Origin of the sequence: Oceanospirillum sediminis (assembly GCF_014164585.1) — a bacterium.
In the GTDB taxonomy this organism is placed as follows: domain Bacteria; phylum Pseudomonadota; class Gammaproteobacteria; order Pseudomonadales; family Halomonadaceae; genus Oceanospirillum; species Oceanospirillum sediminis.
In genome coordinates this window covers 1-57,671 of sequence record NZ_JACJFM010000029.1, presented here as the reverse complement: position 1 = coordinate 57,671, position 57,671 = coordinate 1, and the positions used below count along the sequence as shown (strand labels likewise).

Here is a 57,671-nt window from a genome sequence, read left to right as displayed (position 1 = left end):
TCACTAGTCAGCCAGAACAAAGTATTCGTATCCACTGTGACTGCAGTGCAGAGTTGCGTAAGAAGCTGGACCTATGCGAAATAGATATGGCTATTCTGACCCGTTCTCCGGAAAAAGAAGAAGGATATCTGTTGCGCAATGATACTGGTGTCTGGGCCTGGGGAGGGGATGATACCCTGTTAACCCGTGAGCGATTGCCCCTGATTCTGTATGAACCGGACTGCCAGTTCCACAGTACAGCCATTGATGGTCTGGAACGACAAGGGAGGGCCTATCAGCTGATAGCTTCTTCAGCCAGTGCCACAGCGATTAAGAGCCTTGTGCTTAAACATAAAGGCATTACTGCTATGGCCAGATCCAGTGCTGAAAATGAATTGATGACGATCACTCATACTGATCTGCCACCCTTACCGGCTGTAGATGTGGTTCTTGCACTATCAACGGCACCTCATCAGGCTTTTGGTTCAGCAAGAATGGCAGGTATCTGCAGCCAATATCATAAAAACTGGTTATTGAGCTGTTCAGAATCTGAGCTGGCTTGTTCTGCCTGAGTTTTTAAAGCGTAGCGCTTTATATTTTTCCTGGCAGATATTGATGTCATAAGATCATAGCCTTAGACTCCGTATTTTACTTCACTCAGGCAACAGATGGATTTTTTCAGACGTCACTCCGGCTCAGCAACAACACGTGTCAGCATACAAAAAGAAGGTAACCGCCAGATCAGGCAAATCAGTGAAGCGGTTACTACCGTGCCCTGGGGAATATCTCTGTTCTCTCTGGCATGGACAGCAGGTCCTGTTACTCTTTTTGCCGCGCAAATCAGTTATCTGCTGGGATACAATAAAGCACCTACTCAGGAAAACCTGGTCTTTTTTTTCGTTTATACCGTGATTACTGGTGTTGCAGGTATTGTTGCCCAGTTAACCTACAAGCTGACACAGGTTCCTAAAATAGAGCAGCAGAAAAAGCAGATCTCACTGGTACTGGAACAACTCCCTGAATTACGCTGGCAAACACTGGATCTTGCAACTCACCCTCTGTCAGCGGAACAAAGAGCGCGCTATGTTGCCCGTATTCTGTTGCAGAAAGTAGATCTTGACCCGGAATCCCTGAAACAGGCGGTTTTTGATCTCACGGGCAACAAAGCTTTTGCCCGTCTTCTCAGTCAGATTGAAATCTACCGACAAGTGGGGATGGATCGAAGGATTGATGATCTGACAGACAATCAACGTTTTCTGATTCGCCATGTCATGATTGAGCTGGAACATATTGAGCCTGATGCGATTCCGATCCTCAGGACCCGATTACAAGGCGATAGCCCGGATTTGAAAAGTGGTATGCCGCGCCAGGAAAACTTTATTGAGCGTATTTTTGCGGCGATTGAAGAAGAAAACGATCTGCTGATGACCCATGAAGATGTTGAGGAGATGATCGTTCTGGCTTTTGAGCTGCTTTGTGGCCGGAAGATACCTATGCTGGTGTTTGATTATAAAGGTCGCTGGGAGCTGGCTAATGCGCTGGATAATATGGAAACAGTACGCAGTGAATACCGTATTGCTCAGGCTCGGGGGCTCAGTCGTATCCGTGCACTGGCCAGCTACATTAATAAGCAGAAAACTGAACGTAAAGAGCCTGATGCAAAAAGCATTGAACTGTTACAACTTAATCAGTCAGCAGATCTGCTGGTTGAACTGGCAGAAGAGTTTATTGATGAAAAAGCGGCTGATCTGAGAGAGTACTGTATCAGAACCCGTAAGCAGCGGAAGAAACCAGATAGCCTTTGGGTGCACCAACAGGCCGATATTCTTTCAGATGCGATCTCTCTATGGAAAGAGATTCGTAGAGCGTATGAACAGATTGGTAGAAAACATGCCCAGTTACTGAAAACATCTGATCGCTGGGAGAAGTTTATTTCACGCTTTTCCGTGCAAGAGGAAAAATTGCAGATTAATTCAGGGCAACGGGGTCTTAGAGTTAAAGAAAAAGAGATTTCTCTTGATGATAAGGATAAAGCGGATGTCTGCGAAAAATTATATCGTTTTCTGGTAGACAATAAGTTGACTACAGAAGACCAGAGTAAAGCACGACAAAAATCATTACGAGGCCGTGTTGCCAGCTCAGAATTACCTGATGACCATATTACACCTGAAATGGCTAAACAGCTGGCGATTGAAATTGCCCTGGCGCTGGAACCTCATATTCACCTGAGCCGTCCTGAGATTCAAAGGGCTATTTACAGCACCTATGCTACTTATATGAATGATATTGAGCCAGGCATGAGTGCAGCGACTAAAGCTGCGATGGGGGCCGCGATGGCTGTTGAAAAACGACATGATTTTTCTGGTGCTGCAGAGCGTCTGGCTCTGGCTCTGGTAAAACATTACCGGGTGGAACTCAGCGAAGAGGCCATCGCTTTTTTGCGGGATAACTACCATGCCAGGGAATCAAGACTGAACCTGATCAATCAGTATTCCAGTAACCGGGAGCGCAATGTCAGCTATCTGAACCTGCGTCCTCCTGTGGTCGTCGCGCCAAAGAGGGAATGGTATCTGGCATTGATTGAAGCAAGAAGGACTGTACTCTGATTTGAGGTGAATAGTGTTGGGTGTGGGAGGCTGGTTATCACTTATGCTGTATACATTTTAGGTTTAAGTAAGGCCAGCAGTTCACAGCTACTCTCAGATAAATCCTGCCAGCTGTCACCATCGAATCCAAGCTGGACATAAGCACACGTCGGGATATTATCCAGCTTGCAGTCTGTCAGCCAGTTGACCAGATCCGTTAATGCCGGGTTGTGGGCAATAACTGTCACCTCTTCCAGTGTATCGTTTAATTGCTGGCACCAGATCAATAATTCCTCCGGGTCAAAGGTGTACAGGCGATTATCCAGCTGCCAGTGAAGCTTATTTTTTTCAGATTCTTATCAATCAGCTCTATGGTTTGTTGAGTACGGACAGCAGGACTGCAAAAAATAGTATCCAGTTCACTGGCTGCCATCAGAATAGGCCTTGCCATGACTCCGCAGGCTTTGATGCCTCTTTTATTCAGAGGTCGTTGCTTATCTTTTAATTCCGGATCTGCCCAGCTGGATTTAGCATGGCGTATGAGGTGTAGTTTTTTCATAAAGTTACCGACATCCCGGTCAATTATCAGCCATAAGGTTAGCATAGTTTTGTTACGGTATGTATGGATGTACCTGAATTCATGCAATGATTCGACATTCCCTAACATGAAAGCCCGTGACGAGTATCAGGCCTATCGGCGATAATGAACAGATCTTTCGCCGATAACACAGTAACAGGAGCGAAACATGGCGCTTAAATATCGGGGGATAGCACTGATTCTGGCTTCATCCCTGATCATATCCGGTTGTGAAACGACCAACCCTTATACCGGTGAACAACAGACATCAAATGCAACTAAAGGCGGCCTGATCGGGGCTGGAGTCGGTGTGCTGGTCGGACTGGCAACAGGGGATAACAGTAAAGAAAGACGAAATCGGGCTATAGCTCTGGGTATGGCTGGCGGCCTGGCCGGAACCGGTATTGGATATAACGCCGATCAGACAGAAGCTAAGCTGAGAAACAAACTGGAAAGCCAGGGCGTCAGAGTTATCCGGGAAGGCGATAATATTCGCCTGGTGATGCCAAACAGTATCACCTTTGATAAAAATGAGGCCACACTTAAGCCTCAGGCTCAGGACACTATTGAAGCCGTTGCTCTGGTTCTGCAGGAGTTTTCAGCCGTTACCGCTCGTGTTAATGGCCACACAGATAATACCGGATCACGTAAGCTGAATGAGCGCTTGTCTCTGCAGCGAGCAGAAAAAGTTGGTATCGCTCTGGGGAGGCAGGGTATAGCAATGCAGCGTATCAGTATGACAGGTTATGCATTTGATCTGCCTCTGGCATCAAATAGCACAGCAGAGGGCAGGGCGCAGAACCGAAGGGTTGAGATTTACCTGGTTAATCCGCCGCCGCAGTGATTTTTGCGAACTTCTGTAATAAAGAACCTGGCACGGTTGAGTGCCAGATTCTTTATGTAAATCGCTTAATATCCTGTCATTTGCTCGGGGGTTGCGTGAGATTTTAGCCAGTTACGGACAATTTCTACTCCGGGTTTAGGACGGAATAACCCTGGAGGCTCTAACATATAAAATTGAGATTGAGTGGTCAGACTTTTATCGACCGGTCGAACCAGCAATCCACTGGCCAGATACCCGTCCACCAGGTTGGCCCAGGCCAGAGCAATTCCCTGACCGTTCAGAGCGGCCTGAATGACTAGTAAATAGCTGTTCATCTTCAGACGCCGTGTACTTTCACCAGGAAATGGCAGACTACAGCCATCAAACCAATCCCGCCAGTTCAGCCAGTATTCTTTGACCTCCAGTGATAACAAGGTGCCTGTATGTAGCTGTTCCGGGTTGCTGATCTGTGGATTTTTTTCTAAATATCCTGGACTGCATACGGGAAATACATTTTCGCTGAACAGAGGTGTCGCTGTGAGTGTGTCAGGTTCCTGATGGCAATAAAACAGAGCCAGGTCGAATTCGTTATGGCGCAGGTGCCGTAATGAATCAAGGGCAATGATACGCAGATCAATATCCGGATACTCTTCCTGAAATTGATTAAACCGAGGCAATAGCCAATAAGATGCCATCGCATTAGTTGTTACCACTGTTACTTGCTTTTCGCCCTGCCATTGCAGTACATCCCCGGTCGCACTGGCTAGTTGTAACAGTGACTGTTGTACATGTTCGTAATATTCTGTCCCGGTATCGGTTAATAATAGTGCTCGTTTATCACGGATAAACAGAGCTCTTCCAAGATAATCTTCCAGGTGGCGAACCTGGCGACTGATGGCTCCCTGAGTCACATTCAGTTCATCGGCTGCACGGGTAAAACTGAGATAACGGGCGGCGGCCTCAAAAGCCACCAGGCTGTTGAGTGGTGGTAAAGGTTTGATACGCATTGCTAAACCTCAATGCAGTGGCCCGGATGGCCTGTACGGTCAAAACAGGAAAAGCCGTAACCAGAGACTAAAGCCCGGATTACGGCTTCTTAATTATTATTTTTCAGAACTAAAGCAAAGATAAACAATGCTCAGCGAAACAAAAAAATTTGATACTACCAGCTAAGAACATCGGGCAATACAGCGTTGTTTGCTATGAAAATGCTGGTTTTGCGTTCAGCTTAAACCAGTTCTGCTGACTCCGCTTGCTCAGACTTCTGTGGGGATCTGTCTTTTTGCGACACAGGGTTAGCTGATGTTGAGTTCTGATACTCTGCAATTTGTGTCAGTGCCTGAGCTATATTGACCTGTGCAATGGCTTCGGTCTGCATTGCTTTATGGATCGAGATAGCCATTAAAACCACGAGTAAGGCAGCAGGAAGAGCGGCGCAGATGGTTGCGGTTTGTACCGTTTTCAGGCCACCGGCCCACAGTAAGCCCGCAGCAATCGCACCGATTACCAGTCCCCAGGCAATACGACTGGCCTGCGGCGGTTCCAGACTGCCACGGGACGTCAGGGTACACAGTACCAGAGTGCCTGAGTCTGCAGAGGTCACAAAATAAGTAACCAGAAGGATCGTAGCCAGAGCACTCAGTATATAACTTACTGATGCACCAGAACGGGCCTCAATCTCATCAAACAGTGTAAAAATCGCCTGAGTGGAATCGGCTTTTGTTGCTTGAAGAATGGCACCACCTTTAAACTCTGCAGCTTCTCCTGTCAGCTGTTGCTCCGTGACCTGAGCCTGATGAGCTGTACGGTCTTCGTGTTCGTATTTCAGCGCAGAGCCGCCAAAGGCTGCCATCCACAGGAAGGTAATCAGAGTAGGTGCGATTAATGCACCGACAATCAATTCACGAATAGTACGACCGCGGGATATTCGGGCAATAAACATACCGACAAATGGCGCCCAGGTTAGCCACCACGCCCAATAGAATGCGGTCCACCAGTTTTGCCATTGGGAATCTTCCTGGGCATCACTCCACAGGCTTAAGCCGATAATATTCTGGCTGTAATCTGCGGTGCCTTCCAGCCAGGTGTGCAGAATATAGCGAGTCGGACCAAAGAGCATTACGCCGACCAGAAGCAGGGCTGACAGCCAGACATTACCAATAGATAACAGACGCACCCCGCGACCGACGCCGGACATGACCGACATAATGGCAATCAGAGAAATTGCAAAGATCAGAATGATCTGAGTACCCAGGCTGACTTCGACATTGAACAGCTTCTCGATACCGGTACTCATCTGTTCGACACCGAGGCCAAATGAGGTCGCGATACCAAAAGCGGTAATCGATACCACCATAATATCAATAATCTGCCCCAGCCAGCCCTGCATGCGTCGTTTACCGAATAGCGGTTCCAGTGTGGCTCGAATGGTCAATGGGCGGCCTTTCCGGTAAGACATGTAAGCCAGCCCCAATGCTACTGTTATGTACAGGGCCCAGGGATGCAATCCCCAGTGGAAGTAGCTAATACGCATGGAGGTTTCAGCTGATTCAATACTCATACCTTCAGAGGAAAACGGATTGCCTGCATAATGCCACATAGGCTCAGCTACGGACCAGAACAACAGACCTATGCCCATACCGGCACTGAACAGCATGGATAACCAGGAACCCAGACTGAACTCTGGCGCTTCGTCATCTTTGCCCAGTTTGATATTGCCAAAGCGGCTCATCATCAGATAACCCATAAAAAGCAGTACACCGGTGGCCATGGCCAGGTAAAACCATTTAAACCGGTGCAGAATATCTCCCGAAATATCCGTGAACAGCGCTCCGGCTTTATCTGCCAGTACACCACAGACCACAACAAATCCAATCACGAGGATTTTTGAAATCAGGGTTAAAGTGGGGTCTATTCCTTCGAACAGACCGTTATTCTTATTCATCTATCAGTATCCTTTTTATTATATCGATAGGCACTTGTAGCTGATTTTTTATTTACCTGTTACCTGATATACGCTATCAGACAGGCGCAGGTATTAATCTGTGCTGACAAGCTTTGAGGTCGTGTTTGTTATGTGGCAGGAGCTGTAAATCGTAATGCCGTATAAAAATCACAGCGCTTATGCTTAAAGCCGGAAACCACGTTTAATTGTTATTGATCTGAATACAAGGCTTCACGCATTCGTATGCTTCCGTTACCTGGTTCAGGTCAGGGAAGAGACAAATATGTGAGCATGTCCGTTTCAGATACTCTTCAGCCTTACGGCAAGGGAAATAATCTGAAAAACAATGATCTGCATCAAACGACTTTTCGGCCGTATATTAATGAGTATTTATCATGGGTGGGGGCAACTGGCTTTTGTCAATGGATGCACAGAGGTCAGGCGCTATCACTCTGTGCATTTTCTTTCGGTAAATGGGAGCGTCTGTATCAATAATATTGGCAGCACATGAACGATTAACGCTGATCATCTATCATAGACTGCATCGCATCGACCCAGCTTTGCAGGCCGCCGCTGGCTTCGATACGGCTGATGCCTCGTTGAGTAAATGTCCCTTCAGTCGCGATAGCGCGACCTATATCTCCATAGCTCAGTTCTGGTTGAGCTTCGGCAAAATCTACCGCACTACTAATAGAATAAGCGACCATCTTGCGAGCAGTATCTGCATCCATACCCTGAGCACAACTCCAGTCGATCAGTTGTTGAATCAGGAAATAACTCCAGCCATGTAGACAGGCATGGCTTAGTGATATATCGAACAGATCTTCAGATGGCAGAGGTACTACGTTACCGATCTGGTTAAATAGTTGCTCTGCCACGGGGTTAGCAGGATAAAGTGGAACTGGGCCGGAACATACTTCAGCACTGGTTGACGGTATTACCCGCACCAGTTGGCTGCTCTGCAATGGAGGGAATTGGCGTAGTTGATCCAGTGATACGCCTGCTATAGCAGAGATGACCAGCTGATCTGGCTTAAAGCTGAGGTCTTGTAACAAATCTTCCAGACCATCAGGTCTGACTGCTAACAGGACTATATCGCTTTGATCGATGACTGACTGATTATCTATTGCTATATGGCAATTGCAGCTTTCAGACAGCTCGGCTGCTGTTCTTGCACCTCGGGGAGATAGAATGATTCTACGTAGATCGCCGCTATTTCGTAGCCCCTTAATGGTATAGCTGGCCAGATGACCAACGCCAAGTACTCCGAAAGTCTGGTAATTCATATTTTCTCCTCGCTGATACTGATATTTTGATTAAGTCGGCATAATAACAGGCCTTAGCGCAGCCAGTCTTCTTGCCAGGGGTAAGTGGATAACGGCATACAACCCTCTTTGGTAATCAGCACCTGCTGCTCCAGCTTGATACCCTCTTTACCACCCTGCTCACCGATGTAGCTTTCAACACACACCACCATATTCTCTTCAAAGTGGCCGTTATAACCGGCGCTTTTCCAGTCACTGCCCTGGTGGGCTACAGCAGGGAATTCATCAGCCAGGCCAATACCATGCACCACACAGCAGTAACGGTTGTGATAGAAAGCGTCAGGGATCGGCCAGGCACGTTCGCTAAACTCCTGGAAGCTTAAACCGGCTTTTAACAGCCCCATATTGGACTGCACCTGATCATAAGCCAGTTGGTAAAGACGACGCTGTTCATCGGTGGGTGGTACATGGCCCACAGTCCAGGCACGGGAGATATCTGCACAGTAACCGTAAGGGCCGATCAGGTCGGTATCAAAGGAGACGATTTCCCCCTCCTGCATCACGCGGTCACTGGCTTCCTGCATCCAGGGGTTGGTGCGAGGGCCAGACGATAACAGTCGAGTTTCGATCCACTCTCCGCCATTGCGGATATTCTCAAAGTGCAGCCAGGCCCAGAGTTCATTTTCTGTCATGCCTGGTCGCAGCTCATCGTGCATACGTTGAATGCCCTGCTCACAGACACGAATGGTCCAGCGCATCAGCTCCAGCTCTTCGGCAGATTTAATCAGGCGTGCTTCTTCCATCAGACTATGTCCTTCTACCAGAGTAATGCCCTTGACCATTAGCATTTCCAGACCTTCCAGGTCTGCTTTATCCACGGCTAAGCGAGCGCCTTTTCCGGCATATTGCTTGACAACTGAGGTGATTTCATTGGCCCATTGCTGCGCTTTTTCGCTGATACGAGAACCCGCGCCAAAGTAACTCCAGTTCACGGCGGTGCGTATCTCATCCACCAGATCATTGCCTTCCAGCAAATGCTCACAGTTATGGAATTCCCACAGGATCACCGGGCCTTCGGCAAATACCAGGGCGTAACGGGCAAAGTTGTGCAGCGTCCACACCTGCATATTGGAGCTATCGGTGGCGTAACGAATATTCACCGGGTCATAAAGCAGTACGGCAGCACAATCCTGCTTGATCAGCTGCTCTTTTACCCGTTGTAAACGGTAACGACGGGCCTTGTGATGGGTGTCGATTGAAACTGGATTAACCAGAGGCCTATCCGCTGCGGCTCGGTTGAGATAACCGGTGGTGTGTTCAGGCAAAACTGTCGCTTGTTTTGATAGATTGGGTGCTCGCTCGGTCGCGGTTGACTCTGTATTAGCAGTGATATTAATCGAGGTGTCGATGCTCATAGCCGATCTCTTATTGTTGTTTGCTTTTAGGTTATTGGTTTCAGGTTGATTGGCGCAAAATAAAAGTTTCCCTACCCCGGTGTAAAACGAGCAATCCTCATGAGCTTATGAGCATTTGTCGGGCAAATTTTCTCATGCCATATCCATGACTTTTCCTCATGACCTCGCGGCTGAAAAATCGTTTTTTCCGTTTTCTTCTCCTCAGTAATATCGGCAGCAAATAGCGACCTGCGCTGGTGCTCTTCGCTGGCACAAACGCCAATCAAGCACATGCAAAACGCTAAGCAACAAGTCACTTAAAAAAGAGTGTCATTACAACAAGAGTGACTCATCACGTGATGAGCAAAATGGAGAGTTTCCAATGAGCGAGAAAACCAAACAACAGCTGATCCCTGCCGAAGTCCTGGATGCCGTACGTCAGCCGATTGCTGAAGCGAACGGTATGCCAAACGCAGTTTATGATGATCCTGCGCTGTTTGAGTTTGAGCGTGACAACGTGCTGGGTAAAACCTGGGCCGGTCTGGCGTTTACAAATGAGCTGCCAAAAAATGGCTTCGCTAAGCCAGTTGATTTTATGGGCCTGCCACTGGCCATGATGCGTAACCGCGACGGTGAAATTAAGGTGTTCCATAACATCTGTAGTCACCGTGGCATGATTATGCTACGCGAGGAAACCGAAGTAGAAGGCATGGTGCGCTGCCCATACCACTCCTGGACTTACGACCTGAACGGCAACCTGAAAGGTACGCCACATATTGGTGGTGTGGGCAAGCACACCGCTGAAGGTTTTGTCTGTGAAAAACATGGTCTGAAAGAAGTACGCACCGCAACCTGGATGGGCATTCTGTTTATCAACCTGTCTGGCGATGCGCAGCCATTTGACGAGTTTATCGCCCCTCTGGTGAATCGCTGGGAAGAGTTTACCGGTAAAGGTGGTTTCGAGAAGGTTTCTCCGGCGCCAACAGGCAGCAATATGGAGCTGACCGTAGAAGCCAACTGGAAACTGGCGGTAGAAAACTACTGTGAAGCCTATCATCTGCCTTGGGTACACCCGAGTCTGAACACCTATTCTCCGCTGGATCAGCACTACAATCTGGTAATCAACGATTACATGTCCGGTCAGGGTAGCTACACCTACAACCTGTCTGATGTTGCTGGTACCAGCCTACCTCAGTTTACCGATTGGCCACAGGACAAGATCCGTCAGGCCGAGTACATCTCTCTGTACCCGAACGTACTGTTAGGTGTTCAGGCTGATCACGCTTTTGCCATCATCCTGCAGCCTCAGTCCAACAGCCGCACGCTGGAAAAACTGCAGCTGTCTTACGTAGGTGATACCTCTTCCGGTGATGAGTTTGCCGCTTGTCGTTCCGCCGTACTGGAAAGCTGGAAAGTGGTGTTTGGTGAAGACGTATTTGCGGTAGAAGGCATGCAGGACGGTCGTAAATCGCCAGCCTTTACCGGTGGTGTGTTCTCACCTGTGCTGGATGGCCCAACGCACCACTTCCACACATGGACTGCTGAGCAATACGCCAGGGCACAGGAGAGCTAATCGATTAGCTGATTTAGCACTTTAGAAAATCAGAGAATCCATACGGTTGCAGGTTAACGCTTGCAGCCGTTTTGGTTTCTTTTTTGAACCATGTTTTAACGGCTTTATTAAGCAAAAAATCGGGACACTGCAGCTGTTTCTCCCGATAGCACCACCTTTAACAGGCTCCCTGGAGCAGGTCAGTCATAAGAACGCGAGAATAACAACGCGGGCATAAAAACGAGAACGCAACCATGACTCAAAAAAATCACTGGCTAAACTTTATCAACGGCCAATGGCTGGATTCCCCTCAATCCATTGAGGTGGATGATCCAGCAACGGGACAAGTTTTTGCAACCATCGCCTGTGCCGATGCCGAGGCGGTGGATCAAGCGGTTAAAGCCGCCCGAGCCTGCGTGGACTCGGGTGTGCTGAGCGATTGTCGCCCGGTAGAACGTGCGGCCCTGCTACAAGGTATCGCTCAGGAAATTCGTAACCTGACAGATGAAGCCGCACCTCTGCTGATGCAGGAGAACGGCAAGTCACTGGCCGACGCCAAAGAAGAGTTTGTCATGGCGGCGAAGTACTTCGAATATTACGCCGGTATGGCGGATAAGATCGAAGGTAAGTCGATTCCTCTGGGTAAGGATTATGTCGATTTCACCGTTTATGAACCGGTCGGCATCTCCGCTCAGATTGTACCCTGGAACTTCCCGGTGGATATCTGCGCCCGCTCTCTGGCCCCGGCACTGGCTGCGGGTAATGCCGTCGTTGTTAAATCCCCTGAGATCTCGCCTTTGGCGATGACCTGGCTGGTTACCGCCTGTCAACGGGCCGGTCTGCCGGAAGGTGCTTTTAACCTGCTCTGTGGTTACGGTCATGAAGCGGGTGCTGCCCTGGTGGCTCACGACGATATCGATCAGATTGTCTTCACCGGTTCTGTGCCGACCGGTAAAGCGATTCTGCACAGTGCTGCAGAACGCGCCATCCCAAGCGTGATGGAACTGGGCGGTAAATCCGCTGCGGTCGTGTTCCCGGATGCAGATATGGATCAGCTGCTGAGCAGTGTGAAATGGGGCATCTTCTTTAATGCCGGTCAGGTGTGCTCGGCCATGTCCCGACTGCTGGTACACAGAGATATCTACGCTGAAGTGGTTGAGCGTGTGACCGAACTGGCTAAAAGCCAACAGCTGGGCGCTGCCGTTGAGGGTGCCGATCTGACTCCAGTGGCTTCAGGCAAACAGCAACAGCAAGTTCTGGCGATGTGTGATCAAGCGGTGGCTGAAGGTGCCCGTCTGTTGACCGGTGGTCAGGCTCCAGAGCGTGATGGTTATTTTGTTGAAGCGACGGTATTTGCCGATGTCATGCCAGAGATGAGCATCTTCCGTGATGAGGTGTTTGGCCCTGTGATCGCCATTACCCCTTTTGATACAGAAGAGGAAGCCTGGGCGCTGGCCAATGGCACCGATTTTGGTCTGGTAGCCGGTGTCTTTACCCATGATCTGACCCGTACCATGCGTGCGACTCGTGCTCTAAAAGCCGGTCAGGTGTTTGTTAACGAGTGGTATGCCGGTGGTATCGAAACACCCTTCGGTGGTATCAAGCTGTCCGGTTTTGGTCGCGAAAAGGGTCAGGAAGCCCTGTACAGCTACGTGAATACCAAAAACATCGCCATCCGCGTTAGCAAGTAATTGGGGGATTGATTATGGCAACTCCAATGAAAAAATGGCTCTGCGTCATTTGCGGTCTGATCTACGACGAAGCCAAAGGCTGGCCTTCCGACGGTATTGCACCAGGCACCCGCTGGGAAGATGTGCCCGATGACTGGATGTGCCCGGATTGTCTTGTTGGCAAGTCCGACTTCGAGATGATCGCCATCAGCGAAACACCGGTAGAAGAAGCCGCACCGGTTGAGATCGCAAAAGAAGATCCAATTGTGATTATCGGCACCGGTTACGCCGGTTACCGTCTGGCGGAAGCGATTCGTCAGCGTAAGCCTGAGCAACCTATTGTGATGTTCAGCAGCGATGACGGCGCTGATTACTCCAAACCAGGTCTGTCTAATGCGCTGGCGCGCGATAAAGGTGCGGATGAGCTGATCACAGAAACTGCGTTGGAGATCGAACAGCGTCTGAATATCCGTATCTATGCCCGCTGTAAGGTACAAAATATCGATACCGAAGCGCGTCTGCTGCAGACCGATTTTGGTAGTCAACATTATGCCAAGCTGGTGTTTGCCACCGGTGCTGCACCGATTCAGCTGTCTTTCGACGGCGATGGTGCAGATGATGTACTGAGCGTCAATGATCTGGAGGATTACCGTCGTTTCCGTCAGCGTCTGCAACCGGTTAAGGGCCAGCAGTCTGTTAAAGATCTGCAATCTGCCAAAGGTCTAAAATCAGGCCAGCACGTTACTCTGATCGGTAATGGTCTGATCGGCTGTGAATTTGCCAATGATCTGGCAGCAGCGGGTTATCCGGTCACCGTTGTCGGCCTGACCGGCTGGCCAATGGATCGACTTCTGCCACAGCAGATCGGCGAACAGCTGCAGTCGCAACTATCCTCACTGGGCGTACAGTGGCAGCTGAATAATACCGTTCAGCGTATTGATCGTCTGAGTGCTACCAAAGATGAGACTAATAATGTCAACGCGGGCTATCGCCTGACGCTGGCCGATGGCACAGAGCTGGAAACGTCTCTGGTGCTGTCTGCGGTCGGTCTTAAACCTCGTACCGAACTGGCTGAACAAGCGGGTATTAAGTGCAACCGTGGCATCGTGATCAACGGTGGTCTGCGTACCAGTGCCAACAATGTCTATGCCCTGGGCGACTGTGCCGAGATCAACGGTCAGCTGATGCCTTATATCGCGCCGATCAACTTTGGTATTCCGGCACTGGCCGATTGCATGCTGGGCCGACCAACCATGGCGCAATATCCACTAATGCCTGTGATGGTGAAAACCCCCGCTCTGCCACTAACGCTACTGAGTGCTGCACCTGAGACAGAAGGCCAATGGCATGTGGAACAGAGCGAAAATGGCATGCGAGGTTTGTTTGTCGATCACGACGATCTGATTAGTGGTTTTGCTTTAGCCGGAGATTTAACCTCCGAACGTCAACACTGGGTAGATGAAATCAAACAGGGCCAGCGTTACTCCCTGTTGAAGGAGTTGGTATGAACCGCAATAGCGGAAACAGCAAGGTGAAATTGCCTGCTGATGATCAGAGTAATGGCTGGTACGAAATTTTAACCGATCAGGCTCCTTCTAACCCGCTTAAGGGCAGCGACAGTACCGATTGGCTGGTGATTGGCGGTGGCTTTGTCGGCATGGCGGCGACCCGTCGTCTGGCCGAGCTGAATCCTAATCAGAAAGTGATGCTGGCGGATGCCCAACGTATTGGTCACGGTACATCCGGGCGTAATTCCGGCTTTATTATCGATCTGCCCCACAAGGGCGATCTGGAAGGCCCGGATATCGAGCGTAAACGCAAGTTTATCGGCCTGAATCGTGCCGCGATTGAGTATATGGAAAAACAGGTGACGACCCACGGCATTGAATGCCAGTGGTCACACGCCGGAAAAATACAGGGAGCGGTCAGCGAGCGCGGCATTAAGTTTCTGGAGCATTTCCAGTACCTGCTGCAGGAGCTGGGTGAGCCGGGCACCATGCTCAGCGGTGCGGAGCTGAAAAAGAAAGTGGGCACGGATTACTATCAGCAGGCACTGTTTACGCCGGGCTGCATCCTGATGCAGCCCGCCGCTCTGATGCGTGGCCTTTTGGATACACTGCCTGACAATGCCATCTGTCATGAAGACACACCGATTCTGGGTCTGGAGCAACGCGGTAAACGCTGGGTCGCCAAAACCCGTCACGGCGAAATTCATGCGGATAAGGTGCTACTGGGCACCAATATCTTTACTGAACAGTTTGGTCTGCTGACCTCGCGTATGCTGCCCATTATGACTTTTGCCAGCATGACCCGACCGCTGACCGAGGATGAGTTCAAGGCCTTTGGCGGCAGTGATGACTGGGGGCTGACACCTGCGGATTATGCCGGTACAACCCTAAGATTCACTCAGGATCGCCGCATGATCGTGCGTAATCAGTACCGTTTTGTACCGAACTACAGCAGTACCGGTCGTGAACGTCAGCATATTCGTGAGAAACACCGCGATGCGTTCCTCGCCCGTTATCCAAAACTGAGCCATGTGCCATTTGAATACACCTGGGGTGGTGTCTGTACCTTATCCAGTAACTACACCTCTTTCTTTGGTGAGCTGAAACCGGGCTTATTTGCCTCCTGCTGCCACAACGGTGTGGGTGCAGCACGGGGGACGATCTCCGGCAAACTGCTGGCGGAACTGGCCAGCGACGGTGATAGCCAACTGCAACGGGATATGCTGGAAGTATCAGGCATGCCAGCCTGGATACCACCAGAACCTTTCCTGGGTGTGGGTGTGCGTACCCGCTTAAAGATGGCGGAATGGGTCAGTCGCAGCGAGATCTGACGTCACGTTTTAAATAGCCCTGATACAAGTTGCCAGCCCCAAAGGAAATGAAAGATAGCTCTATCCTTAGGCGCTTTTTGTACTCCATTTTTGATTGTTATAGGTTTGAGGTTGCAATGTCTAAAGCTCAGGTTATTCGTTATAGTGATCTGCAATTTACCCATCGTGGTGGACCACCAGGACACGCCGAAGTGGCACGTGCTGTCGGCACCGACATCAGTAATACTATGGCTGCCGGTTTTGCCCGTTTTGATGGCTGTCAGATCAGCTGGACACTGCTCTATGATGAGGTTGTGGTTGTACTGGAAGGCGTGTTTCGTGTACGCACACCAGAGGCGGTACTGGAAGGTAAAAAAGGCGATGTGCTCTGGTTACCAGAAGGTACTGAACTGCAGTATGAAGGCGAAAAAGCCAGAATTTTTTATGCGGTACAACCCGGTAACTGGAAAGAGATTTATGGTATAGAGCCATAAATACTCAGGGACAGATTGGCGACCATATTGCTTTTTAATATGGTCGCAATCCTCGAGGGCCGTTGACAGCAAGGGTCAGGCGTCATCCCGCCAGGTGTTTTCAATAACGGCTCCACCCAGACAGTTGTCGTCAATATAGAATACAACGGACTGTCCTGGTGTCACTGCTCTTTGAGGCTCATCAAAGATAACTTCAAAGCGGTTATTACCGACAGGCTTCACCAGGCAAGCCTGATCACTCTGGCGGTAGCGGGTTTTAGCCCTGCAGCGAAATTCATCTTCTGATGGTGGCTGCCCTGCAACCCAGTCCACACTTTCTGTTGCCAGTCCCCGGCTGAACAGCAGAGGGTGATCGGTGCCCTGAACCGCTATCAGGACGTTATTATCCAGATCTTTCTCTGCAACAAACCAGGGATCTTCAGAATAATCCTTCAGACCACCAATACCCAGCCCCTGCCGCTGCCCGATGGTGTAATACATCAGGCCGCTATGATCTCCGATGATATCGCCATCTGGTGTAGTAATTTTTCCGGGTTGAGCTGGCAAATACTGCTGCAGGAAGTCCTTAAAGCGGCGTTCGCCAATAAAACAGATTCCGGTACTGTCCTTTTTACGGGCAGTAATCAAGTCATGTTTTTCAGCCAGAGCCCGTACTTCCGGTTTTTCAATTTCACCGACCGGGAAGAGTGTTTTACCGATTTCGTTATGGCCTACAGCATGCAGGAAATAACTCTGATCTTTATTGTTATCCAGGCCTTTTTGCAGTATCGCTTTGCCATCCTGCTCGCCCCGTCGAACATAATGTCCTGTGGCAATCAGGTCGGCTCCCAGAGCTTCGGCATATTCCAGAAACGCTTTGAATTTGATCTCTTTATTACACAGGATGTCAGGGTTAGGCGTGCGGCCTGCTTTATACTCTGCCAGAAAGTGCTCAAATACGTTATCCCAGTATTCAGCGGCAAAGTTTGCTTTATGGAGTTTGATACCTATTCGGTCACAAACGGCCTGAGCATCGGCCAGGTCTTCCATTGCTGTACAGTACTCGGTGCCATCATCTTCTTCCCAGTTCTTCATAAACAGGCCTTCGACCTGATAACCCTGTTCCATTAACAGAACGGCTGATACGGAAGAATCAACGCCACCGGACATTCCGACGATGACTTTTATCTGGCTGTTGTCGCGGGTTGGTGCGTCAGCCGGAGGGGTCTGAATATTAGACATGATATTTCGCTGATTGGATATTTCTTATCTCCAAGCAAGCCGTCAGATACCATGTATGGTATCTCTGACAGTCTGCTCAGGTTCAATTTATGGGGCAGTATAACGGATCAGACCTTGTTTCGTCTGGCTTTATTCAGTCTCTGTTTCCGACTCAGGCTTCGCCGTTCTCCGGATGATTGAAGTCATAAATGAAGTCCAGAGGGTAATGTTTACCAGCCCGATAATCTTCAAAGCATTTAAGTACAGCCTCGCTACGCATTCTGTCTTTCTGTTGTATCAGCTCTTCCCAACTAAGCCAGATAGCGTCTTCAATACCTCTATCCAATGGCAAGTCAGGATCATGACTTACAGGTTCCGCAATAAAAGCGTGTCTGTGGTATGTCGTATGCTCAAAAGCCTGATTGATATATAATCCCAGCAAACCTGTTACGCGGACAGTCCAGCCTGTTTCTTCCAGGGTTTCCCGGATTGCAGCTTCAATCAGACTTTCTCCTTTTTCAATGTGTCCGGCAGGCTGATTATAAACCAGACGTCCCTGACTCCATTCTTCTACCAGCAAAAAGCGGTTATCTTTCACGACTATGGTGGCTACGGTGCTATTAGGCTTCCATACATCAGTACGCATGGTCATGTTTATTCCTTATCGGCTTTTTGGGCGATTGCCGGAAGCTGATCTTCCGGCTCCGCTTTTTCTGTTCGATTTTCGAGGCTTACCTGCTTTATGGGATTCGGCAGGTTTTTTCCTTACATTGGGGCGTCGATTCGCTTTTACATCGGTTGCAGGCAAATTGATCTGTAACTCTTTGTATTCTCCTGGAGACAGTTTATCCAGGGACCAGTCACCTATGCTGACCCTTATCAGTCTCAGAGTAGGAAAGCCGGTTGCGGCTGTCATGCGCCTGACCTGACGGTTCCTGCCCTCCGAAATGGTCAGCTCAATCCAGCTGGTGGGAATGTTTTTCCGCTCCCTGACCGGAGGAGTCCGGGGAGGGAAATCCGGCTCTGCTATTTTTCTGGCTTTTGCCGGGCGGGTCAGACCGTCTTTCAGTGTAACTCCCTGACGAAACTGCCTGAGCGCTTCTTCAGTAATTTCACCGTCTACCTGTACCTGATATGTTTTAGCCAGCTTCATATCCGGTGAGGCAATTCTGTGTTGCAGGCGTCCATCATCAGTCAATAGAAGAAGACCTTCTGAATCATAATCCAGCCGTCCGGCAGGATATATCCCTGTCTGAGAAATAAAATCAGCCAGAGTCTGGCGTCCTTCTTTGTCGGTGAATTGAGAAAGTACCAGATAGGGCTTATTAAAAAGAATCAATCGACTCATCAGACAGGTATTCCAATCGTGGGGATAATCTAGCTGTTGTATTGCAAAGAGTTTAACTGATTTGTCCGGCTACGTGTATGGCGTCTATGTGTGTCGCGATTGTTAATTTTTTCCTACATCTGACTGATAAAAAAGGTTTTTTTATTTCCGAGTTTTTTGATCGGAATTAGGGTTTAACCTGTATGAGAGTATTGTTTTTCCTTTTTTTTTGATTATTCTTACTTTATAAGTGGGTTATTTATCCCCATCTGTGAATATCTGATGGGGAACTTTTATGAGACCCAGAGCACTTTTTCTGCAAAACAGAGTCCAAATTACTTGAGCTTGTGGGGATTCGTGCTTATGTTGTAACCAGGTACTTAAAACTAAACTTTTATTTAGAGGATTGACGGTTCGCTATGGCTAACCAGTTTTTTGATCTGTACAGGCAGGCCGCCATTGTGAATCAGGCCGATGACCAGGAAAGTCATGACTACGAAGGTGATGTTGCGGTTGCACCTGCAAAACCTGAATTAAAACAACCGCCTATGTATAAAGTTGTTTTGTTGAATGATGACTATACTCCCATGGAGTTTGTTGTCGAAATCCTGACTACATTCTTCAATATGGATCAGGATAAAGCCACGCAAGTCATGCTGGCAGTGCATACTAAGGGGAAAGGTGTGTGCGGTGTATATACCAGGGATATTGCTGAAACAAAATGCGTCCAGGTGAATCAGTACTCAAGAGAGTGTCAGCATCCGCTACTGTGTGAGATTGACCGGGCTGATTGACAATAAAATATAGCGGCAAGTGAGGGTAGCCCCATGTTAAGCAAAGACCTCGAATCCACATTAAATGCTGCATTTACCGTTGCGCGTAGCAAGCGCCATGAGTTTATGACGGTTGAACATCTGCTTCTTGCTCTGTTGGATAATGATTCAGCAGCGCGCGTTTTACAGGCCTGCGGAGCTAATCTGGATAAGCTACGCATCGATCTGCAGGACTTTATTAATAGCACGACGCCTCTGATTCCGGATGATCAGCTGGAGCGTGAGACCCAGCCAACGCTTGGCTTCCAGCGTGTGCTACAGCGTGCTGTATTTCATGTGCAGTCTTCCGGTAAGAACGAAGTTACAGGCGCCAACGTACTGGTTGCGATTTTCAGTGAACAGGAAAGTCAGGCCGTTTACTTCCTTCGTCAGCAGAATGTCGCTCGTGTTGATGCGGTGAACTATATCTCTCACGGTATCTCCAAAGTCTCTGGTCATGATAATCCAGGTATTGGGCACGACCATGATTCTCACCATGAAGAGTCTGAAGAAGCGGCAACGGAAAGCGATGCTAACAGTCCGCTGACTGGTTATGCGACTAATCTGAATGAACAGGCTAGAATGGGTCGTATTGATCCGTTAGTTGGGCGTGATCATGAAGTAGAGCGTACCATTCAGATCTTGGCCCGTCGCCGTAAAAATAACCCTCTGCTGGTAGGTGAAGCCGGTGTTGGTAAAACGGCTATCGCTGAAGGCCTGGCTAAGCGCATTATTGATGGCGAAGTGCCGGATGTTATTCAGGAAAGTGTCGTGTATTCACTGGATATGGGCGCTCTGCTGGCAGGGACGAAATATCGTGGTGATTTTGAAAAACGCCTGAAAGCTCTGCTCAATGAGCTGAAAAAACAGCCTCATGCGATTCTGTTTATTGATGAGATTCATACCATTATTGGTGCTGGTGCAGCGTCTGGTGGTGTGATGGATGCTTCTAATCTGTTGAAGCCACTGCTGAGTTCCGGAGAGATCCGCTGTATCGGGTCTACTACTTTCCAGGAATTCCGTGGCATCTTTGAAAAAGACCGTGCACTGGCACGTCGATTTCAGAAGGTCGATGTTCTGGAGCCCAGTGTGGAAGATACTATTGCTATTCTTAAAGGACTTCGCAGTCGTTTTGAGAAGCACCATGATCTGAGCTATACGGATGAGGCGCTGGAAGCTGCAGCAACTCTGGCTGATCGTTATATCAATGATCGTCATATGCCGGATAAAGCGATTGATGTGGTGGATGAGGCTGGTGCATATCAACGCTTGCAGAAAGAAGAGGATCGTGAATCAACGATTCGCGTGGAGCAGATTGAAGCCATTGTCGCTAAAATTGCCCGGATTCCTCCGAAGAGTGTTACTACTTCGGATAAGAAGGTACTTAAAGATCTGGAGAAAAACCTGCAGATGCTGGTATTTGGCCAGGATGATGCGATTACTTCTCTGTCTAATGCCATTAAACTGTCCCGTGCAGGCCTGAAGGCACCAGAGAAGCCGATTGGTTCTTTCCTGTTTGCCGGGCCTACCGGGGTTGGTAAAACAGAGGTCAGTAAACAGTTGGCCAATATCATGGGTATCGAACTGATACGTTTTGATATGTCTGAGTATATGGAGCGTCATACTGTATCCCGTCTGATTGGTGCGCCGCCAGGTTATGTTGGATACGATCAGGGCGGCCTGCTGACTGAAGCGATCACCAAGAGCCCGCATTGTGTGTTGCTACTGGATGAGATTGAGAAAGCACATCCTGAGGTATTTAACCTGCTGTTGCAGGTGATGGATCACGGTACGCTGACCGATAATAACGGCCGTAAAGCAGACTTCCGTAATGTGGTCATGATTATGACTACTAATGCTGGGGCTGAAGCGATGAGCCGCCGCTCAATCGGTTTCTCTCATCAGGACCATGCGACAGATGGTATGGAGGTGATTCGTAAGAGCTTTACTCCTGAGTTCCGCAACCGTCTTGATGGCATTATTCAGTTTGCACCATTGAGTTTCGATATGATCAAGAGTGTGGTGGATAAATTCCTGGTTGAACTTCAGGCTCAACTGGATGAGAAGAAGGTTCATCTGGTTGTTGATGATGCGGCGAAAGGCTGGCTTGCTGAAAATGGATATGATCCTGAGATGGGAGCCCGTCCTATGGCGCGTCTGATTCAGGAGAAGATTAAAAAGCCTCTGGCAGAAATAATTCTGTTTGGCGATCTGGCAGAGTCCAGTGGTGAGGTGCACATTACTCTGGATGAGGAAGGTGAGTTGTTGCTGGAAGCTGAAAAGAGAGAGATGGCTTAGGTCCGTCAGCTATCCTGTAATACTCTCTGTTCTGCATCAGAGTGGAATGCAAAGGCCCGGTTTTATAACCGGGCCTTTTTATTATACCGCTTGCCTTGTATAACAGGTGAAGTCCAGATTCTGAAACAGAGCCGACTTTCGCTTTCGATAGGCAATTATTCCGGAATGACCGTCTCCGCAATACGTTGTAATTAACGGGCGCGGTAAACAATACGTCCTTTCGACAGGTCGTAAGGTGTCAGTTCAACCTTAACTTTGTCACCTGTCAGAATGCGGATGTAGTTTTTGCGCATTTTACCGGAGATGTGAGCTGTAACAACGTGACCGTTTTCCAGTTCTACGCGGAACATAGTGTTTGGCAGCGTGTCAATCACGGTGCCTTCCATTTCCAGGGAATCTTCTTTTGCCATGCAGTAATTACCTCGGGTTCTTCTGCTGTCTTGATGCGTTAAATGCGTATTTTAGTTGACTTGTATACTGAATTCAGCAGCAAATCAGATGAAGCTACACACAAAAAAATCGCGCGTATTTTGCCTTATTTTAAAAGGCTTAGCAAAAAGTTCCCGGAAAAAATGTGAAAAAAATCAAAATAACCGATCAAACCGGATAAATTATCAGGTGAGCAGAGCGGATGCGTTCCTGCTGTTTATCTGCCATGCCTTGCTTTTAATTCTGTAGTTTAACCGGATACCAATGGTTGTCTCTGAGCTGTTCCAGTGGTTGGTACTCTGTTTTGTAACTCATTTTTCGGCAGGCTTCGATCCAGTAACCGAGATAAACGTAAGGCAGTCCCAGATGGTCTGCATAACCGATTAGCCAGAGTACAACAAATACCCCAGGAGAACGCCGGGATTGATCAGGGTCGTAAAAGGTATAAATGGCAGACAAACCATGCTGAAGCTGATCCATTGCAGATACAGCAAAGAGCTTACCCGAAGTATCCCTGAATTCAATCAGATAGGCAAAAGATTTATCCAGATTCAGAAATGAGCGATATTGATCTTCACTGGCCGGGTACATGTCTCCATCGCTGTGGCGTTCATTGATGTAGCGTTCATACAACTGATAATGTTCTTCATTAAATCGGGCTGGCAGGACCCGATAAGTCAGATCCTGATTGCGATTAAGGATTTTCCTGTGTTTTCTTTTGGGGCTGAACTGTTCAACAGGTACTCTTACAGATATGCAGGCATCACATCCTTTACAGTTAGGGCGGTAGAGATGACGCCCGCTGCGACGAAAACCTACCAGAGATAGCAAATCATAAATCTGGGGAGTCAATGGGTGCTCGGGATCCAGAAACAGTGTGGTTGCTTCGCGGTTTTCCAGATAACTGCAGGCATGGGGTACCGTCATATAAAATCGCAGCTGGGATTCAATAAACGGGGTATCAATACTCAAATTATCGATTCCTTAATCTGTTCACTGATCGTCCAGGCTCCTGGTATTCCAGGAGCGGCTCCATACCATTTAAGGTAGTCCAGAAATTCTCTTCTTTCGATTTCTGAAGCTCCGAAGCTGGCCAGATAGTCTGTATGTATCTGGCAATCAATCAGTTTGAAGTTCCAGGCATCCAGTTGTCGGGCCAGATGAACAAACGCCACTTTAGACGCATCATTCACCCGGGTAAACATAGATTCTCCACAGAAAATTTTACCTACAGCCACGCCATACAGGCCGCCGGCCAGCTCGCCATCATGCCATGCTTCGACAGAATGGGCATAACCTTCTTTGTGGAGTTGCAGGTAAGCTGATTTCATCTCACCGGTCAGCCAGGTTTCAGATGTATAGCTACGGGCGGATGCGCAGCCTTCAAGCACCTGTTCAAACGCCTGGTCAAAGGTAATCTGAAAAAGATCTTTTTTCAGTACTTTGCGTAAACTGCGTCGGATTTTCAACTGTTCAGGTTGCAGTACCATTCTCGGGTTCGGGGACCACCACAGGATAGGTTCTCCCGGATTATACCAGGGGAAAATACCTGAACGATACGCGCCTATAAGCCATTGCGGGCTGAGGTCGCCTCCGAACGCAAGTAATCCGGGCGGATCTGTCAGTGCCATATCAACCGGTGGGAATGCGGGAGGCATTTCCGGGTCCAGCCAGGGTAATTCGATCATACAGGTCTCTGATCCTTGATTCTTTCAGTATATTGTTTTTGCTCAGGTGTCAGCTCGGGTATTATAAGGCTTCTGTTTTTAATGGTAGAAGCTTAATGACAATGGACCAGCAACCCTCAGCCGACCAACAATTTTTGCAACGAATGAAAAATCTGGCCCGTGAAGGGGTAGTGATGTTCGTGCTGACCATATGTATTTTTTTGTTCCTCTCGTTTCTGAGTTTTGATCCGGCTGACGGCGGCTGGTTCAGTACCGCATCAAATGCTGCGCCTGAGAATCTGATGGGAAGCTTTGGTGCCGTTATGGCGGATCTTTTCTTTGGCTTATTCGGCAATCCTGCTTATTTACTTCCGATCTCCGCAATCATCTGGGGTGGTTTGCGCCTGAGCGGTATTCTGCCTGAGTGTAAAGAGCCCAGAGTGATAGCCATGAGAGCCGGAGGCTTCCTGTTCTGGCTACTGGCTAATTCTACCCTGGCCAGCCTGCATTTTTATACTCCGGATAGTCCGTTGCCCAGTGGTGCTGGAGGCGTAGCTGGTGAAGGTATTGCCGTGGCATTCACCTCAATTTTTGGCCTGTTAGGTGCCTCTATACTGATGCTGGTACTCTGGATGACAGGTTTCACTCTGTTGACTGCCGTATCCTGGTTACAGGTTATGGATGTGACGGGCTTTCATGCTGAAAAACTGGCCATGAAGTGTTTTCAGTTTTTACGCCAGGAAGCAAAAGATTCCAGTAAAGGTTTGCCTGAGCAATTTTCTGCACCCAATAAAAATCCGTTATCATTCCAGGATGTTCTGACTTCCGGGCATTCTGATCCCTTGATGCCATCAGAAACAGATCATAAAGCAAATGATAAAGTGGTTACATCTGCATCGGTTTCAGAGGCTGATGCCGGTAGTAAAACGGGTACTGCTATTCATGGACTGGCTCCGGAAAACCGCATTTCAGAAGAAGGAACAGCGCAGACTGCGCCGTCTCAGGCCGCAGACCATAACGTTTCACAGGACCTGACAGCCCGGATGCAATCGGATGTCCAAACCGAAGGTCCCCATGCCTCTGTTCCTGATATCAGTATGCAGTCTCAGGTATCCCCCGGTCCTGAACTGAATATGGCCGGTACGATGGCAAAACAGGAGCCATCATTGTCCGGGTTGGCTGCGGACCCTTCTGATCATGAGACAATGGCATCGGATACTTTGTTAAGTCGCAGTATGGCCCCAGGCTTTAATATGCCGACAGACAAAGAAAAGAGTGGTTCAGTCTTTCAGACGGTTAAAAGTATATGGCATAGCCGCCCGGCATTACCTCCGGTGTTTAAGAAAATACCGGTTGCCTTTGATGAGAATGCTGTTATTGATCGCAATGAAAGGGTAGAACCTGGCCTTGGAGGTATTCCTTCGCCAGAAAGAAAAGAGCCTTCGCTTGGGATAAACGATGGCGCAAATGCAGACAGAGAACAACTTCCGTTTCAGACTGGTCCGACACCTGAAGATGGAGAAGACCTTGAAAAGGAATCGGTTAAATTCGATGCGTCTGCAGTACAATCTGAAAATGGACCTGATGCTGTACTGAAGGCCGATGAGTCTGACAGAGATCCGGCTATAGCAGCTGCCCTGGCATCCTGTGAAGAAGATAAAAGTAATGCCAGTGGCTTTATACGCCCTTCCTGGATGAAAAGTCCGGCATCGGAAGCACTGGCACCGCCTGATATCAGGATGTCATCAGGTGCTACAGGTGACTCGGGTCATGATATTGCTGATGAGCATCTGCAGCAAGAAGGTACTGACAATAGCGTGAGTCAGAACCGATGGAGCTCCCGTGGTGGTGATATTACCGGGGATAATGAAGATGATCCTTATACTGAATATGCTCGCAGAAAGCATGATGAAATCCATGAAACCTCATCAGAGCATAGCAGCGATATTACAGGGCCTTCTTTACCCGAAGAGTCTGACCGGAACAATGACATTGAATGGAAAACAGATACTCAGGTCCAATCTGAGGTTCGGGAATCTCAGCAAACAACTCCACCTGAGTATGCTTCACAGAACGCGGTGCCAGACGAGGCTCCGACTTTATTGGCAGAGAGTTCTTCTCCGTCATATGCTGACAGCACTGCGGATAACCCGAATGATCTGACTCCTCCTTCAGAATCTGAAGAGCTTGCAGTAGAACAAGCTCAGGGGAGCTTCAGTCGTCCTGCCTGGATGAGAAAAGCTGAACCTGAGGCTATTAATCCGCCAGAATCTGAAGCGAATCTGACAGTGGATAATGTTGCTGCTGCGCCCCGGAAGATTTCTGTGCCGACACCAGAAACTCCCATCGATCATGCTGTTCTGGATAATAGTGTTTCAGAAGAGCCTGATGCACTTGCGGATGAACCTGTTTCAGCAACTCTGAAATCTGTTGCCGCTGAGCCTGTTAAGCCAGAAGAAGAAAAAACAGAGCAGACACCGGGTGTTGTTGAAATCAGACCTGAAGAGAGCGTGGAAACCAGAGTTGAAGAAAGCGTGGCACAGCCACAGAAAGAGCAATCCTATTCTGAGCAGGTTGATGAGAGTCTTCGGGCCGTCACTATGCAAACAGAGCAAGGGGAAATCTGGAGTGTAGCCCGTTTCCAGAAGTCGGGTGTGGATTATGACGATGAGATTGAAGGTGATCTGCCCGGGCTGGATTTGCTAACCCAGGATGACGATGAAGCGGAGCCCAGCTTTACTCATGAGCAGTTGCAGGTCATGTCAGAACTTCTGGAAACACGCCTGAAAGAGTTCAATGTTAAAGCTGAAGTGGTTGAAGTACATCCCGGGCCTGTGATTACCCGTTTTGAAATTCAGCCAGCTCCTGGGGTGAAAGCCAGTAAGATTTCTAATCTGGCAACGGATCTGGCAAGAGCACTGGCGGTGAGCCGGGTACGTGTTGTCGAAGTAATTGCTGGTAAATCAACGGTGGGTATTGAAATACCTAACCAGAACCGGGCAATGATCCGCCTGTACAAAGTTCTGAATCATGAGTGTTATCAGGAGGCTTCTTCGCCACTGACGCTGGCTTTAGGGGATAATATTGCGGGGCAGCCTGTTGTCGCAAACCTGGCTAAGATGCCTCACCTGCTCGTGGCCGGTACGACTGGTTCAGGTAAATCGGTGGGTGTTAACGCTATGCTGATCAGTATGTTACTGAAAGCAACGCCGGAAGAACTTCGCCTGATTATGGTCGACCCCAAAATGTTGGAGCTTTCTATCTATGATGGTATTCCTCATCTGTTAACTCCGGTGGTGACAGATATGAAGGATGCTGCAAATGCCCTGAACTGGTGTGTAGCAGAGATGGAAAGACGTTATAAGCTGATGGCAGCTATGGGAGTGCGTAATATCGCAACTTTTAATAGCAAGCTGGATGAAGCTGCCGCTCAGGGAGCTCGTGTTGCTGATCCAACCTGGCAGCCAGAGCAGGGGGAAATTCCTCCTACTCTGGATAAATTACCCTTTATTGTGGTCGTAGTAGATGAGTTTGCCGACATGATGATGATTGTCGGTAAGAAGGTTGAAGAGTTGATTGCTCGTCTGGCTCAGAAAGCCCGGGCAGCGGGTATTCACCTGATTCTGGCAACACAGCGGCCTTCTGTCGATGTGATTACCGGTTTGATTAAGGCAAATATCCCGACTCGTATTGCTTTCCAGGTTTCTTCAAAAATTGATTCCCGGACCATTCTTGATCAGGGGGGAGCCGAGCAGTTATTGGGCCATGGTGACATGCTCTATATGCCACCCGGAAGTGCTGTGCCAGAGCGTGTGCACGGTGCCTTTGTCGATGACGATGAGGTACACCGGATTGTTGATAACTGGAAGCGTCGTGGCAAGCCTGATTATGTTGATAGCATTCTGAATGGCTGGGAAGATAATGGTGCATCAGCGGATGGTTCTGAATCGTCCGGAGAGGAAGATAAAGACGCTCTGTATGATGAGGTGGTTGCCTTTGTAACTGAAACCCGAAGGGTGTCTGCTTCAGGTATTCAGCGTCGTTTTAAAGTGGGATATAACCGTGCTGCTCGTCTGGTTGAAGCTCTGGAAGCTGCCGGGGTGGTATCCGGTATGGGCAGTAATGGTCAGCGGGAGGTTCTGGCTCCGCCTCCGACAGGGAATGAGCCTTGATGCAGTAGGTATACCTGGCACAATAAATATATCCGATAGCGATTTTGCTAAGGGCTGAGTAATCAGCCCTTTTTTAAGGTTTGAATATGATGAAAAAACTGAGTGTTCCAGGTAACAAATATCTGGCTCTGTCAAAAAAACTGATTGCCGGATTGTTGCTGCTGGTCAGTAGTATTCTGCCAGCACAGGCTGATCAGGCGGCGGTCAATCGTCTTGGTTCTTTACTGGATAAAATGGATTCATTAGATGCAGGTTTCCAGCAACGTATTCTGGACGCCAGAGGCGCTCGTTTGCAGGAGGTTGATGGTAAACTAAGTCTTAAGCGGCCAGGTAAGTTTTACTGGCAAACAGAAAATCCGTTTCCTCAGACGGTTGTTTCAGATGGTTCCACACTCTGGTTATTTGATCCTGATCTGGAACAGGTGACTATTCAGCAGATTGATGAATCTATCTCTCGTACACCCGCTATGTTGCTAAGTGGTGATGTCGCCTCGATTACAGAAAAATTTGAAGTACTGAAAGTCAGGGATAGTGATATTGAAGAGTTTGTACTGCGCCCGAAAGAAGAGGAGTCTCTGTTTGAAGAGTTACGGCTGAATTTTGCTGATCAGTGGCTGGTCAGCCTGCTGTTAGTGGATAGCCTGGGACAGAGAACCGCGATTGAGTTGCGTGATGTCCGGTTTAACCAGGAGCAGAAAGCCGGGCGCTATACGTTTAATGTGCCTGATGGCGTGGATGTGATTCAGCAATAAGGCGAAATATGGATCTTTTCTCTGATCAGGACGTAGTCTGGCAACCTCTGGCTGCCAGAATGCGCCCTCGCAATCTGGATGAATATTGTGGGCAGCATCATATTCTGGCTGAAGGCAAACCTTTGCGGCAGGCGATTGAACGGGATCAGTTGCATTCCATGATTTTCTGGGGACCGCCAGGGGTAGGAAAAACCACTCTGGCCAGATTAATCGCCGAGCTGACCCAGGCAAGATTTGAAAGTATCTCTGCTGTTTTATCTGGTGTTAAGGAGATTCGGGCCGCTGTTGATAAGGCTCAGCAGGCCAGAGCTCAGGGGCAGAAGACACTGTTATTTGTAGACGAGGTTCATCGTTTTAACAAATCACAGCAGGATGCTTTTTTGCCTTATGTAGAAGACGGTACTTTTATTTTTGTCGGTGCAACCACAGAGAACCCTTCGTTTGAGCTGAATAATGCGCTGCTTTCCAGAGCTCGGGTTTATATCCTCAGAGCTCTGGAGCAGCAAGATCTGTTACAGATGCTCAGATCGGCATTACAGGATACGCGAGGACTGGGTGATCAATCGCTTTATGTGGATGATGATAACCTGTTATTGCTGGCTAAAGCGGCCGATGGCGATGGAAGACGTTCTCTGAATCTGCTGGAAGTGGCGGCTGATCTGGCTGTTGAAGAAACCGATACGTCGGGGCGTGTTCGCAGAGTGATTAATCCTGAGGTGCTGAATGAAGTACTGGCGGAAAGTACACGACGTATGGATAAAGGAGGGGATCTGTTTTATGAGCAGATTTCTGCTTTGCATAAGTCTGTCCGTGGGTCTTCGCCTGATGGTGCTCTGTACTGGTTCTGTCGGATGCTGGATGGAGGCTGTGATCCGCTCTACATTGCCCGGCGTGTTGTGCGGATGGCCAGTGAAGATATTGGTAATGCTGATCCCAGAGCGCTACAGCTCTGCCTTAATGCCTGGGATGTTCAGGAGAGGCTGGGCAGCCCGGAAGGAGAACTGGCAATTGCCCAGGCGATTGTTTATCTGGCTTGTGCACCAAAAAGTAACGCTGTTTATATGGCGTATAAACAGGCCAGAGCTCATGTCAGAGAAAGCGGACACTTCGATGTACCTGAGCACCTGAGAAATGCACCGACGACCCTGATGAAGGAAATAGGCTATGGTCAGGAGTATCGTTATGCTCATGATGAACCTGATGCTTATGCTGCGGGAGAAAACTATTTTCCTGAAGAGTTGGCGCCTACTCACTATTACAGCCCCGTACCCCGTGGCCTTGAAACCAAAATAGGTCAGAAACTGGATTGGTTGAGAGAGAAGGACAGAGTCAGTGAGCTGCAGAGATACGACATGGATCAAGGTTTGTAAATTCAGTGGCATAATACCCATAGCTATTGGATGCTTTTTGATACAGATCAACCCGATAAACTGAACCTCTGTCTATATTCGAAGGAGTTTCCTAAGAAATAATCGGAGGTGCACATGAGCACTATCATGGCGCAACTGCATCAGGATCATATTAACCTGAGCCGTTTACTGGATGTTCTGAAAACAAAGCTGGCATGTCTGAAGTCGGGAGAGCGTCCTGATTACCAGTTATTATTAGATGCGATTACTTATATTATTGACTACGCTGACGCTTATCATCACCCTCTCGAAGACATCATCTATCGTTATGCTGAAACACAGTATCCTGATCAGCAGGCTGTATTGCAGGAGATTGAACAGGAGCATGTCAGCATCAGGGAAGCATCGGCTTCATTTCAGCTACTGACAGAAAATATTCTGCATGACGCCATTGTTCCTATGGATCAGTATACAGAGCGTCTTGAAAGTTTTATTGATCAGCAATTTGCCCATCTTAATCATGAGGAAGGACGCATTTTTCCAATGCTTGATAATACGATGACAGATAACGACTGGCAGAGTGTTATAGCGCAGGTAACAGAGCAGGATGATCCTTTATTTGGTGAGAATGTAGCTGATGAATATAAGCGTTTATATCGAGAACTGATGCTGGACAGTGAAGTCGCCTGATCAGGCAGAGTGTTAACTTGCTGAGTGTCTCTCTGCATTCTGAAAATACTATCAGATGAAACCTCTGAAAAGCTGTTATCAATAATAATTTGATATAGCAGCCTTTTCAGAGGTTTTTCTGTTTTCTGTAATTCGAGAAAAGCGGTATTGGGGCTTTGCCGCTGAATTCAGAAAAGATTTCAGAGAAAGTTGATCAGGGGGCTTTGGTTACGCAGTTGTTTTCTCTACAATTACCTCTTTGATTTTCAGTGTATTAACTCCGGACAAAGAGCAGGTAAGACTTGTACCAGAACGTAACGCCGGATAACAGAGAGGCAGATTGATGAATCAGATGCTGGCTGTAGCGATTGGCGGAGCTGTAGGTGCTATGGGGCGTTACTGGATTGTTGGTCTGGCGACACAATGGTTTGGCAAAGGGTTTCCTTACGGTACCATGCTGGTCAATGTGGCAGGTTCGGTTCTGATTGGCGTTCTGTACAGTTTGATTGTACAGCACCTGAAGCTGGAGCCTCACTGGCAGGCTGTACTGATGACCGGATTTACCGGAGCATTTACAACCTTTTCGACTTTTGCACTGGAATCATTGAATCTTTTTCAGAGCGGACGGACTACTGCTGCACTTGTCTATATAGTGCTGAGTGTCATTTGCTGTCTTGCTGCAGTAGCCGTTGGCATATGGTTAGGCAAACAACTGGCCTGACAAAATTACATTGAACTGATAACACATGGGTAATGATCAATGCTTGATCCTAAGCTGATTCGCGCGGAACTGGAAACAGTAGCGGAAAAACTGAAAATTCGTGGTTTTGAGCTGGATACTGCACGTTTGCAGGAGCTGGAAGCTCGCCGTAAAGAGCTGCAGGTTGAAACTGAGCAGTTGCAGAATGAGCGTAATACCCGTTCCAAATCCATTGGTAAGGCTAAAGCCGCCGGTGAAGATATTCAGCCTCTGCTGGCTGAAGTCAGTGATCTGGGGGATCGTCTGGATGCCGCGAAGCAGCAACTGAGCGAGCTTCAGGAAGAGCTGAATGGTATTTTGCTGACCATTCCTAATGTACCACATGAATCTGTTCCTGCCGGTGACAGCGAAGATGATAACGTTGAGATTCGTCGCTGGGGTGAGCCGAAACAGTACGATTTTGAACCAAAAGATCACGTTGATCTGGGGGCGAGAGATGGTCTGCTGGACTTTGAAACTGCGGTAAAGATCACTGGCTCTCGTTTTGCTACGATCAAAGGCCCTATGGCTCGCCTGCACCGTGCTCTGACTCAGTTTATGCTGGATACTCATACTGCAGAACATGGCTATGAAGAGGTCTATGTGCCTTATATGGTCAATAAGGATTCTCTGCGCGGTACCGGCCAGTTACCTAAATTTGAGGAAGATCTTTTTAAACTGCAGGGTGAAAGTGAGTACTACCTGATCCCTACTGCAGAGGTGCCGGTAACGAACATTGCTCGTGATGAGATTCTGGCAGCTAACGATCTGCCGGTTAAAATGACGGCTCATACACCTTGTTTCCGTAGTGAAGCGGGTTCATATGGTCGTGATACTCGCGGGATGATTCGTCAGCATCAGTTTGAAAAAGTTGAGATGGTGCAGATGGTTGAGCCATCAAAATCTTTCGAGGCACTGGAAGAGCTGACGGGGCATGCAGAAAAAATCCTGCAGCGTCTGGGTCTGCCATATCGTGTTGTGACTTTGTGTGGTGGCGATCTGGGCTTCTCTGCTACTAAGACCTACGACATTGAAGTATGGCTGCCGGGACAGCAGAAATATCGTGAAATCTCTTCTTGCTCTAACTTTGGTGATTTCCAGGCTCGTCGCTTGCAAGCCCGTTTCCGTAATCCGGAAACAAATAAGCCAGAACTGCTGCATACACTGAATGGTTCTGGTCTGGCTGTAGGTCGTACTCTGGTGGCTGTTATCGAGAACTATCAGGATGCTGAAGGCCGTATTCATGTGCCAGAAGCACTGCAGCCATATATGGGTGGTGTAACCGTTATTGGTTAATCCATCCGCCTGTTTTAGTGCAAAAAGCGGCCAACGGGCCGCTTTTTTATTCACAACATTTTGAAATCCGGGCCTCACAGGCTTATAGCAATAATCCTGATAACGTCATTAAAGGCCTGGGATATACCTGGCCGGGTCATAGGGAATCCAGGTGTATGACTCTTTTCAGCATTGAGTACTGCAGGCTGTTTCCACTATCAAAGCGGCGCAGACTGCTGAAATAATAAATGGCGGGCTATGCTTATCAGCAAGGCCAGAAATATCTATTTGCTGAAAGACCTGAAAACCTTTAGTACTCAGGAAGCTGAATTATGAAAATGCTGCCATTAATGGCAAATACCCGTGAATTCGGTGCCGTGATTATTGGTCACAATAAAACGGCTCGTCGAAAACTACAAGCTTTGCTAAGAGCTGACACTCTGGTGGCTGTGGCATCTGAGCAAACATTCTGTGATTCTCTTCAGACACTGATCGATGATAATAAGATATCAGTGGTCAGTGTCGATGATGCCCTGAATAACCAGGTTCGTTTTCCTCTGGTGATTCTTGCTGAGGGTGGGGCTGACTGGCAGAGAGAGCAGGCTATCAGAATGAAAGCCCAGGGACGCCTGGTCAATGTGGCGGATCATCCGGAGATGTCGAATGTCTCTTTGCCTTATCTGATTGACCGTCATCCGGTGGTTATTGCTGTAGGATCAACCGGTGAAGCGCCTGTTCTGGCCAGAATTATGCGTTCTAAGCTGGAAGCACTGATTCCTGCGTCCTTTGGTCGTCTCAGCCTGCTGGTATCGTCCTGGAATGAAAAAGTGCGGGCGGTATTTCCAGTCAGCAAAATCAGAGAGCGCTTCTGGTCACAACAGCTCCAGGGGGCTGTTGGTGAGCTGATGATGTCCGGCAGAGAAAAGCAGGCCCATAGCCAGCTGGAGACAAACCTGCAGGCAGCAGAAGTGGATCAGTTACAGGGGGAGGTGTATCTGGTCGGTGCCGGGCCCGGTGATCCTGAATTGCTGACTCTGAGAGCTGTGAGACTGATTCAGCAAGCTGATGTGGTGTTATATGATCGCCTGGTTGCACCAGAAATTGTTGATCTGTGTCGCAGCGATGCAGAACGTATCTATGTAGGTAAAGCTCGAGCAGATCATGCGGTGCCTCAGGGGGAGATTAACCAGCTTCTGGTCGATCTGGCTCAGGAGGGTAAGCGGGTACTGCGCCTGAAAGGTGGTGATCCCTTTATCTTTGGGCGGGGCGGGGAGGAAATTGATAAGCTGAGTCAGCACAAAGTGCCTTTCCAGGTCGTGCCTGGCATCACAGCCGCAGCGGGTTGCGCAGCCTATGCAGGTATTCCTCTGACACACAGGGATTACGCTCAGTCCGTGCGCTTTGTGACCGGTCATCTGAAAGATGGCACCACTAACCTGCCATGGAGCGAGCTGGCTTCTTCTGCACAAACTGTTGTCTTTTATATGGGACTGGTGGGTTTGCCAGAGATTACCCGTCAACTGATCGCTCATGGTCGTGCTGAAGACACTCCTATGGCTCTGATCCAGCAGGGAACCACCCGTAACCAGCGTAATATTATTGCGACTCTGGGCACTATGGTTGAGCATATTGCGGATAAAAAAGTAGAACCTCCTACTCTCATTATTGTTGGTGAGGTCGTTTCTCTGCATGCACAGTTGAACTGGTTTGATCCTGAGCAGGCTGGTGGCAGTAGTGGTTTCTGGGCTCGTCGGAACGATAATTCATAATCACTCTTCTGCTTTCTTACCCATTTTATCTGAGCGGAGCTGTTGATCAGCTCCGCTTTTGCATCTGTATTTCTGTCTGATTCGTATTTACAGATAACATGCCGGATAAAAGCGCTTCAGAAACTACTATTTGTTCTATAGACAGGCTTTTATTCAGGCTTCAGCCGTATTTTATTTTTCGGGAGCGAACCAGAATGGAAAGACGTACTTTTTTGCAGGCTCTGATCAGTTTTCCAGCTGCTTTTTCTGTTACTGCTAAGGCTGATCATCAGTCAGACGATAAGATTGTTCCTCTTGAACTATCTGAGAAAGAGTGGCGTAACAAATTGACGAAAGAACAATTTTATATTCTCAGAGATGAAGGTACAGAAAGAGCATTTACCAGTCCATTAAATGACGAGAAACGTTCAGGTGAATACCGCTGTGCCGGGTGTGATTTACTGTTATTCACATCAGATATGAAGTATGACAGTGGAACAGGCTGGCCCAGCTTTTTTCGTGTTGTTGACGGCCATATCGGAACATCTGTTGATTTTAAGCTGATTTATCCGCGTACAGAATATCACTGTGCCCGTTGTGGAGGGCATCAGGGGCATGTGTTTAATGATGGGCCTGCTCCAACCGGAAAGCGCTGGTGTAATAATGGTATAGCGCTGCGTTTTGTTCCGGCATAAATAACTGAATACCCGAACCTGTTAGTAAGCCCGTGCTGGTTACTTTTCTTCTGTCTGTCAGAAAATACCCACTGTTCATCGTGGGTGTTTTTTTGCGCTTGCGAAATGGATTTTCTAAAAAGGTAACTAAAAAGATGGTTAACGACTACAAAATGATACAAAAACAGTGGTATTTCTTGGACTAAAGTAGAGAGTAAGGGAAAGGAAGCAACACGTATCATGGTGCTGCGTACCCTATACAAAAACAAGAAATACAATCCTGTACAGGCAGGCGGGAGCATAACAACATGAGCCAGAAGGCCAAATCTAATACACTGGTGACTCTTGTCACCGGTATACCATTATTGGGTGCTATCATTTATGGCATAACATCGGGGGATCTGAGTACGGGGTTTGGAATTATCCTGATTATTGCCGCTTTGATTGCTTTATCGACCTCTTTTTTCAGCCGTTCCGGCGTATCTTCTTCTCATTCTCTGTTACATGATCTGATCAGTAAAGAAGATCTTTCGACTGACGATCTGGTCAGAGTCAGAGAAAGTGTACGCTCTCAGGGGCTAACGGGTACTCCTCTGGGGCGATTTATCGCTGGCTTTGCTAAGTTACGTCTGATGGCACAATCTTTGGCGGGTACTTCAAGTCAGACCGCTATATCAACAGCAGAAGTTTCCTATCTGGCTGATAAAATGGATAAGAGGCTTGATGTACAGCAGGAGGAGGTTGAAAAGGTAACAACCCGGGTTGAATCCATTACAGTCACCATGCATCAGGTGTCTGTGAATGCGAGTAGTGTGACAGAGCTGGCGACTCAGGCTAAGGAGTATAGTTTTACCGGGAGAGATGAGCTACAGGAAGCCATTGACCAGATGAGAGATATCAGCTCCCGAACCGATCATGCGCTATCACTGATCAATGAACTGAATGAAAAGTCGGTTCATATTCAGGATGTTACCAGGGTTATTGAAGGCATTGCTGAGCAAACAAATTTGCTGGCATTAAATGCTGCTATTGAGGCGGCACGTGCTGGTGAGCACGGTCGTGGTTTTGCGGTAGTTGCGGATGAGGTGCGTAACCTGGCCAGTCGCACAGCAGACTCTACCCAGCAGGTGGGTGAAATTGTTCAGGAGATCCAATCCAGTACACAAGAAGTGGTATCGACCATTGAGGATCTGGTATCCCGGATTTCATTCGGATCTGAAAAAGTTGAAACGGTTGGTAATCGTCTGGGCGATATGGCGAATCAGTTTGATGAAGTCGAGCAGCAAATTAGCGGGATTGCTGAAGCCGTCAGTGCAAGTCATGGGCATATTGAAGACATCTCCGCTTCTATTGTTTCTCTGAAAGATGAAATTACAGAAGGCAATAGTCAGATGCACACCCTGTCAAAGCAGGCCGAGCAACTGATGGAGGGTGCAGAAAAGATGACCGCAGAGCTTGCTCGCCAGGCTGGAGATGGTCAGCACAGGGATGCTTACATGGCTTGTCGTGATGGTGCAAAACGAATCGCAGAGGCTTTTGAGCGAGCTGTATCAGATGGCACTCTGAGTATGGATGATCTTTTTGATCGTAATTATCAACCGATACAGGGCACTCACCCCCAGAAATATTCAACACGCTTTGATGCTTTTACTGATCGTATTTTACCTTCTATTCAGGAAGATATTTTAAAAACCAATGGTTTTGCGTATGCAATTACAATTGATGATCATGGTTATGTGCCGACGCATAATAACGGCTATAACCAGCCAGAAACCGGAGACCCTGAGATTGATCTGGTGAAAAGCCGCAGTAAACGTATCTTTAATGATACCACAGGGTTACGTAGCGGTCAGAATAAAGAGAAATTGTTACTACAGACTTATAAAAGAGATACTGGAGAGGTACTGCACGATCTTTCTGTTCCTGTACTGGTAAATGGGCGTCATTGGGGAGGATTCAGGGTCGGTTATTTACCGGGTTAACAACTAATACGAATAGTCTGAAGTATTATGAGAAAGGGCTACAGGTTTTCTGTAGCCCTTTTTTATTTCTGGAGCTGTATGTAGTAGCCCTTTGCCTGAGTTTAAGCTACTGCCTGCCAGAAGGTTATCTGCCTGAGGCATAAAAGGATACGGCATATCCTCTTGCCTGAGCAAAATAGTAGTAGCCCGGATATATCACGGCTTCCGGCCAGATCTCGGGAGCAAACTTATGAGAGTCATACCTTATGGTTGAGCTTCTGGCCAGAAAACTGAGACCGTCATCTGTAGCAGAGTAAAGCGAAAAACGTCTGACAGGGTTATTCTTCAGACTGACGGAATTTTCCCACGCTCTGAATGGATAAGGGGGCCAGGGATTGCCTGTATCAGCTGTGTACAACGATGTAGTTGTACTGCTTTTAGAATAGGAGCCGTGTGTACTATCCGGATCGGTATCATCAGTAATGTTAACACTCATGCCGTTGGTTTGTTTTCGGATCGCATTCCACTGGGTATCTGAAAGGCGGATAAATAACCCTTTTGCTGCTTCTTCAGACCAGTTAAGCTCAAGCTCATCCTCGATATATGCCTGGTTGCCGAGGGTATTGGTTTTCATATTCAGAGCTAACATGGGTATCTGAGCGTAACCACTATTCTTCACCAGAGTACTTCCGTAGCGGCAGTGGGTGATGAATGAATCCAGAGGACCATCGCCATCCACATCCAGTCGGTATAATCCACTGCCTTCAGCGGAGAAAGAGGCTTCTATCTCATGACAGATCCTGCCTTCACCCAGAATGTCTGAAGGATACTCCGGATCGCTGTATGGAACTTCAGGAACGGGTTCGGTCAGTGCCAGAGTAACATTGCCTTCGCTGCCAGCTAACGATTCTCTGGCTTGCATTCCCTTAGATCTGGCCACAAGGTAAAACATATTCTCAAGATCACGAGCCATAATGGTGGCCTGACCCTGTTGATCTGTAATGGCTGCTAATTCGCCATTCAGATAGATTTCGGTCCCTGGTTGTATGGCCTGGAGGTTATCCTGAGTATTGATTGTTAATGCCCGATAGCTCTGACTGTCTGTGTAGTTACTCTGAGGTAGCGCAATACGGCAACTTAGCTGAGTGATACCTGACGCTGAGTCACTATCGGCACAGCTACTGATGAGTTCACCTTGTTGGTAGACGCTGGCAAAAAACAGGTATTTTGCATCTTCTAATGGCTGAGTAATATTCCAGCTTACTCTGTTATTTTCGTCAACTTTCGCCAGATCCGGCTGGTACTGGATCAGATTGGTGCCATCAGAAAAGAGCAGGCTGACAGAATAGCCGCTATCGTGCGTCATCATTTCTGGTAACGACAGAACCATCAGAGAGGGTTCAACCGTCTCCTGATTAATGGTCAGATCCAGAGTCAGTGGTGTGGCTTCCAGCTGAGCTGTCTGGTTGCTGCTCAGGTATACAGTGTCACTCTGGTTCAGATAACCGGCAAGATAGTTACCATCCAGAACCCGGATTGTATTCAGAGACAGGCTGTCTGCGTTAACAGCAAACTGAACCGGATCGGCATAGGTATTTTGCCTGAAGCTTGAGACCTTATTATTGTAACTGACTTCCAGTACCGGTTTTTTTAACCGGTTCAGCTCTTCTGCCGAAAAACCTGTACTCATATATTTCAGGTTATCACGGGTGGTTCGATAGTCACTGAGCTGAGTAAGTGGAACAAAACCACTGGTGACGTCGGGTAAAGGAATAGGCTGAGTTGTAAATACAGGGTCCAGTGCCAGTTCAAATGTTCTGTATCTGACAGGCATACGGGATGGAAGCTCACCAAAATATTGCGCATCCCCTATGTTCGCAATAATAGATGCACTTTCGTAATTCGTTTCAGTTTCATCCTCTGCCGGGTCGTTGTACAGCAGATTGAAAATATCTGTGGTATTGACCAGCTGACCCTGGTCATTTAATTCCGCTGGCCAGTCGATGACCCGAATTTTATCAAAGTTGGTATCTTCTATTATCAGTCTGGCCTGTACTGACTGAGCCGGTTGCTGGCTTAGTTGTCTGGTTTGTGCGGCAGATGTCGATGGTTCTGGGAAGGCCTTAATATAGGCGTTAAACTGTGTTGTGCTGGTCAGAGGTTCAGGCGCAGGTTGTCGGATCGTATCCGTTGTATCTGTGTTGCCTGTTGTGTCGCCACCAGAACTTCCTCCGGAGCCGCCATTACAGCCAGCCAGCACAGAGGCCGCAACAGGAATTAAATACCATTTCAAATGTTTCATAATTAGTCCTTTATTTATTTGGCTTGTCTTACTTAATTTGTGAGAGCAGACATGGGGATTTGCTGAAGTACACGTCCTCCTTTCGTTATTGTTTCATTTCAGAGAAGGGATAAACTGACATGGCATCATCCGGAATATAGACTTTCAGATAGTCTGCTTCCTGTTAGCTGTTCCGTGTTGTCTTTCTTATCCGCGGTATTTACTGCCGGAGCCGCCATTGCATGCTGTGAGCAGAATACTGAAAATAAGCAATGTTATTAAACGAAGCGGGGGGTATGGGGGCGAAAAAGCCTTAAAACAGAGCATTGCGTAATCCTTCATGCAATTTCATTATCAAAGATTCTAACAGCGATAATGACAGTCCTTTGTACTAATTATCAGCACATCCTGTAACAGAATGTCTGGCTGATCACTTTATAGGTAAATTTGCTTTCTGGACATAGTCTTTATTATTCATCGTTTTCAATTTCAGCCGCTGTATTTAAAGGAGGATAAATGTGAAGGTTACATTTTTGGGGACATCATCTGGCGTGCCAACCCGACAAAGGAACGTATCAGCAACGGCTATTCAGCCGGAGGAAGGCAAGGACTGGATTCTGGTTGATTGTGGTGAAGCAACACAGCATCAGCTGTTGCACTCAGAGTTATCACCGCAGAGACTCAGAGCTATTCTGATTACCCATATTCATGGTGATCACTGCTATGGCTTGCCCGGATTGCTGGCTTCCTGTCAGTTGAATGGTCGTACTGATGCCCTGACAATCATAGGCCCTGAAGCCGTTCTGCAATATTTACGGGCTGTAATGGTTTTCACTCAGTTGCATATTCATTTTCCTCTGCAGTTTATTGCTCTTGATCGTGTCTCAGACAGTACTGCTCATATGCAGCTTTTTAGTCAGCTGGATATCCATGTGAGCGAAGCTGCAGAATCAGGTGCCAGACCTTTATTATCGATTGCGGGGTTTGATATCACGGCATGGCCCCTGAATCATAGAGTTGATTGCTGGGGCTATCGTCTGGAAGAAAATAATGTCCCTCTTAAACTGGATGTTGAACGTCTTCGTCGTGATGGTATTACATCCGGAGCTCACTTTGCCCGGTTGCAGAAAGGACTTGATGCGATATACACCGATGCGGACGGAGTAACACGTACTCTGAGTTGCCAGAATTACACCGGGCGATCCCGGTCTGCGCGAGTTGTTGTGATTGCGGGTGATAATGATAATCCGGAATGTTTGCGGGGTGCTTGCGATCAGACTGACCTGCTAATTCATGAAGCAACTTACACGGAAGATGTACTGGGTAAAGTCGGTCCAGGACCTGGTCATAGTTGTGCACGGCAAGTAGCCTCTTTTGCTGAAGTGCAAGGTCTGAAAGCGCTTATTCTGACTCACTTCAGCTCCCGATACCTGTTTAAGGCGACAAAGCCTGCAGACCGATGCATTGATGAAATTGAGCAGGAAGCACGATCTGTTTATGCAGGGGATCTTTTTCTTGCAGAAGATCTGGCCAGATTCAGTATCGACAGAGAAGGGAGGGTGACTCGTGATGGGTAAAAAGAACAGACTGGAGTGTTTCCGGGTGATGCCAAAAGTAACGCAATCTGAGGTTTCTGGTGTCCTTTGGTAAAAAATATGCCATAAAGTGTGTGACTTTGCTCAGAAATCAGTAGGACATAATATTCAGTTTTTGTTATTGTTCCCGCCTGTTTTCCCCTCAACTGCATAAATTAGATACAAATACTCTTAAAAAATAACAAGCAATCGGAAAAGACCTGTCTGAGGGCTGCTTATTATCGCCCGGTAGTCGTATGTTCCGTTTGGTCCTATTGGTTCTAGGAGATGACCATGGATACTTTGTTAAATAACTTGTCTACCCGAACAAAGGTGATGGGCAGTACTGCAATTCTTTTAATCATTCTGTTGTTGACTTCATTACAAGCCATTTTCTCAATGTCAGAAATTGGAGATGAGCTGGAGTCCATTACATATCAGGATATTGCTCTGACAGAAAAAATTACTCTGGTCACAGAGCATCAGCTGGAACAGGCTATCCATTTCGAACGTGCTGTGAAATACGGTATTTTACTGCCAATAGCCGGTTCTGAAGGTTTTAAATCTGTTGATCCTGGTAATGTACGTCAGCACTTTCAACAGGAACAATCTGAATTTTCAGAGCTGAGTCAGTTAATTGGCCAGGAAATAGCTCAGGCCCAGAGCATTGCCAGTGAGGCGGTGAATAAATCGCATACCGCTGAAGAGAGGCAGGAATTCAGTATGGTTCTGAGTAAACTGAGCGATGTGAAGCAATATCATGCTTCTTTTGAGCACAAGGCCAGCCAGGTATTTAACTTTCTTCGTAGTGAACAAACGGAGGCAGGAGAACACCTTGCTGAGAAGGTTGAAAAAGAAGAAGAACAGCTGGATGGAATCCTGAAAGGCTTGTTAAAAGAGATTGAAACTTTTACTTTTCAGGCTTCAGAGCGTGCTGTGCAGCATGAAAGAGAAGCGCTTAGCGTTCAGGTCACCAGTATCATTATTGCCATGCTGGTTGGGCTGATACTAAGCTGGATTGTTGTCAGAAATGTTGTTTCCCGTCTGGAAGCAACAGGTAAAGAGATGAACCGGATTGCAGGCGGTGATCTGACCGTAGCCATTAACGTCCAGGGGAAAGATGAAATTGCCCATTTGCAACAGACCATGATTGGTATGCAACAGGCGCTGCGCTCTATGGTGCAGAAGGTTCATGATGTGACGCGCCAGTTATCCGGTGCTTCCGATGAGCTGGCGCAGATTATGTCTGATACCAGTGCCAGCACTCGTCAGCAACAGCGGGAAACAGAACACCTGGTTGCAACCCTGAATAACATGGGACAGACCGTTAATCATGTAGCAGAGAGTGTCAGCTCGGTATCGGAGTCAGCCCGTGAAGCTGACCGTGAGACTCGTAGCTGTGATGCTCTGATGACTAATGCTGTCAATGATATTAGTGATTTGTCTTCCCAGTTACAGCAGGCTTCTCAGGATATTACGGCGCTGGAGTCTCAGGCTGAGACGATTTCCAGTGTGCTGGAAGTGATTCGTGGTATTGCGGATCAGACTAACTTACTGGCATTGAATGCGGCGATTGAGGCGGCGCGAGCTGGTGAGTCTGGTCGTGGTTTTGCCGTCGTTGCCGATGAGGTGAGGGTGCTGGCCGGGCGTACTCAGGAGTCAACCCTGGAAATTAATACTATTATTGAGCAGCTACAGGACGGAGCTCGTCAGGCGACGGGCAGTATGGAACAAAGTCGTCTGAAAGCCGGAGATGTGGTCTCTCAGGCTGAAGAGGTTGGTCAGTTACTCAGCAATGTCGCTAATATTGTCAATGATATCAGCAGCCGGATCGCTGCTGCATCAGAAGAACAGAATCGGGTGGTACAGAGTCTGAATCAGAAAGCTGTCAGTGTAGGTGACTGGGCTCATCAGAATGCAACGGCTGCGGAGCAGACTGCTGAAACCGGTGCTGAACTGGCAAAAATGGCCGATGGTCTGAAGCAGCTGGTATCTCACTTCAAAGTTTGATGTATTGTGCTTCCTGATGTTGCTAATGCTGTGATGATTGTTTAATGATGGCAGGGGATGATAAATCTGGCAGTGCTGTTTCACTGATAAAATGAATACAGTACTGCCAGAAATGCGATTGAATTGAGCAGAGTATGTTCTGGGTGATTACCTGGTTTCTCCTGATCAGGCCTGAAAAGTTTTAATTCAGATCTGATCTGCCTCATTGTAGCTATTCACCCGGATATACTGACTCAGAGCTAGAGGCTGACGCTATATGTCAGCATAGCGTTAGCCGGAGCGCCATAACCGATATTGTTTTTCCCTGTGCCTCCGCCCGTTGCTCCGATATGCCATGTCTCATCCAGAACATTATTCAGATTCAGCTGAATTCTGTGTGGCCCGGTCTGGTAGGCTGCCATCAGATCAACAACAGTATAAGCGGGTAAGGTAGCCGCTTCATTGGATACTGTCCGGTCTGATACGTAACGAGCCCCGCCACCAAAGGTCCAGTGAATATCAGGAGAGTAGCTGCTCCAGAATGAAGCTGTTTTTTCTGGTACATCATTTGGACGCAATCCAGTGGCTTTATTTTCAGCATCCAGATAACTGACTCCGGCTGTAATTTGCCATTGTGGAGTGATTATGCCACGTAGTTCTGCTTCGATCCCCTGATGACGCTGTTCATCAACAGAGGTCACAATACCTTCGGCGCTGGTACTCGGAGTATCTTTATCAATCCGGAAAATAGCCGAGTTCAGCTGTAATCTGTTATCCATCAATGCCAGCTTGAAGCCCGCTTCAGTGAGATCACTTTCCTGTAAAGCCTGTTTTGTCGGGGAAGTATAAATTCCCGCCCAGGGCACCTGATAGGACCGTCCCCAGGTGGTATAGAGGCTCAGATCATCCGTTGCCTGATAAACTGCAGCCAGTCGGGGACTGAATTCAGACTGTTTAAATGATGTTTTGCTGCCACCGGCAATGCGGGTTGTTTCAATGCTGTCATAGCGAACGCCACCGACCAGTTGAATATCCGGAGTCAGCTGGTAAATATCCTGCATATAAACAGACTGGCTCTGCACTTCATTATCGCTACTGGTTGCCGGGTCAATGACCGGATTAATCTGAGCTCTGGTATCCGGGTTATCCAGACTTGTTGTTGCCAGTGTCAGGTTGCCCATCGCGAACGTCCGCTTCATCGTGGCGGCTTCTGCACCAAGCAGCCATTTATGGGCATCATGCTGTCCGGTCAGCTCACTTTGCAGGCCATAATCTTCCTGAGGGTCATAGTGGAATGTACGAATGAAGCGTTCAGCCTGATAGACATCAGTGCTTTGAATACGGGTGCCTGACTGAGTAATATCAATTGTGCTGTAATGCAGTCTGTTTGTCAGCGTCATCTGATCGGAAATGCGGGATTCTACTGACAGAGCACCATGCAGCGTTTTGTTGTTCTGGCGATCGCTCTGGCTGCCATAGAATTGGCTGCGTGGAGTATCAATGGGTTGGCCATCAACGGAGGGGATACCGCGATAAGGTTTCTGATCCTGATCCAGGTATTCCATATTCAGATCTATTGTATGGTCAGCACTTGCCTGCCAGCGAAGGCTCGGGGCTATAAACAGCGTATTGCCATCGATATGATCGACAAATGAGTCCTGCTGCTTGTATTCCAGATTGATGCGGCCATTGATGTTCTGGCTGAGCTGATCACCCAAATCCGCTTCGATGCCTGTATGATTAAAGCTGCCTGCACTGAACGTCAGGTCACGCACAGACTGGCCATCCGCTTTCTTTGTTACCAGATTCACCAGACCTCCAGCAGAGCCCCTGCCATAAAGAGCACCAGCTGCACCTTTAATGACTTCAATCCGTTCGATATTAGCCATGCTACGGAAGCCCTGATTACCACCCGCATCTCTCAGGCCATCCCGATAGATATCGTACATGGCTTCAAAACCGCGAATAGTAAACTGATCCCGGGATCCTTCTCCCAGAGTCAGAGCAATGCCCGGAACATGTTTTACCGCATCAGATAACTGTAATACTCCACGCTCTTCCAGTTCCTGTTCTGTAACAACAGAAACCGACTGTGGCGTCTCTTTCCAGCTCAAAGGCATTTTCAGTGCGCTCTTGTTTTCAGAGTAAGCACTTTGTTGCTCTGTGACAGTGATTTTTTCCAGCTCTGTCTGCTGAGCAATAGCCGCCTGACTACCCAGTATACAGGCTACGGAAAGTGTCAGTGGATGTAGCAGAAATAATTGGGTACTGCGACAGATTTGCTGATCTTTTTGTGGGGTAAAGCGCATGGCGGATGCCTCATTCGATATGAATTTTCGGGCATCATATATAATTGGCGCCAATCTGTAAATGTAATTGATAAATATTATCGTTTGTTTTTTTGGGCGAAATCTCTCTGTGCAGAAGCTCAATTCTGCGTGATTGGCATGTATTCGGTTTCGCTGGCTCGTTTCCAGCCGGTTAAATGCAGGTAAATCAGATGCTCCAGCCGTAACAGGTCTTTATTCTTAAGGGCTTCCACCATAGCAAAGTGTTCCTGGCAGGCGCGTTCAGAAGCCATCGGCTGGTGCCAGCCCGGTTTACTGACCCGTAGTCCTTTTTCTCTCAGCAGGCGTATTTCCTCTGCCAGAAAAGGATTGCCACAAAAATCATAAAAGTATTTATGGAATAAAAAGTTACTTTCTATCTGGGATTGAGTGTCGCCAGATAGTAAAGAAGCCCGGAAGGTAATCGCCTGCTGTTGCAGTAACTCCATGCCCGCTTCAGTGATATTCTGCATGACCTTGCGACAAGCCCCTTGTTCCAGTAGTAAGCGGGTTTCTGTAATCTGCTCCCGCTCTTTCGGACTATGCTCTTTTATTCTGTGGCCTTTGTAGGGAACGTGTTCCAGTACTCCTCGTTTAGTCAGCTCTTCCAGTACCTGGCGTACGGTAAAGCGATTGACGGATAAGTGGCGCTCCAGTTCATTCTGTCGCAGAAATACTCCGGTTTGCCAGCGGCTGATCATGATGTCGTGCTGTAGCAGGTTTGCCAGCTGTTCAATACGCTCCTGCTGAGATTTTCGGCTGTCTGAGTCGGATGGGGATGTCACGCGATATTCTCCTTGCTATGTCCGGGGGCAAAATATTCGGGAAGATTAAGCAGTTGCAGGCAGAGGGTCAATGTTTTTTGGCGCCAATTCTGCGGGGTAGCATCATAGAATGGTTCTGCCAGCCTGATTTCTCTTAATCCGGAATCACGGGTTTGCTCTATTGGATAAAAATACAGTTTTTGTCCTTTGGCTGGCTGTGCTCTATCCGGGGCATCAGGTACAATTGAGCTTCTGTTTTGTGGGAGTGATCATGCTTACCGATGCCATCAAGTCAGATATCCAGTCTGCTTACTCAACATTTCTGAAAAATCGTAGTCTCAAAGCCCGTCACGGGCAGCGATTGATGGTTGCTCAGATCGCCCGGACACTGGGTGGGATTCAGACCAGCAGTGATGGAATTCGTACATCAGGTCCTCATGTATGTGCTGTTGAAGCCGGTACCGGTACCGGTAAGACTCTGGCTTATCTGGTAGCAGCACTACCGGTTGCCAGAGCCAGGGATAAGCGTATTGTGGTATCCACTGCAACGGTAGCCTTGCAGGAACAGCTGATATTTAAGGATCTGCCGGATCTGCAGAAAAATGCAGAAATTCACTTTAAGTACGCGCTGGCTAAAGGGCGTAGTCGTTATTTGTGCCTGACCCGACTGGAACAGGCTCTGGAAGCCGGGACTGCAGAAACGGCGCAGACGACCCTGTCTCTGTTTGACGAATGGATGCAGGCCAATACTTCTCAGGAAGCTCAGGCTTTGTATCAGGATATGGCTCAGCAGTATCTGTCAGGTCGTTGGGAGGGGGACAGAGATAGTTGGAAAGATACTCTGGAAGAGCCGATGTGGCGCAGAGTGACGACGGATCACCAGCAATGTACTAATCGCCGCTGCAGTAATTTCAGTGGCTGCGCTTTTTTTAAAGCCCGTAATGAACTGGATGGTGCGGATATTATTGTGGCCAATCACGATCTGGTTCTGGCCGATCTTTCTCTGGGGGGAGGGATTGTGCTGCCTGACCCTCAGGATACAATCTATATCTTCGACGAAGGCCATCACCTGCCGGATAAAGCGATTGATCACTTCGCAGGAAGTTTTCGTATTAATGCGTCTTTGCAGTGGTTGCGTTTGCTGAAAAAATCCCTGACAGATCTGAATGCTGAATTAGCGAGTGATGATCTGATTGTTCGTCAGCTGAATCAGTTACCAGAGATTCTTAATAATCTGGAAACTGAACTGGCGGAGTGTTATCGCCAGTTGCATGAGATTACTCAATTCTCTCCGGAAAGTATGGATAATGACGTACGTCCTGTGTTCCGGTTTGAAAAGGGGATTGTACCGGAGAGTCTGGTGACTCAGGCCATGAACCTGAAAATCAGTTTTGCTTCCTTATGTCAGAAACTGGAAGTGATGGTCAGACAACTGAAAGATGGTATGGATCCGGATGCCAACAGTCCATTAGGTAAAGCTGAAAGTGAGCAGTGGTTGCCGTTGGCGACTATGTTGCATGGTCGTGCGGTGGCCGCCTGGGAACTCTGGGGAATGTATGCGCAGCCTCAGGCCGAAGATACCATGCCGGTAGCCCGCTGGATTACCCTGCAGAATCAGCAGGTTGATATCGATCTGGAAGTGTCCTGTAGCCCAATCAGCGCCGCTGGTACTCTGGCCAGTAAACTCTGGCAACCCTGCTTTGGTGCTGTGCTGTCATCTGCTACTCTGACGGCTCTTGGACGATTTGACCGTATTAAAACCCGCACTGGGTTACCAGAGGATGCGGATTGTCTGGTGGTGCCGAGTCCTTTTGATTTTAATACTAATGGTGTACTGGAGATTCCTGTACATGCCTGTGATCCGGTGCAATCAGACCTGCATACTGCACAAATTGTCAGTTATCTGAAATCAGGTATTGACCACTCGGCAGGAACCCTGGTGCTGTTCTCTTCCCGACGCCAGATGAGGGACGTACTGGACAAATTACCGGCAACACTGGTGAATGAAATTCTGGTACAGGACGATATCACTAAGCAGGTTCTGCTGGAACGGCATAAAGCAAGGGTAGATAAAAAACAGGGCAGTATTATTTTTGGCCTGGCCAGCTTTGCTGAAGGTATTGATCTCCCCGGAGATTATTTAAAGCATGTCGTTATTACCCGTATACCATTTTCTGTGCCGGATGATCCGGTAGAAAAAACCCTGTCTGAGTGGATTGAGCAAAAAGGCGGTAATCCCTTTATGCAAATTACAGTACCTGATGCCTCAATCCGCCTGGTACAGGCCGTAGGTCGTTTGCTCAGAACCGAAAGTGATACCGGAAAAATTTCTTTGCTGGACAGACGAGTATTGACGAAGCGTTATGGCAAACAGTTACTGGATAGTTTGCCGCCATTTCGTATGGATGTGCACTGAGTTGCTGTCTCTTCCAGGGCCTTTGCTCTGCACGAATGTTTATGAGAGTTTGTTTTTATGAATACCAGGGATATCCCCTGGTCGTTTTAGGGTTTAGCTGAGTGTTTTTCAGTCGTTTCGTCAGCTAATATTGATGGCACATGGAGGTGATGTGGGGTATGACTGGCACGGATGCCAACTCCCTCCCATCTCAATGGCTTCATGTCCTTCTTCTCTGTTGTATTTCCTTGAATTTCTTTGTTTATCATCTTCTTTTCTTTGATTTTTCCAACGTAATCCCTTATTGATATTCAGATGTATTGACTGTTCGAATACTGGCGGTTTGTGTTATCTGTCTGGATATTTGCAGAAAAAAAGATTTTGGCTCTGTTTTTTCCTGATAAATAAGATCCATTTTCTATGCCTGATCTACTAATCTAGTGTTGCTTGCTAAGTATAGCGTTGACTGAAAAATATCTTTCTGATTTTCAGTTCGCAATACTATGATCCAGTCACTTTCTTTGTCTGGTAATAAAAGATAAAAATTCTAACTAAGAGGGTACGCTGCTGTGTAAATGTAGCAGATGGATGTACCGGCTTTTTTCTATTCAGGAGACAATCATGGCACGCGCTGCTAAGGCAACGATTAATCTGGCTGCTTTAAAGCAGAATTACCTGTTAGCAAAAGAACTTGCGGGTGGTAAACAGGCTGCAGCAATTATTAAAGCAAATGCATATGGCCATGGGGCTGTTCAGGTTGCCCGTTATCTGTCCGATGTGGCCGATGCTTTTGGCGTCGCCTGTATAGAAGAGGCTATGGAGTTAAAAGATGCAGGTATCGAGCAGCCTGTTGCTTTGTTAGAAGGTTTTTTTACTGCGGATGAACTGGAACTGGTTAATGAACATAAACTGATCACGGCTGTTCACAGCGACTGGCAGGTTGAAGCGATCGCAAGTACAACATTCGATCAGCCAGTCACAGTCTGGGTGAAATTTGATTCAGGTATGCACCGATTAGGCTTTGATGCTGACGGTTTCCGCCAGGCGCTGCAGACATTGAAGGAACTACCGCAGGTTGGGCAGCTGGTTGCTATGACTCACTATGCCTGTGCTGATGAGGTTGAATGTGAATATACTCAGCAGCAGTTGAATAAATTTCTGGCTGTGTGTGCTGATTATGATTTGCCGGTTTGTACCGCGAACTCGGCTGCTATTCTGCACTGGCCTGAAACTCATGGCAAAAACACCTGCACGGATTGGGTTCGTCCCGGTATTATGCTGTATGGTGCCAGCCCTATGGATCAGAATACTGAAAATAGCCAGCGTCTGCAGACTGTAATGACACTATCTTCTGCTCTGATTGCCGTTCGGGAGCTGGAACCTGGTGAACCGATTGGTTATGGCCGACGTTTTGTGACTGAGCAACCAACAAGAGTAGGGGTTGTGGCGATGGGGTATGCCGATGGTTATCCCAGACATGCCAAAGACGGTACTCCGGTTGCTGTTAACGACAAAATGACCCGGATTATCGGAAAAGTATCTATGGATATGATGACGGTAGATCTGACAGATTTGCCTGATGCTCAAATAGGTGATCCGGTTGAATTATGGGGAGAGCAGGTTGATGTTAATGACGTAGCTTCTTGTGCTGATACCATTGCGTACACTTTATACACTGGTATTACCCGCAGGGTTCCTCTTGTGTATAAGAGTTGAATCGATAACTTATTCAAGTGCTTAATATCAACTAAAGCAGATGATTGTCCATCTGCTTTAGTTTTTAGGGCTGGCGGCCATTTTCAATGAGGATATCATTTTGTCTGTTGAGCTTCCCAGGCCGCTATCAGTTCATCAACAGGTATGCCATTAATTGTCATCTGTTGCAGAGTGCTGTTTCTGATTTCGACACATCCCATATAGACATCATCAAAGATGACATTCTCCATGTTGATATTATTAAATGTCGTACCGCTTAGATTAGTGTTGTTAAAGCGGCTATCAGCCATGTTGACGTCATCAAAGTCTGAGCCGCTGATATTTACATTTTCCAGTTTAATCATGGCGTTTACTTATCCCTTATACTGCTAATGTGTAACCCACTGAGAGTAATCGATATTGCGGGATTGCATTCCTGAATCAAAGCTTTCTGATAGTCGTTGGTCAACTGGTGATAGAAGCCAATACTGCCAGCATAGTAACTTTGGCTTATCAGGCATTCAGGTATCTTACGAATCCCTGTCAGAAAGCTCTACCGTTAAAATATGCTTATTTGGGTTACTGAGTGTGGTTGCGACAAGATACTGTCGCGATTAATCTTTCGGTCAGCTTTGTCGATGTAATTTGTGATCTGGTACAGATACTGGCCGATAATTCTGTTTTCTTTACAAATTTTATTGTTTGAGAGCTTTAAAAATTACCAGCGCACGCTACAGTTAGAGCTGAATAATTAATTTTTATGGATCTGCCAATGCCCAGGAAAAAATACCCTTTGATTTATTTCGTCACACTGCTGTTTATGGGGCTGACATTCCAGGTTCAGGCCGTATCTAAACCAGTGGGAACACCGATACTTATGCTAATGCAGGATTCGCAGCCTAAGTATATTCTGCAGAGAACCGGAGTGTCCGGGTTATGTGGAGAGCTTTATCTGGCCATTCAGCGTCATTTACTGCTGGAAAGCATTGAAAGCAATATCGTTGAACAGTTTCTGCCTATTAAACGTATTCTGACGATGGTGGAGCATGAAGAAGATTATATTTTTTGTGGTGCTGGTCGGGATAAAATGAGAGACCGTCGCTTTGCTTATGCCAAGACGCCTGTCTATCATGTGAGTAATGTGCTGGCAGTACATCAGAAGGATCATTCTGATCCTGAGTCTATACGTGATATAGCCAAAAATGATGGCATTGTTGGCGCGCTTTACGGTACATCTTCTGCGGACTTTCTGAAAGCAGAGCTGGGTTCTGAGCAGGTTAATGACACTTTTACAGATATTGAGTCGGGTTTAAAAATGGTAGCAAAGCCTCCATACCAGATTCGATACTTTTATTACCACGATCTGGGGCTTAATTATCTGACAAAAGAATCCGGGTTGCCGCTCAGAGTATCCTCCACTCGTTTCAGAACGGTACCCCAATGGCTGATTTACAGCAAAAAAATGGATAGGAAAAAAGCCCGTGCTCTGGAGAGAGTGCTACAGAATATGAAACGCAGCGGTGAACTGGAGAGTATTGTCGGTCGTTATATTTTCTGAATCTGAACCATTTCCTTATTACTGCCTTCCCTGATCAGGCTGACCTGCGGAGATCTCTGCATGGTCAGCTTTTTTGTATGTATCAATATGTATTCAACGTAATAGCAGGTAATACAACACCTGTCTTTTGCCTGATAAACTTTTTTATAGTTCGCTGAGTAAATGTTCTAAAAGGGTTTTTCTGATTTTTTGTCATTATCTATCGTTGTATGAATGTTGAATCTCGAACTGAAGTCGAATTGCAAAAAAACATGTTTGTAACAAAATGTATCAATGGTCTGGATGACTGGTTATATAGATATAACAAATAACTGGTGGTTGCTAAACGGAGCTTTTACCTGATGCACCAGTACTCTTATTTGCGCTAAACATCAGGATTTCAGATATGCCAAGAAAAATTCCAATTATTCAGCTACGTCCTGGCATGAAAGTCGTCAAAACAGATATCAGCTGGGACAAAATGCCTTTCTGGCAATCACCTTTTATTGTCAGCACTTCTGAAGATATTGTTCGTCTGACCACGTGCTGTGCTGAAGTATTTATCGAATCTGAAGAAGATAAGATCAATCAGATAGCAACTTCTGACACATCATGTTCGGCCGTAATATCAGCGGAGTCTGATGCCCGGACACAACAACAGAAAACCGCTGTTAAAAGTGATGGTGTGGTAAAGGAAGCGTATAGCGGTGTTCAGCAGGAACAGTTACGAACAAAGGAAGTCCGGGGAAAAACAGCGAACAGGCAATCTCTTAAAGTTATTTCGGCTAGCACAGATAAAAGTATATTAAGGGAAAAAATCACGGTTAATTTTGCGGTGCAGAGCTACCATAGAACATTATCTGTACTGAAACAGAGCTTTGATCAGTTACGAATGGGAAAGGCATTACAGGCTGATCTGCTGGAAAGCAGTATGATGCCCCTGATGATGTCTTCGGTTGCCCGACCAGAAACTCTGGCAATCATTTGTAACCTGAAGGAAGAGAAGAATACTCTGGAACAAAAATCTCTGGATGTGGCTGTTTTATGTCTGATGTTTGGCCGATCTCTGGGCATGAACAAAAAACAGTTACAGCGCTTAGGTATGGCGGCGTTATTGCACGATGTGGGGATGTTGAAAATCCCGGCACATATTCTGAAGCAGAAAGATACATTATCTTCAGCACAGCGCGTTCATATGCAAAAACACGTTGAGCATAGCTGCAGGTTGATGAATGTATCAGAGAAATTGATCCCTCTGAAATCGATTATTGCCTTTCACCATGAGCGTTACGATGGTCAGGGGTATCCAAGAGGAATTAAAGGAAATCGAATTCCTCTGGAGGCTCGGATTCTTGGTCTGGTGGCTACATACGAAGCGATGATTCGTCAGAGGGAGTATGCCCAGAGACTGAGCACCACTCAGGCACTACGTGATCTTTATCGCCTCAGAAATAAGGCTTTCGATAGTCAGCTGACTGAGCGTTTTATCAAGTCCATGGGTGTTTATCCGCCTGGTACCCTGGTACAGCTGAATAATGGCTATGTAGGGATGGTTGTTTCTGTTAATGAAAGCCTGCCTTCTCGCCCTTGTGTGCAAATGGTATGTAACCCCGATGGTGCAACTCTGGATAATCCAGAACCGATCAATCTGGCCAGCAAGGACTATATTAAACTGCAAGTGGCCAAAGCGCTTGAACCGGATAAAGTGCCTTCCGAGGCCCTGCAGCAAATCAAAGATAACCTGGGAATCGCTGCTCAGGCTGCCTGAGTAAAAGCACAGTGAACCTGTTTATGGCAGAAGGCTTTTTTGGTTGGCTGGCATTAGCGTCTGTAAACGCAATGCTCGCTCATTATCTAATCTGTTTTCTTGTTGGTATAAGCGCAACAGGTCATCTGGTTCAAGCATCAGAGCAAACTGCTTGTAATATTCCTGCCTGATACGCAGGGACTGGCTTTCTATCTCAAAAAGTGATGTCAGTACCTGCAGAGAAAAAACATTGCTGTTCTTGCTTGAAGACTCCAGTTGATGGGATTGAAGAAGATTACTCTTGTCTGTCAGTTGTTTTTTCTTGTTGTAATATTCGTCGTACAGGGGCCAGAATGCTGTAGCCTGCTTTTCAGGTAAACGCAGTATTCTCTGTAGCACAATTTTAGGATCTCTTTCTTTAATGTTCAGTGCTTGTCCCATATTCTGAACGCTCATCAAAAGACGGTTATCTTCATTAGCCTGTACCGACAGTGTTGGAAGTATAGAAAATACACTGGTTATCAATAAATTCCTGATCATAAGCCTTTGTAACCTGCCTTTTTATCCTCTGTTTATCTTACGTCTTCTGGTAATGGTTTGATATCGAAATAGATCGCCTGTAACCAGAGAAAATTCTGTCTTTGAAAGGTAATAGAGTGCTTAAACCGGTAATGCCTGATGAACTGTATCAGAAATATTGGGCCTGTTATTTTTCTAATATTGGGACTTTATGGAGGACCATATGTGGCCAGAATAAGTGACGTATAAATGTCTGATTCGGGAAAGGGAAAATGAACACAGCATTGCCGGAGCAATCGCTCTCTGAACAGAAAGCCGGTTTGGCTTCATTACAGACAGATGAACTGCCTCATGGCAGTAAAAGTACTGTCCGGCGTGGAGCAAAACGGGCCAGTTATAAAAAATCAGAGATTTTTCATCTGCTTGATGATCTGAAGCTGGCGCATGTCGGGTTTATCTCAGATAACTGTCCGGTCATTATTCCAATTACAGTATGGCGTATTGACGAAAGTATCTATTTTCACGTGGCGAATAAAAGTCGATTGCAACGCATACTGGAGCAAGGACAGGAGGTTTGTTTGTCTCTGGCGGAGTGCTCTGAATGGGTAATGGCTAAATCAGCTTATCATCACAGCGCTAACTACCGATCTGCTGTTTTGTATTGTACGGGGGAGCGAGTGACAGATGATCAGGAGTTTGATGAGGCGTTTAAATCCGTGATTAATGAACTGGAAGCAGATCGCTGGCAGCATTTGAGGCCTCCCAGCGTATCTGAGCGCAAAGCCACTGCGCTGATGAAGCTAACAATTATTGAGGGCTCGTTTAAATCACGTTCAGGAGGCCCATCCGAGGACCCGCAAGATATAGAGCTGGACGTCTGGCATGGTGTATTACCTGCTGGTAGCTGCCCATTTCATAGAATGAATGAGTGATTATCTGGCCTTTTTACAGGTTGTCAGCCAGCAAGAAATTACTGAAATAGCCTGATAATCGCGTACACTTCAGATAGAGACACTGTTGAGGTGCTATAGCGTGTTAGTGCGATTAATTCTGTTTTGTTTTTTGGTGGCCGGTGTTTGCTCCGTCAGAGTGCAGGCTGATACCCTGGTTGTTGGTCTGGCTGATGCTGACTATCCACCGTTTTATTATGAAACCGATCAGGGGTTTGAAGGCGCTGCAGTAGAAGTTGCTGAAGATCTGGCTCGGGCAACGGGGCATGAACTCATCTATAAACGTTATCCCTGGCGGAGGGTGCAGCATAATCTGAATGCCGGTGTTGTGGATATGGTGATACTGTATTTCAGAACCGCTGAACGAGAGCAGGATGTTATTTATACCGATAGTCCTCATTTGAAAGAGCGCAGTTCACTGTTTGTGCCGGTTCATCTGGATATTCAGTTTAATGGGGAGCTGGGTTCTGTCAGTCAGTATCCCTTTTATGGTGTCAGAGGGTATTTTTATGGGGATGCTTATCAGCATGCCGCGTTTCTGAATAAATTTGAAGTCAGTAATGAACCTGAATTGATCAGAAAAGTGGCGAACCCAAGATTGAATCTTATCGGCATTGGTAATAAACCCGCATTAGAGTTTTATGCCCGGAAGCTGGGCTTTGAGGGGCAGATTCGCTTTCTGGCCCCCGATCTGTATGAAGGTGATAACTATCTGGCTTTCTCCCGTGCAAGAAAAGATGCACGACAACTGGCCCGCGCCTTTTCAGAACAACTGATCGTCTATAAAAAGAGTAAAAGGTACTATCAGGTGTTGGAAAAATACGGTATCCGACCATAAACGCGGATAGATCCGAAGGTAAAGCGGCAAGTTTGTCTGAAGCGTCGTTATACCAGATAGAAGACGCTGTAAAATGGATCAGATCTCATAAACCGGTGGGTGCTAAAATAAGATCTGACCCTCTTTCTGCTTTACGGCATTTACAGACCTAATTTATCTGCAACATAATCAGCATCTTTATCACCACGACCGGACAGGTTGACCAGGATTTTCTGATCCTTTTCCAGTGTTGGTGCGACACGAATTGCCCAGGCAACGGCGTGCGCGCTTTCCAGTGCAGGAATAATGCCTTCAACGCGGGAGAGTGTCATAAAGGCGTTCAGACACTCTTCGTCTGTGACGGATTCGTACTGAACGCGACCCAGATCTTTCAGATAACTATGCTGTGGGCCAACACCCGGATAATCCAGACCGGATGCGATGGAATGAACAGGCATAGGTTCGCCGTTCTCAGTCTCCAGCACGTAGCACTTCATACCATGAATTTCACCAGGTTTACCCAGTGTCAGAGTCGCTGAGTGCTCGTCTGTTTCAAGCCCTTTACCGGAAGGCTCTACGCCCACAATGTTGACATCTTTATCTTCCAGAAAGGCTGTAAACATACCCATCGCATTAGAACCACCACCGACACAGGCTGTGATATAGTCTGGCAGCTGGTTATGTTTTTCCTGGAATTGCTGGCGAGCTTCGGTACCAATAATACTCTGGAAGTCTCGTACCATTTTCGGGAATGGGTGAGGGCCAACAACAGAGCCAATGGCATAAATATAGTTGACCGGGTCTTTCAGGTACTCTTCAAATGCGCTATCAACCGCATCTTTCAGGGTTGCCGTACCACGCGTCACTGGTACCAGCTTACAGCCCAGAATCTTCATTTTGGTAACATTAGGATGTTCTTTCTCAATATCCACCTGCCCCATATGAATTTCACATGGGATGCCTACCAGAGCACAGGCCGTAGCCAGAGCAACACCGTGCTGACCGGCTCCTGTTTCGGCGATCACTTTAGTTTTGCCCATATGTTTGGCCAGCAGAGCTTCACCCAGGCAGTGGTTGATTTTGTGAGCACCGGTATGGTTCAGGTCTTCTCGTTTCAGGTAGATCTGAGCACCGCCAAGCTGCTCACTCAGGCGAGATGCGTGGAAGATAGGGCTTGGGCGACCCACATAGTCAGCAAACAGCTGTGCCAGCTCATTCTGGAACCCCGGAGTCTGACGAATCTCTTCATAGGCGTCATTGATGTCGTCCATGATTTTTTTCAGTTCTGGCGGGATAATCTGGCCGCCGTATTCGCCAAAGAAGCCCGCCGCATCCGGCATCGGGGCAAAGTCAAACTTACTCATAATTTTCTCTCAATTGTTCTGGCTTTGTTGCTGTCAGTTGTTTTACCGGAATAAGCCTGATCTGAAACGGGCCTGTCATCGGAAAAGGACTGCAGTCTTGCATATATGAACTTCTAAATATAAAGCGGTAAAGTAAGATTTCCAACCAGCAGTTTGTATTAAGGTAATGAAATTAAAAAGTTTTAGGGTCACCAGGTTGTTTCTTCTGGCTTTCAGAAAACTGAATTTTTGCCAGATAAGTACAAGGTATCATCAGATGCTGGACAAATCTGATCTCAGACCGTAAAACGCTCATGTATACCTGGACCGCAGTATTTTGATGTTCATCGGTTAGTTATCGGAAAAAGTGACTTTCGCCAGGAAACTGTCGTTCAGGCGTTTAATCCAGAGCATAAATCAGAGGATTGTTGTGATAAAAGCCGAAAAGCTTTATTTCTTCCGTTGGGATCACTGCTGTCCGGTTTAAAAAAACGGAAGGGGCTGGAGAGCTTAACCTCTGGGGATTACGGTAAAATAGCAGTTGTCGAGACAGCATTTTA

General features: G+C 47.5%; 45 protein-coding genes and 1 pseudogene (1 of these 46 running past the window's edge). 28 read left to right on the top strand and 18 right to left on the bottom strand.

Going from position 1 to position 57,671, the window contains the following annotated elements; translation table 11 throughout:
- A protein-coding gene (locus H4O21_RS18065) for a LysR family transcriptional regulator (RefSeq protein WP_182810282.1) crosses the window boundary here: on the top strand, positions 1-551 show its 3' portion. Its footprint begins 334 nt before the window's first position; only the last 551 of its 885 coding nucleotides appear in the window; the start codon falls outside the window, past its left edge; the stop codon is at positions 549-551.
- A 96-nt stretch (positions 552-647) separates the two neighbouring features.
- Positions 648-2,585 carry a coiled-coil domain-containing protein gene (locus H4O21_RS18060; RefSeq protein WP_182810281.1) on the top strand — a complete coding sequence of 646 codons (1,938 nt, stop codon included), beginning with the start codon at positions 648-650 and terminating at the stop codon, positions 2,583-2,585.
- Positions 2,586-2,626: 41 nt separating this feature from the next.
- Here H4O21_RS18060 and H4O21_RS18055 read toward each other — a convergent pair whose 3' ends face one another.
- A complete protein-coding gene (locus H4O21_RS18055) occupies positions 2,627-2,851 on the bottom strand; it encodes a hypothetical protein (protein WP_182810280.1) in 225 nt (74 codons plus the stop codon).
- Positions 2,848-3,168, bottom strand: a complete 321-nt coding sequence (locus H4O21_RS18050) for a SixA phosphatase family protein (RefSeq protein ID WP_182810279.1) — start codon at positions 3,166-3,168, stop codon at positions 2,848-2,850. The genes H4O21_RS18055 and H4O21_RS18050 overlap by 4 nt, the downstream gene beginning before the upstream one ends.
- 142 nt (positions 3,169-3,310) lie before the next feature.
- Between H4O21_RS18050 and H4O21_RS18045 the strand changes: the two genes are divergently transcribed.
- Positions 3,311-3,985 (top strand): YiaD family glycine zipper/OmpA-like lipoprotein, encoded by a 675-nt coding sequence (locus H4O21_RS18045; RefSeq protein WP_182810278.1) that lies wholly within the window; start codon positions 3,311-3,313, stop codon positions 3,983-3,985.
- Between the two features lie 65 nt (positions 3,986-4,050).
- Here the strand turns inward: H4O21_RS18045 and H4O21_RS18040 are convergent, their stop codons facing one another.
- The 4 genes from H4O21_RS18040 to H4O21_RS18025 all read right to left on the bottom strand — a co-directional run bounded on the left by H4O21_RS18040 (position 4,051) and on the right by H4O21_RS18025 (position 9,588).
- Positions 4,051-4,971: a LysR substrate-binding domain-containing protein gene (locus tag H4O21_RS18040; RefSeq protein WP_182810277.1), complete on the bottom strand. Its 921-nt coding sequence runs from the start codon at positions 4,969-4,971 to the stop codon at positions 4,051-4,053.
- 221 nt (positions 4,972-5,192) lie between these two features.
- Complete coding sequence (locus H4O21_RS18035; RefSeq protein WP_182810276.1) at positions 5,193-6,908, bottom strand: BCCT family transporter; 1,716 nt, start codon at positions 6,906-6,908, stop codon at positions 5,193-5,195.
- Between the two features lie 515 nt (positions 6,909-7,423).
- Positions 7,424-8,194, bottom strand: a complete 771-nt coding sequence (locus H4O21_RS18030) for an NAD(P)-binding domain-containing protein (protein WP_182810275.1) — start codon at positions 8,192-8,194, stop codon at positions 7,424-7,426.
- 53 nt (positions 8,195-8,247) lie between these two features.
- Positions 8,248-9,588, bottom strand: a complete 1,341-nt coding sequence (locus H4O21_RS18025) for a M24 family metallopeptidase (RefSeq protein ID WP_182810274.1) — start codon at positions 9,586-9,588, stop codon at positions 8,248-8,250.
- A gap of 361 nt (positions 9,589-9,949) precedes the next feature.
- Between H4O21_RS18025 and H4O21_RS18020 the strand changes: the two genes are divergently transcribed.
- The 6 genes and pseudogenes from H4O21_RS18020 to H4O21_RS18000 all read left to right on the top strand — a co-directional run bounded on the left by H4O21_RS18020 (position 9,950) and on the right by H4O21_RS18000 (position 16,101).
- Positions 9,950-11,140: an aromatic ring-hydroxylating oxygenase subunit alpha gene (locus tag H4O21_RS18020; RefSeq protein WP_182810273.1), complete on the top strand. Its 1,191-nt coding sequence runs from the start codon at positions 9,950-9,952 to the stop codon at positions 11,138-11,140.
- 233 nt (positions 11,141-11,373) lie between these two features.
- Positions 11,374-12,810: an aldehyde dehydrogenase family protein gene (locus H4O21_RS18015; RefSeq protein ID WP_182810272.1), complete on the top strand. Its 1,437-nt coding sequence runs from the start codon at positions 11,374-11,376 to the stop codon at positions 12,808-12,810.
- Between the two features lie 26 nt (positions 12,811-12,836).
- Positions 12,837-12,998, top strand: a pseudogene (locus tag H4O21_RS25980) (rubredoxin); the annotation flags it as partial.
- Positions 12,987-14,297 (top strand): FAD-dependent oxidoreductase, encoded by a 1,311-nt coding sequence (locus tag H4O21_RS18010; RefSeq protein WP_255487363.1) that lies wholly within the window; start codon positions 12,987-12,989, stop codon positions 14,295-14,297. The pseudogene H4O21_RS25980 and the gene H4O21_RS18010, both read left to right, overlap by 12 nt.
- The gene (locus tag H4O21_RS18005) at positions 14,294-15,628 is read left to right on the top strand and encodes an NAD(P)/FAD-dependent oxidoreductase (RefSeq protein ID WP_182810271.1); all 1,335 of its coding nucleotides are present in this window, start codon (positions 14,294-14,296) and stop codon (positions 15,626-15,628) included. The genes H4O21_RS18010 and H4O21_RS18005 overlap by 4 nt, the downstream gene beginning before the upstream one ends.
- Positions 15,629-15,744: 116 nt before the next feature.
- Positions 15,745-16,101 (top strand): EutQ-related cupin domain-containing protein, encoded by a 357-nt coding sequence (locus H4O21_RS18000; protein ID WP_182810270.1) that lies wholly within the window; start codon positions 15,745-15,747, stop codon positions 16,099-16,101.
- Positions 16,102-16,176: 75 nt separating this feature from the next.
- On the opposite strand, the gene mnmA is transcribed toward H4O21_RS18000, so the two are convergent.
- The 3 genes from mnmA to H4O21_RS17985 all read right to left on the bottom strand — a co-directional run bounded on the left by mnmA (position 16,177) and on the right by H4O21_RS17985 (position 18,649).
- A complete protein-coding gene (gene mnmA, locus H4O21_RS17995; protein WP_182810269.1) occupies positions 16,177-17,322 on the bottom strand; it encodes a tRNA 2-thiouridine(34) synthase MnmA in 1,146 nt (381 codons plus the stop codon).
- Positions 17,323-17,473: 151 nt separating this feature from the next.
- On the bottom strand, positions 17,474-17,953 hold the full coding sequence (locus H4O21_RS17990) for an NUDIX hydrolase (protein WP_306667898.1): 480 nt from the start codon (positions 17,951-17,953) through the stop codon (positions 17,474-17,476).
- Between the two features lie 9 nt (positions 17,954-17,962).
- Positions 17,963-18,649, bottom strand: coding sequence for a pseudouridine synthase (locus H4O21_RS17985; protein ID WP_182810268.1), 687 nt, complete (start codon positions 18,647-18,649; stop codon positions 17,963-17,965).
- 398 nt (positions 18,650-19,047) lie between these two features.
- On the opposite strand from H4O21_RS17985, the gene clpS reads away from it, so the two are divergent.
- Together clpS and clpA are read left to right on the top strand one after the other, a co-directional pair.
- Positions 19,048-19,422: an ATP-dependent Clp protease adapter ClpS gene (gene clpS / locus H4O21_RS17980; RefSeq protein ID WP_182810267.1), complete on the top strand. Its 375-nt coding sequence runs from the start codon at positions 19,048-19,050 to the stop codon at positions 19,420-19,422.
- Positions 19,423-19,455: 33 nt separating this feature from the next.
- On the top strand, positions 19,456-21,738 hold the full coding sequence (gene clpA / locus H4O21_RS17975) for an ATP-dependent Clp protease ATP-binding subunit ClpA (RefSeq protein WP_182810266.1): 2,283 nt from the start codon (positions 19,456-19,458) through the stop codon (positions 21,736-21,738).
- Between the two features lie 191 nt (positions 21,739-21,929).
- Here clpA and infA read toward each other — a convergent pair whose 3' ends face one another.
- The 3 genes from infA to aat form a co-directional block, all read right to left on the bottom strand.
- Positions 21,930-22,148: a translation initiation factor IF-1 gene (gene infA / locus H4O21_RS17970; protein WP_182810265.1), complete on the bottom strand. Its 219-nt coding sequence runs from the start codon at positions 22,146-22,148 to the stop codon at positions 21,930-21,932.
- Positions 22,149-22,404: 256 nt separating this feature from the next.
- On the bottom strand, positions 22,405-23,139 hold the full coding sequence (locus H4O21_RS17965) for an arginyltransferase (RefSeq protein ID WP_182810264.1): 735 nt from the start codon (positions 23,137-23,139) through the stop codon (positions 22,405-22,407).
- Positions 23,136-23,855 carry a leucyl/phenylalanyl-tRNA--protein transferase gene (gene aat / locus H4O21_RS17960; protein WP_182810263.1) on the bottom strand — a complete coding sequence of 240 codons (720 nt, stop codon included), beginning with the start codon at positions 23,853-23,855 and terminating at the stop codon, positions 23,136-23,138. The genes H4O21_RS17965 and aat overlap by 4 nt, the downstream gene beginning before the upstream one ends.
- 95 nt (positions 23,856-23,950) lie before the next feature.
- On the opposite strand from aat, the gene H4O21_RS17955 reads away from it, so the two are divergent.
- The 9 genes from H4O21_RS17955 to H4O21_RS17915 all read left to right on the top strand — a co-directional run bounded on the left by H4O21_RS17955 (position 23,951) and on the right by H4O21_RS17915 (position 37,194).
- Positions 23,951-28,006 carry a DNA translocase FtsK gene (locus H4O21_RS17955; RefSeq protein WP_220495724.1) on the top strand — a complete coding sequence of 1,352 codons (4,056 nt, stop codon included), beginning with the start codon at positions 23,951-23,953 and terminating at the stop codon, positions 28,004-28,006.
- Positions 28,007-28,092: 86 nt separating this feature from the next.
- The gene (lolA, locus tag H4O21_RS17950) at positions 28,093-28,758 is read left to right on the top strand and encodes an outer membrane lipoprotein periplasmic chaperone LolA (RefSeq protein WP_182810262.1); all 666 of its coding nucleotides are present in this window, start codon (positions 28,093-28,095) and stop codon (positions 28,756-28,758) included.
- An 8-nt stretch (positions 28,759-28,766) separates the two neighbouring features.
- On the top strand, positions 28,767-30,128 hold the full coding sequence (locus H4O21_RS17945) for a replication-associated recombination protein A (RefSeq protein WP_182810261.1): 1,362 nt from the start codon (positions 28,767-28,769) through the stop codon (positions 30,126-30,128).
- Between the two features lie 114 nt (positions 30,129-30,242).
- Positions 30,243-30,797 carry a hemerythrin domain-containing protein gene (locus H4O21_RS17940; RefSeq protein ID WP_182810260.1) on the top strand — a complete coding sequence of 185 codons (555 nt, stop codon included), beginning with the start codon at positions 30,243-30,245 and terminating at the stop codon, positions 30,795-30,797.
- A gap of 322 nt (positions 30,798-31,119) precedes the next feature.
- Positions 31,120-31,497, top strand: coding sequence for a fluoride efflux transporter CrcB (gene crcB / locus H4O21_RS17935; RefSeq protein WP_182810259.1), 378 nt, complete (start codon positions 31,120-31,122; stop codon positions 31,495-31,497).
- Positions 31,498-31,536: 39 nt separating this feature from the next.
- Complete coding sequence (gene serS / locus H4O21_RS17930; protein ID WP_182810258.1) at positions 31,537-32,811, top strand: serine--tRNA ligase; 1,275 nt, start codon at positions 31,537-31,539, stop codon at positions 32,809-32,811.
- 311 nt (positions 32,812-33,122) lie between these two features.
- Positions 33,123-34,559 carry a siroheme synthase CysG gene (gene cysG / locus H4O21_RS17925; protein ID WP_182810257.1) on the top strand — a complete coding sequence of 479 codons (1,437 nt, stop codon included), beginning with the start codon at positions 33,123-33,125 and terminating at the stop codon, positions 34,557-34,559.
- Positions 34,560-34,753: 194 nt separating this feature from the next.
- A complete protein-coding gene (gene msrB / locus H4O21_RS17920; RefSeq protein WP_182810256.1) occupies positions 34,754-35,233 on the top strand; it encodes a peptide-methionine (R)-S-oxide reductase MsrB in 480 nt (159 codons plus the stop codon).
- Between the two features lie 287 nt (positions 35,234-35,520).
- Positions 35,521-37,194, top strand: a complete 1,674-nt coding sequence (locus H4O21_RS17915) for a methyl-accepting chemotaxis protein (protein WP_182810255.1) — start codon at positions 35,521-35,523, stop codon at positions 37,192-37,194.
- A gap of 124 nt (positions 37,195-37,318) precedes the next feature.
- Here H4O21_RS17915 and H4O21_RS17910 read toward each other — a convergent pair whose 3' ends face one another.
- Positions 37,319-39,475: a hypothetical protein gene (locus tag H4O21_RS17910; RefSeq protein ID WP_182810254.1), complete on the bottom strand. Its 2,157-nt coding sequence runs from the start codon at positions 39,473-39,475 to the stop codon at positions 37,319-37,321.
- Between the two features lie 497 nt (positions 39,476-39,972).
- Here H4O21_RS17910 and H4O21_RS17905 point away from each other — a divergent pair, with 497 nt between their 5' ends.
- Positions 39,973-41,031: a ribonuclease Z gene (locus H4O21_RS17905; RefSeq protein WP_182810253.1), complete on the top strand. Its 1,059-nt coding sequence runs from the start codon at positions 39,973-39,975 to the stop codon at positions 41,029-41,031.
- A 291-nt stretch (positions 41,032-41,322) separates the two neighbouring features.
- On the top strand, positions 41,323-43,038 hold the full coding sequence (locus H4O21_RS17900) for a methyl-accepting chemotaxis protein (RefSeq protein ID WP_182810252.1): 1,716 nt from the start codon (positions 41,323-41,325) through the stop codon (positions 43,036-43,038).
- Positions 43,039-43,277: 239 nt separating this feature from the next.
- On the opposite strand, the gene H4O21_RS17895 is transcribed toward H4O21_RS17900, so the two are convergent.
- Both H4O21_RS17895 and H4O21_RS17890 read right to left on the bottom strand, forming a co-directional pair.
- A complete protein-coding gene (locus H4O21_RS17895) occupies positions 43,278-45,326 on the bottom strand; it encodes a TonB-dependent receptor (RefSeq protein ID WP_182810251.1) in 2,049 nt (682 codons plus the stop codon).
- Positions 45,327-45,445: 119 nt separating this feature from the next.
- Positions 45,446-46,129: a GntR family transcriptional regulator gene (locus H4O21_RS17890; RefSeq protein WP_220495723.1), complete on the bottom strand. Its 684-nt coding sequence runs from the start codon at positions 46,127-46,129 to the stop codon at positions 45,446-45,448.
- Between the two features lie 160 nt (positions 46,130-46,289).
- Here H4O21_RS17890 and dinG point away from each other — a divergent pair, with 160 nt between their 5' ends.
- On the top strand, positions 46,290-48,524 hold the full coding sequence (dinG, locus tag H4O21_RS17885; protein WP_306667897.1) for an ATP-dependent DNA helicase DinG: 2,235 nt from the start codon (positions 46,290-46,292) through the stop codon (positions 48,522-48,524).
- Between the two features lie 600 nt (positions 48,525-49,124).
- Entirely contained in the window at positions 49,125-50,219 is a 1,095-nt protein-coding gene (gene alr, locus H4O21_RS17880; protein ID WP_182810250.1) for an alanine racemase, read from the top strand.
- 95 nt (positions 50,220-50,314) lie between these two features.
- Here alr and H4O21_RS17875 read toward each other — a convergent pair whose 3' ends face one another.
- A complete protein-coding gene (locus H4O21_RS17875; protein ID WP_182810249.1) occupies positions 50,315-50,563 on the bottom strand; it encodes a pentapeptide repeat-containing protein in 249 nt (82 codons plus the stop codon).
- A gap of 407 nt (positions 50,564-50,970) precedes the next feature.
- Between H4O21_RS17875 and H4O21_RS17870 the strand changes: the two genes are divergently transcribed.
- Positions 50,971-51,756 (top strand): substrate-binding periplasmic protein, encoded by a 786-nt coding sequence (locus H4O21_RS17870; RefSeq protein ID WP_182810248.1) that lies wholly within the window; start codon positions 50,971-50,973, stop codon positions 51,754-51,756.
- Positions 51,757-52,141: 385 nt separating this feature from the next.
- Positions 52,142-53,503 carry a cyclic di-GMP phosphodiesterase gene (locus H4O21_RS17865; protein ID WP_182810247.1) on the top strand — a complete coding sequence of 454 codons (1,362 nt, stop codon included), beginning with the start codon at positions 52,142-52,144 and terminating at the stop codon, positions 53,501-53,503.
- Between the two features lie 21 nt (positions 53,504-53,524).
- Here H4O21_RS17865 and H4O21_RS17860 read toward each other — a convergent pair whose 3' ends face one another.
- Positions 53,525-54,022: a hypothetical protein gene (locus tag H4O21_RS17860; RefSeq protein ID WP_182810246.1), complete on the bottom strand. Its 498-nt coding sequence runs from the start codon at positions 54,020-54,022 to the stop codon at positions 53,525-53,527.
- A 251-nt stretch (positions 54,023-54,273) separates the two neighbouring features.
- Here H4O21_RS17860 and H4O21_RS17855 point away from each other — a divergent pair, with 251 nt between their 5' ends.
- Both H4O21_RS17855 and H4O21_RS17850 read left to right on the top strand, forming a co-directional pair.
- Complete coding sequence (locus tag H4O21_RS17855) at positions 54,274-54,933, top strand: pyridoxamine 5'-phosphate oxidase family protein (protein ID WP_182810245.1); 660 nt, start codon at positions 54,274-54,276, stop codon at positions 54,931-54,933.
- A 100-nt stretch (positions 54,934-55,033) separates the two neighbouring features.
- A complete protein-coding gene (locus H4O21_RS17850) occupies positions 55,034-55,789 on the top strand; it encodes a substrate-binding periplasmic protein (protein ID WP_182810244.1) in 756 nt (251 codons plus the stop codon).
- Positions 55,790-55,929: 140 nt separating this feature from the next.
- Here H4O21_RS17850 and trpB read toward each other — a convergent pair whose 3' ends face one another.
- A complete protein-coding gene (gene trpB / locus H4O21_RS17845) occupies positions 55,930-57,132 on the bottom strand; it encodes a tryptophan synthase subunit beta (protein WP_182810243.1) in 1,203 nt (400 codons plus the stop codon).
- Positions 57,133-57,671: the final 539 nt, after the last annotated feature.

What these genes read in the sequence shown, in the direction of transcription:
- H4O21_RS18060 (WP_182810281.1), top strand. Translation starts at nt 648, where the DNA reads ATGGATTTTTTCAGACGTCACTCCGGCTCAGCAACAACACGTGTCAGC.
- H4O21_RS18050 (WP_182810279.1), bottom strand. Translation starts at nt 3,168, where the DNA reads ATGCTAACCTTATGGCTGATAATTGACCGGGATGTCGGTAACTTTATG.
- H4O21_RS18045 (WP_182810278.1), top strand. Translation starts at nt 3,311, where the DNA reads ATGGCGCTTAAATATCGGGGGATAGCACTGATTCTGGCTTCATCCCTG.
- H4O21_RS18040 (WP_182810277.1), bottom strand. Translation starts at nt 4,971, where the DNA reads ATGCGTATCAAACCTTTACCACCACTCAACAGCCTGGTGGCTTTTGAG.
- H4O21_RS18035 (WP_182810276.1), bottom strand. Translation starts at nt 6,908, where the DNA reads ATGAATAAGAATAACGGTCTGTTCGAAGGAATAGACCCCACTTTAACC.
- H4O21_RS18030 (WP_182810275.1), bottom strand. Translation starts at nt 8,194, where the DNA reads ATGAATTACCAGACTTTCGGAGTACTTGGCGTTGGTCATCTGGCCAGC.
- H4O21_RS18025 (WP_182810274.1), bottom strand. Translation starts at nt 9,588, where the DNA reads ATGAGCATCGACACCTCGATTAATATCACTGCTAATACAGAGTCAACC.
- H4O21_RS18020 (WP_182810273.1), top strand. Translation starts at nt 9,950, where the DNA reads ATGAGCGAGAAAACCAAACAACAGCTGATCCCTGCCGAAGTCCTGGAT.
- H4O21_RS18015 (WP_182810272.1), top strand. Translation starts at nt 11,374, where the DNA reads ATGACTCAAAAAAATCACTGGCTAAACTTTATCAACGGCCAATGGCTG.
- H4O21_RS18010 (WP_255487363.1), top strand. Translation starts at nt 12,987, where the DNA reads ATGATCGCCATCAGCGAAACACCGGTAGAAGAAGCCGCACCGGTTGAG.
- H4O21_RS18005 (WP_182810271.1), top strand. Translation starts at nt 14,294, where the DNA reads ATGAACCGCAATAGCGGAAACAGCAAGGTGAAATTGCCTGCTGATGAT.
- H4O21_RS18000 (WP_182810270.1), top strand. Translation starts at nt 15,745, where the DNA reads ATGTCTAAAGCTCAGGTTATTCGTTATAGTGATCTGCAATTTACCCAT.
- mnmA (WP_182810269.1), bottom strand. Translation starts at nt 17,322, where the DNA reads ATGTCTAATATTCAGACCCCTCCGGCTGACGCACCAACCCGCGACAAC.
- H4O21_RS17990 (WP_306667898.1), bottom strand. Translation starts at nt 17,953, where the DNA reads ATGACCATGCGTACTGATGTATGGAAGCCTAATAGCACCGTAGCCACC.
- H4O21_RS17985 (WP_182810268.1), bottom strand. Translation starts at nt 18,649, where the DNA reads ATGAGTCGATTGATTCTTTTTAATAAGCCCTATCTGGTACTTTCTCAA.
- clpS (WP_182810267.1), top strand. Translation starts at nt 19,048, where the DNA reads ATGGCTAACCAGTTTTTTGATCTGTACAGGCAGGCCGCCATTGTGAAT.
- clpA (WP_182810266.1), top strand. Translation starts at nt 19,456, where the DNA reads ATGTTAAGCAAAGACCTCGAATCCACATTAAATGCTGCATTTACCGTT.
- infA (WP_182810265.1), bottom strand. Translation starts at nt 22,148, where the DNA reads ATGGCAAAAGAAGATTCCCTGGAAATGGAAGGCACCGTGATTGACACG.
- aat (WP_182810263.1), bottom strand. Translation starts at nt 23,855, where the DNA reads ATGATCGAATTACCCTGGCTGGACCCGGAAATGCCTCCCGCATTCCCA.
- H4O21_RS17955 (WP_220495724.1), top strand. Translation starts at nt 23,951, where the DNA reads ATGACAATGGACCAGCAACCCTCAGCCGACCAACAATTTTTGCAACGA.
- lolA (WP_182810262.1), top strand. Translation starts at nt 28,093, where the DNA reads ATGATGAAAAAACTGAGTGTTCCAGGTAACAAATATCTGGCTCTGTCA.
- H4O21_RS17945 (WP_182810261.1), top strand. Translation starts at nt 28,767, where the DNA reads ATGGATCTTTTCTCTGATCAGGACGTAGTCTGGCAACCTCTGGCTGCC.
- H4O21_RS17940 (WP_182810260.1), top strand. Translation starts at nt 30,243, where the DNA reads ATGAGCACTATCATGGCGCAACTGCATCAGGATCATATTAACCTGAGC.
- crcB (WP_182810259.1), top strand. Translation starts at nt 31,120, where the DNA reads ATGAATCAGATGCTGGCTGTAGCGATTGGCGGAGCTGTAGGTGCTATG.
- serS (WP_182810258.1), top strand. Translation starts at nt 31,537, where the DNA reads ATGCTTGATCCTAAGCTGATTCGCGCGGAACTGGAAACAGTAGCGGAA.
- cysG (WP_182810257.1), top strand. Translation starts at nt 33,123, where the DNA reads ATGAAAATGCTGCCATTAATGGCAAATACCCGTGAATTCGGTGCCGTG.
- msrB (WP_182810256.1), top strand. Translation starts at nt 34,754, where the DNA reads ATGGAAAGACGTACTTTTTTGCAGGCTCTGATCAGTTTTCCAGCTGCT.
- H4O21_RS17915 (WP_182810255.1), top strand. Translation starts at nt 35,521, where the DNA reads ATGAGCCAGAAGGCCAAATCTAATACACTGGTGACTCTTGTCACCGGT.
- H4O21_RS17910 (WP_182810254.1), bottom strand. Translation starts at nt 39,475, where the DNA reads ATGAAACATTTGAAATGGTATTTAATTCCTGTTGCGGCCTCTGTGCTG.
- H4O21_RS17900 (WP_182810252.1), top strand. Translation starts at nt 41,323, where the DNA reads ATGGATACTTTGTTAAATAACTTGTCTACCCGAACAAAGGTGATGGGC.
- H4O21_RS17895 (WP_182810251.1), bottom strand. Translation starts at nt 45,326, where the DNA reads ATGCGCTTTACCCCACAAAAAGATCAGCAAATCTGTCGCAGTACCCAA.
- alr (WP_182810250.1), top strand. Translation starts at nt 49,125, where the DNA reads ATGGCACGCGCTGCTAAGGCAACGATTAATCTGGCTGCTTTAAAGCAG.
- H4O21_RS17875 (WP_182810249.1), bottom strand. Translation starts at nt 50,563, where the DNA reads ATGATTAAACTGGAAAATGTAAATATCAGCGGCTCAGACTTTGATGAC.
- H4O21_RS17870 (WP_182810248.1), top strand. Translation starts at nt 50,971, where the DNA reads ATGCCCAGGAAAAAATACCCTTTGATTTATTTCGTCACACTGCTGTTT.
- H4O21_RS17865 (WP_182810247.1), top strand. Translation starts at nt 52,142, where the DNA reads ATGCCAAGAAAAATTCCAATTATTCAGCTACGTCCTGGCATGAAAGTC.
- H4O21_RS17860 (WP_182810246.1), bottom strand. Translation starts at nt 54,022, where the DNA reads ATGATCAGGAATTTATTGATAACCAGTGTATTTTCTATACTTCCAACA.
- H4O21_RS17855 (WP_182810245.1), top strand. Translation starts at nt 54,274, where the DNA reads ATGAACACAGCATTGCCGGAGCAATCGCTCTCTGAACAGAAAGCCGGT.
- trpB (WP_182810243.1), bottom strand. Translation starts at nt 57,132, where the DNA reads ATGAGTAAGTTTGACTTTGCCCCGATGCCGGATGCGGCGGGCTTCTTT.